This is a genomic window from Olleya sp. UBA1516 (genome assembly GCF_002323495.1).
Lineage (GTDB): Bacteria > Bacteroidota > Bacteroidia > Flavobacteriales > Flavobacteriaceae > Olleya.
Window position 1 is genome coordinate 1 of record NZ_DCQO01000001.1, and the last position, 57,671, is coordinate 57,671.

The following is a 57,671-nucleotide window of genomic DNA, read 5'->3' on the forward strand; positions in this document are numbered from 1 at the left end:
CAAAGTAAATAGGCGAAAGGGAAAGGGTATAAGCAAAAAGATGTAGAGGAAAATTAAATTTAAGAATATCGCTTAAGTTACTTTTGTAAATTATATAAGCAAAAATAAATATATGATATTGGTGGATAGTATTAAATAAATCGAAAAATACTATCCGCTTTATAGTTTAGCAATTGATTATTATAAGTAAATTTTTTATTAAGTATTTTAGTAATTGTTGAATATGTTCTAAGTTTAATAATTATATATAATACTTTCGTTTTAGTTTGTATTTATATATCTTGATACATTATGATTAAATAAGAGAATGAGCGAGAATAAAGAATTAGATTTAGCTAATAATTTCGTAAATAATACGAATAGAAATATTTTCCTAACAGGTAAAGCTGGTACAGGTAAAACGACGTTTCTTCATAAATTAAAATTTAATTCTTTAAAAAGAATAGTTATAGTGGCTCCAACTGGAGTTGCTGCTATTAATGCAAAAGGTGTTACAATTCATTCATTTTTTCAACTTCCTTTTGGACCGATTTTACCAAATGACGATTTAAACTCCAGTGGTGGATTTAATAGGAAGTTTGGTAAAACTAAAATCAATATTATTAAGTCATTAGACTTATTAATTATTGATGAAATAAGTATGGTTAGAGCGGACGTACTTGATGGTATTGATAAAACGTTACGTCGGTATAGAAATAGAAATTTAGTTTTTGGAGGTGTTCAAGTGTTGATGATTGGTGATTTACAACAACTATCTCCCGTTGTAAAAGATAATGAGTGGCACTTACTTAAACCATTTTATAATAACGCCTTCTTTTTTAGTAGTCATGCTTACCAACAATGTAATCCTATTTCAGTTGAATTAAAGCATATTTATAGACAAGACAACCCTTTATTCATTAATATATTAAACGAAATTAGAACAAACACATTGTCTATTGAGTCAGCAAATGAATTAAATAAAAGATATCAGCCGGATTTTGAACCTAACGAAGATGATGGGTATATTTCATTAACCACACATAATAACAAGGCAGAATACACTAATAAAGCTAAACTTGAGAAGCTAAAAGGTAGGTCTCAGACATATAAAGCAAAAGTAGAAGGTAAGTTTCCTGAGTTTTCATATCCTAATAAGGAATCGCTTGTACTTAAAGTCGGATCTCAAGTCATGTTTGTTAAAAATGATAGTTCTACGGACAAACGATATTTTAATGGAAAGATAGGTAAGGTTATATTACTAGATAAAGATGAAGTTGTTGTTAAGTGTCCAGATGATGATTTCAATATAATTACGAAACCAGAGGTTTGGGAAAATATTAATTACTCGGTTGATAAGGATACTAAGGCCATTTCTGAAAATAAAATTGGATCCTTTACTCAAATCCCCTTACGTTTGGCTTGGTCAATAACCATTCATAAAAGCCAGGGTCTTACTTTTGAAAAGGCAATTATAGATTCTGAAGATGCATTTGCACATGGACAGACTTATGTCGCTTTAAGTAGATGTAAATCTTTAGAAGGGTTAGTGTTGAAAAGTAAGATTAATTCTAGTCAAATTATAAGTGACACTAATGTTATCAATTTTAATCTTGAAGCAGAGAAAAATCAACCAGACGAGAGCATTCTGCAACAATCTAAAACGCATTTTCAGTTAAGTTTAATCTCTGAGATTTTCGATTTTTATCAATTTTTATATCCGACTAATAGACTTTTAGATATCTATTATAAAAATAGAGGCAGTTTTAAGGGTAATATAGAAGATCCATTAACTAGTATAAAAGATTGCGTCGCTGCTTTATTAAAAGTTGCGAATGGATTTAAAGCGCAGTTATTAGAAATTTCAAAAGAGTCTACTACTCCGGAGACTAGTGATGAAATTCAGTCTAGATTTAAAAAAGCACTAGCGTATTATAAACAGCAATTGGATGTTAACATAATTCAAATTTATAAAACCTTTAATTTTACTACAGATAATAAAACACTAGACACGGATTTTAATAAACAATTAGATACTTTAGAAGAGTTAATAGGTGTTAAACAGTTATATTTTTCTAATTTGAATTCTGGATTTTCAATTAAACTATTTTTAGAATTAAGAGCTAAAGCTGTATTTCTGACAAAGGAAAAACCTAAAACTCCAAGAAAGACTGTTATAGATGGTACCACTAATGTAGAATTGTTCGAACTTTTAAGAGAGTTAAGAAATACTATTGCCGAAAGAGAAGATTTGGTTCATTTTCAAATATTCACACAAAAGTCATTATATGAAATGTGCGAAACTTTGCCAACTAGTCAAACTGAATTATTAAATGTCAATGGATTTGGTAAAACACGTGTTGCCAAATATGGTAACGAAATTATAAAAATAATAAGAGAGTATTGCGAGGAGAATGACATTGAGGTTTCCAATAGTAAAGAGATTTTTGATAAAGCTAAACCAAAACGGAAAAAGAGAGATACAAAAGAAACGTCTTTACAGATTTTTAAAGCAGGGAAATCAATAGATCAAATAGCTTTTGAGCGTGATTTAAATGTGAATACTATCTTTGGGCACCTTGCAAGTTTTATACCTTCAGGTGAAGTTAAAATTACAGATTTGATCTCTGAAAAGCATTATAAAGAATTGAAAGCATTAATCCCTAAACATACTTTTGAAAATCTTTCAGATTTAAAATCTCAAATAGCTGACAAGTATAGTTATGGAGAGATTAGATTAGTTTTAGATGATATATCTTAGTAATAAAAAAGGCTTTAAAATTAATTTTAAAGCCTTTTTTTATATTTATGTATTAATGATTATCCTTTGATAACACCTCTTGAAATTACTATTTTCTGAATTTCTGAAGTTCCTTCATATATCTGTGTGATTTTAGCATCACGCATCATACGTTCTACATGGTATTCTTTTACAAAACCATTACCACCATGTATTTGCACAGCTTCAACAGTTTGTTCCATTGCTACTTTACTAGCATATAATTTAGCCATTGCGCTTGACATATCGTAATTATTACCTTGGTCTTTATCCCAAGCAGCTTTCATTACTAACATACGTGCAGCTTCAATTTCTGTGTACATATCAGCTAGTTTAAACGCGATGGCTTGGTGATTACAGATTTCTGTACCAAATGCCTTACGTTCTTTACTATATTTTAAGGCTAACTCATAAGCACCTGCAGCAATACCTAAAGCTTGTGCAGCAATACCAATACGTCCACCAGATAAAGTTTTCATTGCGAATTTAAAACCAAATCCATCTTCACCAATTCTATTTTCTTTTGGTACTTTTACGTCATTAAATTGTAGTGTGTGTGTATCACTACCTCTAATTCCTAATTTATCTTCTTTAGGACCAATATCAAATCCAGGTGTTCCTTTTTCTACTATAAAAGCATTAATACCTTTATGTGCTTTATCTCTGTCAGTTTGCGCTATAACTAAATATACATCACTACGACCACCATTGGTAATCCAGTTTTTTGTACCATTAATAACATAATGGTCACCTTTATCTATAGCTGTTGTTTTTTGTGATGTTGCGTCACTACCAGCTTCAGGCTCACTTAAACAAAAAGCACCAATAGATTCTCCAGTTGCTAGTTTAGTTAAGTACTTTTGTTTTTGCTCTTCGGTACCATAAGTTTCAAGTCCGTAACAAACTAAAGAGTTGTTTACAGAAACCATAACAGAAGCTGAAGCATCAATTTTAGATAATTCTTCCATAATTAATACGTAAGAAATAGCATCCATACCACTTCCTCCATATTTTGGGTCTACCATAATACCCATAAAACCAAGTGCTCCCATTTTTCTAACTAATTCATCAGGAAACGTTTGTGCATTATCACGTTCGATAACACCAGGTAATAATTCTGTTTGTGCAAAATCGCGAGCTGCATCGCGAATCATTATATGCTCTTCAGTAAGGCTAAAATCCATAATTTATGTAAGATTGTTGATTTAATAAAATTTGGATACAAAGATAAGTTTTTATTAGCATATTTTCAATCGTTATAGTTATTTTTACATTATATGATAAAAGACAATTATACAGTGATTGGCGTGATGTCAGGGACATCTTTGGATGGTATTGATCTTGCTTTAATTTCATTTAAAAAAGCTACAAATTGGAGTTTTAAAATTGAAATTGCTCAGACTTTAGTTTATCCTAAAACTTGGCTAAATAGGCTTAAAAATTTAATAAATTTAGCTACTTCTGATCTAAGCGAGTTAGATGAAGAGTATACTACTTTTTTGGCTTCTGTTATCAACAATTTTATAAAAACTAATAACATTAGTAATATTGATGCAGTTTGCTCTCATGGTCATACAGCACTACACAGACCAGAATTAGGCTATACTTTACAGATAGGTAACTTACCTCAATTATCAAATTTAATTCAACAGACTGTAGTTTGTGATTTTAGAATTCAAGATGTTGAATTAGGTGGTCAAGGTGCACCATTAGTTCCAATTGGTGATCAATTTTTGTTTCCGCAATATCATTGGTGTTTAAATTTAGGAGGTTTTGCTAATATCTCTTCACAAGAAAATACAAATAGAGTTGCTTTTGATATTTGTCCTGTAAATATTGTCCTAAATAAATATGTAGGCGTATTAGGTTTTGATTTTGATGATAAAGGTAAACTTGCTAGACAAGGTAAATTTCATCACAAATTATTTAAGCAGCTAAATCAATTAGCTTTTTATCATGAAAAAGCTCCTAAATCATTAGGGTTGGAGTGGGTAAAGACTAATATTTTCTCACTTGTTGATAGTTTTAATTTACCAATCAATGATGTTTTACATACGTATGTTAAACATATAGCATTTCAGATAGCTAAAGTTATAAATCAAAAACAAAACACGTTGGTTTTAGTAACAGGAGGAGGCGTGTTTAACGATTTTTTACTTGAAGAAATAACTAAATTAACATCAAATCAAATAATAATACCTTCAAAAAACATTATAGAATTTAAAGAAGCCTTAATTTTTGGCTTCTTAGGTATATTAAAATTACGAGGAGAAAACAACTGTCTAAAATCAGTGACAGGAGCTTTAAAAGATCATTCGTCTGGGAAAATATTCAATATAAAAAAATAAATAATAGTGATAAATTATTGCAAGAAGCCAAGTCAATAATTATTAACAATAATTTATTATAATAAAAATGACCAGACTATTAAAAGCCATTTTTTGTTTTTTTATATTTGTTAAATTAATTAATCTAACACTTCGTAAGATGAATCAACTTTAGCTACTTTAAATGTTAATCCAGAGAGAAAAATATTAAAGTTGAAACCAAAAATTAAACATGAAAGACTTATTAAAAATTTACGAAAATAAAGAACCAGAAATAGTATTTAATTGGAAAGATTCTGAAACAGAAGCAGAAGGCTGGACAGTTATAAATTCTTTAAGAGGTGGTGCTGCAGGTGGTGGTACCAGAATGAGAAAAGGATTGGATATGAATGAAGTTTTATCCCTTGCCAAAACTATGGAGGTAAAGTTTACTGTATCTGGACCAGCTATTGGTGGTGCAAAATCAGGAATTAATTTTGATCCAAAAGACCCAAGAAAACGTGGTGTTTTAGAGCGTTGGTACAAAGCAGTGTCTCCATTGTTAAAAAGTTATTACGGTACAGGAGGAGATTTAAATGTAGATGAAATCCATGAAGTAATTCCAATAACGGAAGATTCTGGAGTATGGCATCCTCAAGAAGGTGTTTTTAATGGACACTTTAAGCCAACTGAAGCAGATAAAATTAACCGTATTGGACAGTTACGTCAAGGTGTAATTAAAGTTTTAGAAAACACAAACTATTCTCCAGACGTAGCAAAAAAGTATACTGTAGCAGACATGATTACAGGATATGGTGTAGCAGAAGCTGTTAGACATTATTATGATGTTTATGGTGGAAGCGTAAAAGGTAAGCGCGCAGTAGTTCAAGGTTTTGGAAATGTAGGATCAGCAGCAGCTTTTTATTTAGCACAAATGGGAGCTAAAATTGTTGGAATTATTGATATTTCTGGTGGAGTTATAAATGAAGAAGGTTTTTCTTTTGAAGAAATTAAAGACTTTTTCTTAACTAAAAACGGAAATACATTAGCAACGGACAACATGATACCTTTTGCTGAAATGAATGAGCGCATTTGGTCTTTAGAAACTGAGATTTTTGCACCTTGTGCTGCATCAAGGTTAATTACTCAAGATCAAATTGATCAAATGATTAATACAGGTTTAGAGGTTGTATCTTGTGGTGCAAATGTACCTTTTGCAGATAAAGAAATTTTCTTTGGATCTATCATGGAACAAACAGATGAGCGTGTAAGCTTAATACCAGATTTTATTTCAAACTGTGGTATGGCACGTGTATTTGCTTACTTTATGGAGCGTAAAGTGCAAATGACTGATGAAGCTATTTTTAATGATACATCTGATATTATTAAAAAAGCAATCCAGAACGTACATGCAAAAAACGCTTCTAAAAAAGAAATTAGTAAAACTGCTTTTGAAATAGCATTAAAACAATTAGTATAATATGGAATCAGTAATAATTTTAGTATTTGTTATAGGCTATTTAGCGATAACATTAGAGCATAATATAAAGATTGATAAGTTAATTCCTGCTTTAGTCATGATGGCTATAAGTTGGGCGTTAATTTCATTAGGATTAGACTCTTTTACAGAGTGGTTTGATTCTGCTAATCATGGTCTGGTAGAAGGGTATGCTTCATTAGGACATGAAACCAAGATGCACTTAATGGAAGAAACATTGCTTCACCATTTAGGTAAAACAGCAGAGATTTTAGTATTCCTTTTAGGAGCTATGACAATCGTAGAGATTATTGATTATTTTGATGGATTTTCTACTATTAAAAGCTTTATCAAAACAAAGAAGAAAACCAAAATATTATGGATTTTTGCCTTCTTAGCATTTATACTTTCTGCTATAATAGATAACTTAACTGCAACCATTGTATTGATTTCTATCTTACAAAAAATTGTTAATGACAGAAATGTACGTATTTGGTTTGCAGGTTTAATTATTATTGCTGCTAATGCAGGTGGTGCATGGTCACCAATTGGAGATGTTACAACAACTATGTTATGGATTGGTAAAAAAGTTACCACAGGACATTTAGTTGGGTACTTACTATTACCATCTTTAATATGTATGTTAGTACCTACTTTTATAGCTTCTTTTTTACCAGCTTTTAAAGGTGATTTAGCGGTTGAGGAAGCAGTAGAAGAAAAACCAAAAAGCAGATTTAGTGGTACAATGTTATACCTTGGTTTAGGTGCAATTGTATTTGTTCCAATATTTAAAACAGTAACACATTTACCTCCTTATGTTGGTATGATGTTAGCGTTAGGTGTGGTAGCAATTTTTGCAGAAATTTATAGTTCTGCTAAATTTAGTTTATCTAACCATGATTCAGAAGAAAGTGATGCACACGCACACCATAGTCCTGTACACCATTCATTATCAAAAATTGAGTTACCAAGTATCTTATTTTTCTTAGGTATTTTAATGGCTGTGGCAGCTTTAGAATCTTTAGGTATTTTATTTGGATTTGCATCTACTTTACAAGATAGTATGCCAATGATGGGAACAGAGTTACATCATGAAGGTGTTTCGGATTTAGTAATTATTTTATTAGGTATTGGATCTGCAGTTATTGATAATGTACCATTAGTAGCAGCTAGTTTAGGTATGTTTTCTCAACCTATTGATAACGAGCTTTGGCACTTTATTGCTTATTCAGCAGGTACAGGAGGAAGCATGTTAATCATTGGATCTGCAGCAGGAGTTGTTGCAATGGGAATGGAGAAAATTGACTTTTTCTGGTATTTCAAAAAAATCTCTTGGTTGGCTTTAGCTGGATTTTTAGCAGGAACAATCGTGTTTTTCTGGACCAGAACTTTATTTTAATATATACTCAAAACAAAAATCTAACGTTATACACGTATCTAATTTTATAATATGCTAAGCAAATTAATTCAAGACACTGCTCAAGCGGTAGATCCATTAGTAGAAGGAGAACCAGTTGAGAAAACTTTATCAATAATAGAACTGATTACAACAGGAGGTACTGCTGGTATAATTATCATTGCATTACTATTTGTATTATTGATTATGGCTGTATATATTTATTTTGAACGCTTGTTTGCGATTAAAGATGCTTCCAAAATAGATTCAAATTTTATGAATCAAATTAAAGACTATGTTAGTAATGGTAAAATAGAATCTGCTCAAAACTTATGTAGTACTGTAGACTCTCCAGTGTCTAGATTAATTAGTAAAGGGATTTCTAGAATAGGAAAACCTTTAGAGGATATTAATACAGCAATAGAAAACGCAGGACGTTTAGAGATTTATAGTTTAGAAAAAAACGTTAGTGTGTTAGCTACCATATCTGGAGCAGCACCAATGATTGGGTTTCTTGGAACAGTAATTGGAATGATTTTATCAATCTTTGAAATTGCAAATTCAGGAGGATCAATAGATATTAAAACGTTAGCAGACGGACTGTATACAGCAATGACCACCACTGTTGGTGGTCTAATTGTTGGTATTGTAGCTTACGTTGCATATAACCACTTAGTTGTAAAAACAGATAAAGTGGTGTATCAAATGGAAGCTAACTCGCTTGAATTTTTAGATTTATTAAACGAACCTAGCTAATATGCGATTAAGAGGAAGAAATAAAGTTACACCAGAATTTAATATGTCGTCTATGACAGACATAGTTTTTCTGCTGCTTATCTTTTTTATGATTGCATCAACGTTAGTATCTGCAGAAGCTATAGACTTGTTATTACCAAAATCTACTAGCAAGACTACACAAACTAAAAATGTATCTGTAAGTGTTGACAAAAACGTCAATTATTATGTAGACATGAAACAGGTTTCTAAAGACCAATTAGAGGCAGAAGTATTAGCCAAAGTTGGTAACGTAGAGTCTCCGACAATTACAATTAGATCTGATGAAAGTGTAGAGATGCAACACGTTGTTTATATTATGGATATAGCAAACCGAAACAAGATTAAATCCACATTGGCAGTTAAAGCACAATAATAATGAAGTACCTTGAAACCAAACACGAACGCAATTCGGCAAAAATCACAGCATTAATTACGCTGATATTGGTATTGCTGCTTTTTGTGGTTGGTCAAAATTATATGGATCCACCAGAAGAGTTTGGAGTAGCTATTAATTTTGGAGGATCGTCAGGTGGTGGTGGAGGTGCACCTGCCCAAGCTGCAGCTCCAACCGAAACTAAACCAGAAGAAACAAAGCCTGAGGTAGAACAAAAACAAGAGGCTGCAGCAGCAACTTCAAAAGAAAACGTTTTAACCCAAGACGATGAAGAAGCGGTTTTAATTAAAAAACAGCAAGAACAGGCTAAAAAAGAAAATGATGCTATAGCAAAAGCTAAAGCAGATAAGTTGGCTCAAGAAAAAGCTGCTAAGGCAGCTAAAGCAGCAGCAGATGCAGCTGAAAAAAAGAGACAAGATGATATTAAAAAAGCAAATGATGCTTTAATTAATGGAATAAGTAATTCTGAAAACCCTTCAGATTCCAATAATGATGGTCCAGGTAATGGTCCTGGAAATGGACCAGGTACAGGTAACGCTTATGGACCTAGTAATTTTGGTGGTTCTGGTCAAGGAAACGGAAATGGAGATGGTGTTGGTTATGGTCTGAATGGAAGAGGTCGTCCTACCAATCAAATTTTTAGACAAGATTGTAACGAGGCTGGATTAGTGGTTGTTAGGATTGAAGTGGATCGTTCTGGTAAAGTTGTAAGTGCAGTGCCAGGAGTAAAAGGAACAAAAAATACTGCAGACTGTTTAATGATTCCTGCTAAAAAAATTGCAGAATCCCACAAATGGAAAGCAGATCCTAAAGCTCCAGAGCGTCAAATTGGTTATGTTAGTATCAATTTTAAATTAGGTCAATAATAATCATGACTTATTTAGAGACCGTAAATTGGATGTTCTCTCAACTTCCAATGTATCAAAAACAAGGTCAGACTGCTTTTAAAAAAGACTTAACTAATACCATAAATTTAGCTAAGCATCTTAAAAATCCACAGCATAAATTTAAATCTATACATGTTGCAGGAACCAATGGTAAAGGCTCTAGTAGTCATATGTTGGCGTCTATTTTACAAGAAGCAGGATATAAAGTAGGTTTATATACCTCTCCGCATTTAAAAGATTTTAGAGAGCGTATTAAAATTAATGGTAAAGTGGTTAGTAAACCCTTTGTAATTGGTTTTATAAAACGAAACAAAACGTTTTTAGATGCTAATAAATTGTCTTTTTTTGAAATGACAGTTGGTATGGCATTTGACTATTTTGCTAAACAAAAAGTAGATATAGCTGTTATAGAGGTTGGATTAGGTGGTCGTTTAGACTCTACAAATATTATTACACCAGAAGTGTCTTTAATTACTAATATTGGTTTAGACCATGTTCAGTTTTTGGGTAACACCTTAAGTTTAATAGCTTCAGAAAAAGCGGGAATAATTAAACCTAATATTCCTGTTGTTATTAGTGAAACGCAACCTGAGACGCAGTCTGTTTTTACCGCTTTCGCTGAAAAGAATAATAGCCCAATACATTTTGCAGATCAAGTAGCAAGTGAAGATTTTACAACTGACCTTAAAGGAAGTTACCAATCAAAAAATATTAAAGGCGTTATACAATCCATTAAGCAATTACAACAAAAAGGATTTGTAATTTCTAATCAAAACATTAAAACAGGGCTACTCAATACTGTTAAAAATACAGATTTAAAAGGTCGTTGGCAGACGTTAGGAACTAATCCTAAAGTAATCTGTGATACTGCACATAATAAAGAAGGCTTGACGTTAGCCATACAGCAATTATTAAAAGAAACACATCAACATTTACATATTGTATTTGGTGTTGTTAATGATAAAGATGTTATGTCTATATTGCCTTTATTACCTAAAAAGGCAACGTACTACTTTTGTAAACCAGATGTGCCAAGAGGTTTGGATCAAAATATTTTGTCCACACTTTTTCTGGACAATGGTTTTAGTGGTAACTCCTATGCTTCGGTTAGTAAGGCTTATAATTTTGCACTCAAAGCAGCTTCGGTTGATGATGTTATCTACATTGGAGGAAGTACTTTTGTGGTTGCCGAAGTGGTTTAATTTCATATAAATTGTATCTTACACTTTCATCTAATTCCTCTTTAAATGTTAGAAATTATCAATCAAGTATTTTCTATTCAACTTAAAAGCAATAAAGAAAATTTATCGTTGTTTAATAGAAATGTTGACAGAATTAATCATGAGTTTGAAAACTTAGGTTACAATATTATAAATCCTATTGGTCAAACCTATCGTAACGAAATGACTGATGTCGAAGCCAATATTACTGGTGAAATTAATACACAAATGAAGATTGTTAAAGTACTTAAACCTATAGTCTATAAAAAGACAAATGACCAAAATACTTTAGTACAAAAAGGAATTGTAATTGTAGAATAAGCACCAATGAAAACTATTAATTTTGCTATAGATTTAGGGACCACAAACAGTTTAATTGCTAACTATAATAATGGTGCAGTAAAGATATATAATAACCCTTTAGGTTTAAAACAGACGTTACCTTCTTGTGTTGCTTTTAGAGGAAACCGTACCATTATTGGTGATAAAGCTTTGGATTATTTAGAAAAGGATGCCGAAAACGTGTGTATGCTTTTTAAGCGTAAAATGGGAACTAAGGAAACTTACTTTATACCTTCCATTAATAAAGAAGTTAGTCCAATCGAGTTGTCTTCGTTATTATTAAAAGAACTTAGAAACTTTGTTTTGGATGATATACAACTGCAATCTGCGGTAATCACAATTCCTGCTTCTTTTGATACAATACAATCTAACGCAACCAAAAAAGCTGGATATTTGGCTGGATTTAAAGAAGTTGTTTTACTACAAGAACCTATTGCTGCGTGCTTAGCGTTTGCAAATCAATCCAATTTAGACATTCAAACGTCTAAAAATTGGATAGTTTATGATTTTGGAGGAGGTACGTTTGATGTGGCTTTAGTTGAAGTCAATGACAGAGAATTAAAGGTGATTGATAATGAAGGTGATAATTTTTTAGGTGGAGCAGATTTTGATAATCTTATTGTCGAAAAAATTATTATTCCTAAAATAGAAGCTAAAACAAATATTACAAATCTGTTTAAAGCAATTAAATCCAAATCAAGTCAATACAAAGGGCTATATTTTGAACTACTTAAAAAAGCAGAAGAAGCTAAAAAAGAACTATCGGTTTATCCTGAAACAGAAATCGAATTAGATATAGATATAAATAATGATAATTTATTTGAACAAATAATTATTACAAGAGCAGAATTTGAAGCTGTTATCTTGCCGAAAGTTGAGCAAACCATAGCGTTTATTAAAAAAGTGATTTCTCAAAATCAACTTTTAAATTCTCAAATAGATCGCCTAATTTTAATTGGTGGTAGTACTTATGTGCCATTAATAAAACAGCGTATAAAAGAAGAAACAGGGATACTTGTAGACTCAAGTATTGACCCAACATCCGCAGTGGTTGATGGTGCAGCTTATTTTGCTGGATCAAAACCAATGACTATAAAAGAGGAAGACGCAGTTGTACAAGAAGTTGAAGTTGATACAGTGGAGACTCAACTTTTTTATGAGCAAAATACTAGAGATTTAGAAGAGTTAATTACTTGTAAAGTGGCTAGTGATAATTTTAATTATAGAATTACAAGGGTTGATGGTGGTTATGATTCTGGAATCAAGACTATTGTAAATAATGGGTTTTCTGAGTTTGTCCCATTACTAAAAGGACAATTAAACCGGTTTAAAATCCAAGTGTTAGATCAGGATTTAAATGTTGCAAAAACTATTAGTACTGTGGCTATTAATCAAGGTAGTTACAATGTTTTAGGTCAACCATTACCTATTGATATTTGTATGGAAATAGACGATATTGATGCGTCAACTACACGTTTGGAACAAATATTTAGAAAAGGAAGCATTTTACCTTTAAAGAAAAAAATATATAAAACAGCCTCTAAAACCATACTTAAAAATACTGATGCTAATTTAATAATCAATATTGTCGAAGGTCAATCCAATGGATTACCTAGTTCTGGATTAAGCATTGGTTATATTGAGTTTTCGGGTAAAGATTTGGAAGATGATTTAATTAAAGGTACAGATATAGAGATTGAATTAGAAGTAACCGAGTCCAGAGACTTAAAAATAAATGTTTATTTACAAGCTTGCGATCAAGAATTTAAAAATGTATTTAGCCAGTCAGAACGTGCGATAAGTATTAGTAAGATTAACATGGAAATAAACGCAGTATTGTCTGAGGTAGAACATTTGATAAGAGAGCAAGTCGAAGATGAAAATTTTGAATATTCTAATACTTTAGAACAAATACGAGTTGGTTTAATTGAAATACAGATTGAAACCACGTTGCTTGATGATAATGATGTGTCTGATCAAAAATATCAATTGGATGATAAAAAGCGAAAGTTAATTCAAGCGTTTGATACTTTAACAAGAAACAAAGTTATAGCTTTAGAAATAGAAGAGTATAAGTTGTCTAAAGAAGGTGTAGAGTGGGAAATTAATAAAGACGAAAACGAGAAATACAGACCTAAATATCTTAAAGTTATAGCTAATGAAAAGGAGGTTGTTAACTCTGGAGACAAATATTTGCTTAGAGCCAAAATTAAAGAACTTGATGTTTTATATAATTCTATAATTCAGTCTAGCGATGAAAACTTTATTGGTTATTATTTAGGATTAAAGTATAGCTCAGAATTTGAAAACAAGAAAAAAGCAGAGCAGTTAATAAAGGAAGGTGATCAAGTACTAGAGCGTAAGGATTATACTTCATTAAAACACATAGTTTATGCACTGTATGCTTTACTTCCAGATAGAGAAAAGGATAAACAAAAACTATTTAAAGACGATAGCAAAACAGGGTTGCGTTAGTTGTGTTTTTTCTTGTACCAATTAGTGTAAATTTTATCAATATTAATACCATTTAAATTAATATTCTTGCTGTCTATGACATCTAATTTACTGGTGTCTTTTATTTTAATATCAGAATTAATTACACTTTTTTCGTAAATACTTAACTTATAAGGAAGTACGTTAATTTCATGATTTAATTTTGGTCCAATAGTTTTGACGACATAAAGTTTAGATAATTCAGCATCATTTTTAAAATGAGAAAAGTTATCGACTACAAATCCATTTCCAGTATAAAATAGTAATGAATCTTCAGGTTTTAAATTGATGTAAATTTTTTCGTCTTTTGGTATGTAAATCGATTGATCAATCCCTTTTTGAAGTTTAAATACTATTAAATCTTTACTACTGCTGTTTTTAACCAAACTGTATTCAGTATTATTTGCCACACCATAAGCATAAGCTTCAATCTTATTAAAGGTTTTAGGATATGGATTCGTAAATTCATTTAGTTTAGTAGATGTGCTATTGTCTATTTCTGCTTCTTTTCTATTAGTTTTTAATTTCAAAGAATAAATAAATCTAGTATGATCTTTTGCTTTATGCTTACTATTATCATCCGGTAATGTTATCTTCTCATTACTAATTATAGGTTCATTGTTTATTGTTGTTTCAACTACATCCTCAGTTGCTAAGGTTTCTTTTAGTGGTAAGTCTATCTTATTTTGATAGTCTTGACGCTGTTTAATCTTTCTAACAGCTTCAAATAATTCTTGATTATCAATATTAATGCGCGAATCATTTCGATTAGAGCTATTAATTCCTAATGAGGCAAGTCTAATAATAATTAGTATAAAGACTACAATGCTCCAAATTCCGACTGTTGTTCCAGATTTGGATTTACCAGTAGTCTTATAAGCATATGGTTTTGCAATTTCTGCATTAGAAGTTAATATATCCTTTAGCATATAACTTGATACCTCCAATACTCCAAAAGCAACCATCGTTTTAGCAGCAAAATTAAAGTCAGAATCATTTACATTTTTTCGTTTAGAATTGTACGTGTCTATGATCACTGAATTTAAGTCATTAACCTCCTCTGTAAACGAATTTGGATATTGACTCAAGCAATTTATAAAGTTTCTATTTGTAATATAACCTACAGGTGCATGAGATAGTTCTAATCGGTTATTTTGAATATAAACTGTAGCAAAATTTAGTTTAGCACTAAAAAAGTTGATAATAATTTGTTCAATCTCTTCAGTAAATAATTTATAGCTTTTTATAACATTAAATAGTAATATGTATTTGCCTTTATTTAGTGTTTCGGTTAAAAACGGTTTAAGATGCGCTCTAAAATATGGTGCTAAAAAATGTTTTAATTCATAAAGATCTTCTATGTTATCTTCATAAAGGTTAATCGAGCTTTGTGGAATGTTACTATAGTTTCCGCTAATTATTTGTTTTAACCAATCATGTTGTTCAATAAAAACATGATGTTTTCTTATCGTTTCATCTTTAAGCTGATCAATTAATAGGGCTAATTCTCCAAGGTTACTTGTATTATTTAGTACAGCATTAGCTTTTAATTGCTTTTGTAGTCTAATTATTTTAGCGTCATCTAAGGTAATAATAGCGTTAATATCTATACCTAATTGATCAATTATAGAGATGTATTTCAAATTTGGAGTGTATTTGTTCCCAAAAATATTAAAATTTTTATAAAAAGTTATTTTGTTAGGGACTATATATTAATGAGTTAATTTTTAAATTAAAAAAATGTTGTTTTTTTTTGAATAAAAGGTTTTGAGATGTCAAAAACTAATGTATATTTGCACACCTAATAAATAGGGCGACTAGCTCAGTTGGTTCAGAGCACTTGGTTTACACCCAAGGGGTCAGGGGTTCGAATCCCTTGTCGCCCACAAAAAATCCAGAACTTAGTTTTGGATTTTTTTATGTTATTATTTGATATGGAATTTTGTTTTTAATCAAAATCTAACATATATTTGCAAATCTATTATTAGGGCGACTAGCTCAGTTGGTTCAGAGCACTTGGTTTACACCCAAGGGGTCAGGGGTTCGAATCCCTTGTCGCCCACAAAAAAATCCGAAACATTAGTTTCGGATTTTTTTATTTATAATAATTCTAATACTCGTTCCAAAGCCATTCCTCTAGAGCCTTTTATTAATAACGCACTGTCTTTAATTGTTTTGTAATTGTTTTTAAAATCTTCAAAGGATTTATAGTGTTCTACATTGGTTTGATTTGATTTAGTTTTGTAAAAATTTTCACCAATTAAAATTACTTTATTAATATCTAAATCAGCTAATAGGTTTACTATATTTTGATGTTCTGCAGCAGCAGAAATCCCTAATTCAAACATGTCTCCTAATATTGCTATTTTGTTTTTAGCCTTATGTATGCTAAAGTTATTTAATGCCACGTCCATACTAGATGGATTAGCATTATAGGCATCTAGAATAATGGTGTTACTATCTTTGTCAATTATTTGAGACCTATTATTTGTTGGCACATAGTTTTTAATTGCATTTTGTATTTGATGAAATGTCAACTTAAAATGTCTACCAATTGTACAAGCAGCACATAAATTAGTGTAATTGTATGTGCCTATTAAATTAGAGTTGATAACCTTGTCTTCTGTTTTAAACGAAACAAATGGATTGGTGTCTAATAAGTTGTAATTGTAATTGTTTGTTGTATTATCGTTGAAACCTATCTTATTATTATAAGTACTCAGTTTATCTTTTTGAATAGGATCCTCAGCATTAAAAAATACTTGTTTGTTATTGCTTATCAAATACTCATACATTTCACTTTTACCTTCAATAACGCCTTCAATTCCTCCAAAGCCCTCTAAGTGTGCTTTACCAAAGTTGGTAATGTATCCATAATCAGGTTTAGCTATGTTACATAAAAAAGCAATTTCTTTTTTATGATTTGCTCCCATTTCAACAATACCAATTTCAGTATTTTTATCCATTGATAGTAATGTTAAAGGTACACCAATGTGATTATTTAGGTTACCTATGGTTGCTGTAGTATTATATTTTTGAGATATTACTGCATTAATAAGCTCTTTGGTTGTTGTTTTTCCGTTACTTCCAGTTAAGGCAATTATTTTTAAATCCAAGTAATCTCTATGGTATGTGGCTAACTCTTGTAGTGTTTTAAGACTGTTTTTTACTAAAATAGTATTGCCTGTAGTCTTATACTTAGGGTCGTCTATAATAGCATATTTGGCGCCTTTATTTAAAGCTTCGGTTGCAAAGGTATTGCCATTAAAAGTTTCTCCGCTTAAAGCGAAAAACATACAATTATCTTTTACTTTTCTAGTGTCTGTACTTATGGATGTACAGGATAAAAAAAGTTGGTGTAATGTGTCTATTTTCATGAAATAAAAGTATAAAAAAAGTCCTAACAAATGTTAGGACTTTTTAATATATTAAAAATAATATTTTTAGTTTTTAGACTTACGTGTTCCTTTAGATTTAGAACCAACTCTAGACATTGCACATCTAAACCCAATATAGTCTGTTGCCATATTTTGTGGGTAATAACGTCTTTGTGCAGGATCTAACCAGTACTCTCTATCTTTCCAAGATCCTCCTTTGTAAACTCTTACCTCATCGTTTATTAAAGAGGTACGTTTGTTAGATTTGTCATACTCTCTGATCATATTTCCTGAAGAATCCATTTCTATGTTATGCTTAGGTGCATTGTACATTTTACGTGTAGAAGCATCTTCGTTAGCTTCTCCTTCATCATCTCCAAATCTATCAGCGTAGTATCTTGAAGATTGTGAGTCACCATCTCTAAAGTTACGGTTGTCACTTCTATCAAAGTTTGTTCTTAAGTAAGTTTCTTCTTCGTCTATTGGTTGTGTAGCAATTTCTCCTGGTAAATCTCTAGGTACTACTTTTCCGTTTGGAAGTGTATCAAAAACAATTTCGTCTGTAGTTACAATTTTAACTGTACCATCATCGTTGATTGCATTTTTAGTATAAACGTTTCCTCTATAGTAGTTAAAGTCGTTAAACTCATCATCTACTATTGGTCTGTAAACATCGGCAACCCATTCTGCAACGTTTCCTGCCATATCATATAAACCGTAATCATTAGGAGCGTAAGATTTAACTTGAGCAGTAATATCTGCACCATCGTCAGACCATCCTGCAATTCCACCATAATCACCTTTACCTTGTTTAAAGTTAGCTAATTGGTCTCCTTTTATTTTACGACTTCCAGAACGCGTGTATTGTCCATCCCATGGATATTTTTTACGACCTCTGTAGACGTTGTAGCTTCTTATTTCTGATAATCCTAAAGCAGCATATTCCCATTCAGTTTCAGTAGGTAGTCTGTATTTAGGAGATATAATACCTGTTTCTCTTGATGCAAAAACATTAATTTCGTCACCTGCAGCATTAGTTTGAGGTCTAAGTTTTCCTCCTTTTATAATGTCCTCATTACCACCAAACGTTTGTGTTGGAGCATTGATGTAAGTATCTGTACTAAAATTAGCATCTGCAGTAGCTTCTAATTGGCTTCCTTGCTTTAAGTAACCATCTTGTTGTAAATAAAGCTCATTTACACGATCAGTTCTCCAGTTAGCAAACTCAACAGCTTGAATCCAACTTACTCCAACTACAGGATATTCTCCGTAACCTGGATGACGTAAGTAGTTTTCTGTCATAACTTCATTGTAACCTAAACGGTTTCTCCAAACTAACGTGTCAGGTAAAACACCATTGTAGATAGCTCTGAAATTTTCTTCTTCAGGTGGATATGTTCTTTTAATCCAATCTAAATATTCTAAATACATTTTATTAGTTACTTCAGTTTCGTCCATATAAAAAGACTGAACGTGTTGTTGATTAGGAGTATTATTCCAATCATGCATAACGTCGTCTTGGACTCTACCCATTGTAAAAGTTCCACCTTCTACAAAAACTAATCCTGGAGCAGTCTCTTGTTCTTTAAATTTGGTATTATATTGAAAACCACCATCTTTAGAGTTAATCTGCCATCCAGTAGCTCTTGAGGTATTACTACCGCTACCAGATCTTTTACAACCAACCAAGGTCAAAGAAATCGCTAAAACGAATAACAACCTTGATACAATTACTTTTTTCATATTCATGCGTTTATGTAAGCTAATAATGTTTTTTTGGAGTCGCAATATAATAATTAAACCCAACAAAACAACATAAAATGTTATTTTTGAGTAAAATTTAAATGCATTTCATCCTATTTTTTTACGTTACATCGATATTAAATTTGCTTTTAATCGATGTTTTGGAACTGTATAACGCAGGTTATTAAAAATTATTATCGTAATTTTGACTTGTTTTTATGAAATTATTAAGATTTAAGTAATATCATTTAAAATAAGACGTTATTAATGCAATGAAAAAGATTTTATTAGTACTACTAGTACTCTACCTAACGCCAATATTTTCACAAGAAAAAAAGTTTAACTTAGCATGGGATAATACCCAAACTTATGCTACAGATAGTTATTCTTTAAATATACCTACGTTTTCACCTTCTAAAAACTTCTCTTTTGATTTGTCAGAAGGTTTGCAGTTTGTTGAGCAATGGATTGTAAATGGTTTTGTTGCCGAAAACTCTATTGAAGTAAGCAACGTTAATTATCTTCCTATTGCGAGAGAAGATTTAAAGGATGTTAACCTGTCCAAAATACCAACAACATTACAATTTTCTTTAAAAAATGGTGCTGCTAGAACCACTAATTATGCTGTTTTTACTTTAAGTCCTATTATAAAAGAAGGTAATAATTATAAGAAAGTAACTAGCTTTACTATTAAGTATAATAACGCAGCAACTAGTAATAGTAGCAGACTAAACAATTCTCAAGTTATTACAAATTCTGTTTTGAATAGTGGTGAATGGTATAAGTTTGAAATACCTAAAACTGGAGTTTTTAAGCTTTCAAAGTCGTTTTTAAATCAAATGGGAATTAACGTTTCTAGTTTTGATCCAAGAAATTTAAAAATTTATGGTAATGGAGGTATGATGATGCCTTTTGCAAATAGTGCTAATTTTCCTTTTGATCCCACTGAAAATGCTATTAAAGTAGTAGGTGAGGAAGATGGTGTTTTTAATGATAACGATTATGTGTTGTTTTATGCTGTCGGACCTTCTGCAAATGTGTCGGATAGTAATATTAACACCAATATTAATCCGTATACCAATAAAGCGGTTTACTATCTTAATATTAGTTCTGGACAAGGTAAAAGGATCCAAAATTTTAGTCAGGCAACAGGTACTCCGGATTTGGTGGTTAATACCTTTCAAGATTATAAGTTTCATGAAGTAGATGAAACGAATATAATTTTTGTTGGAAGACGTTGGTTTGGCGAGCGTTTTGGAGTAGAAAACTCACAATCTTTTAATTTTGATTTTCCTAATTTAGTAACCTCTGTTCCTGTAAGTTTAAAAGTGGTTACAGTATCTACTTCGTCTAGTGCTAGTGGTTTTGCTTTGAGTGTAAATAGTAATGCTGTTGGTAATATATCCATGAATGCGACTAGTCCAATAGATGGTGTTTATGTAACAGGAGGTTCTTATCAAGGGACAACATCTGTGGCTAGCAATAGTGTAAACGTTACTTTGGATTTTAATAATCAAGGAAACCCTAGTGCTACCTCTTATTTAGATTATGTTGCGGTAGAAGCCACAAGAGCTTTAACTTTTAGCGGAAAACAATTTATATTTAAAAATAATCAAACAGCGTCAACTGCAGGTGTAGCTAATTATGTGGTTTCTAACGCAGCTCAGGTACAAGAGGTTTGGGATGTAACTAATTTATATGATGTTTCTTCAATAAGTAATTCTGCAGCAGCAGGTACAATTAGTTTTAACGCACCAATGGGTAGTTTAAAAAAGTTTGTGACTGTTAGTTCTCAGGATTATTTTGAACCAAATTTGGCAAGTAATAGTAGAGTAAATAATCAAAATTTAAAAGGAACCATATTTTTAAATAATCAAGGTAGCTTTCAGGATGTTGACTATTTAATGCTGACCACTAGTTCTCATTTGTCTCAAGCACAACGATTGGCGCAAATTAACAGAGATAAAAATAATCTTAATGTAAAGGTTGTAACATTAGATCAAATTTATAAAGAGTTTTCTAATGGTAATCCAGATATAGCAGGTATCAGGAATTTTGTAAAATATGTTTATGATAATGCTAGTACACCAAATAATCGCGTAAAGTATTTATGCATTTTTGGAGATTCTTCATTTGACTATAAGGGTAGAATATCTGATAATACATATAATTTTCCAACTTGGAATGCTTACAGTAGTTTTAACTTGTCAAATTCATTTATATCGGATGACTTTTATGCTTATTTAGATGCAAATGAAGGTAATATTGATGCCTACAATAATTCGCATAAATTAGATGTAGCAGTTGGTAGAATAGTAGCAGATACACCGCAACGCGCTAAAGAAATGGTAGATAAAATTGAAGTCTATTATTCAAAAGGAGCCTTAGGTAGTTGGCGTAATAATTTTGTAGTAATATCTGATGATGTCGATGAGGCTTGGGAAGCAACATTACAAGAAACAACAGACGAGATTGCAGATGAAGTTGCACAGTTCAAACCTTTTATAAATGTAACTAAAATACACACGGACTCCTACCAACAAGAAGCATCTGCTGGAGGAGATAGATATCCAGAAGTAACAGAAGCTATTACTAATGCTATCGAAAAAGGAGCCATTATGGTTAATTATTTTGGGCATGGAGGAGAAGACGGTTTGGCTTTTGAACGTATTTTTCAAAAAGACGATGCTGAAGCTTTAAATAACGATTGTAAGCTAAATCTATTTGTAACAGTAACTTGTGAGTTTACAAGGTTTGATAACCCTTTAAGGGTAACTGCAGGAGAGTTAATTTATTGGAATAAATCCGCTGGAGCAATAGCGTTAGTAACCACTACAAGACAGATTTTTGTAACGGTAGGAAAAGACTTTAATAAGATTTTAAAAGAGTATTTATTCTCATACAGTACATTAGATACATATAGTGATTACGAATATCCATCTGTTGCAGAAGCACTAAGATTAGCTAAAAATGATCCCAATTTTTCTAACTCTCAAAAAAACTTAGCATTTTGTATTGGTGATCCAGCGCTAAAATTAGCATTTCCAGATCCAAACATTAGACTTACTAAAATTAACGATGTGCCAATTACTCAGGATACAGATGTATTACAAGCATTAAGTTATGCTAAATTAGCAGGAGAAGTAACAGATGTAAATGGTAATGTGTTAACTAATTATAATGGTATCTTAACAACGACCATTTTTGATAAAGAAATTGAAAGAGAAACGTTAGCGAATGATAATACTTACAATAGTACATCGCTAATTAAGCTAAATTATAAAACATTGGGATCTATTGTTTTTAGAGGTCAAGCCACTATTACTAATGGACAATTTGAATTTGATTTTATAGTTCCTAAAGATATTGGTATTCCTGTCGGAACCGGTAAAGTTAGTTTTTATGCAACCCAAGATAATACATTAAACGATAAGTCAGGTGCTAGTATTGAAACCGTTAAAATCGGTGGTATTAATCCTGATGCAGCAGAGGATAATATTGGACCAGTTATTACGTTGTTTATGAATGATGAGGCTTTTGTTTCTGGAGGAATTACCAACGAGTCGCCAACACTTATAGCTAAATTTCAGGATGAAAACGGAATAAATACCGCAAGTGGAATTGGTCACGATATTGTAGCTTTATTGGATGGTGACGAGGTTAATCCATACGTTTTAAATGACTATTACTTAACAGATGTTGACGATTATACAAGAGGGTCTTTAGGGTTTCCTTTCAGGAATTTAGAGCCAGGTTTACATACATTGTCGCTTAAAGCTTGGGACGTGTATAATAATTCAGCTACAGCTGAAATCCAATTTGTAGTGTACAATGAAAACGAAAGTTTAGTTATTAATAACGTATTAAATTATCCAAATCCATTTGTTAATTACACCGAGTTTTGGTTTAGTCATAACAGCTCAGAGGTTTTAGATATCTCTGTGCAAATATTTACTATCTCTGGTAAATTAGTAAAAACGCTAAATGGTCAAACATCATTAGTAGGTGGTAAAACAGTAAAATCTACTTCTAGAGACATTATTTGGGATGGTCGTGACGATTTTGGAGACAAAATAGGTAAAGGAACCTATGTTTATAAACTAAAAGTCCATTCTAAAAGCACCAATAAATCAGTAGAAAAAATAGAGAAACTTGTAATCCTCTAATAAAAAATTATATTTGTTAACTAAAATTGATTCATGAAAAATAAAATTTTAATAGCGATAGCTTTCTTTTTATCTCTTAAGGGTATTTCGCAAACGACTATTACTAACCCAAACGATACTAGAGTAATTACTACAGGAGTACCGTTTTTATTAATAGCTCCAGATGCTAGAGCAGCAGCAATGGGTGATATGGGTGTTGCAACCTCTCCAGACGCATTCTCTCAGCAATGGAATTCTGCAAAATATGTGTTTTCAGAAACAAAATCTGGTGTTGCTATAAGTTATACACCGTATTTAAGTAAGTTAGTAAACGATATCTTTTTAGGTAACGTAACTTATTTTAATAGACTAAATGATAATAGTGCTTTTGCAGCTAGTTTTAAATATTTCTCTTTAGGTGATATCGAGTTTGTTCAAGACGAGTTTTCTGAAGCGTTGGTACAAAGACCAAACGAGTTTACAGTAGATGTATCTTATGCCTTACGATTAAGTGATCAATTCGGGATGTCTGTAGCTATGCGTTACTTGCAATCTGATCTAAAACTTAATATTGGAGATAATGATACTAAAGCAGCAAGTACTTTTGGTGTGGATATTTCAGGATATTATCAAAGTGAAGAGCAAGCCTATAACGATTTTAATGGTCGTTGGAGAGGTGGATTTGCTATCCAGAATTTAGGTCCAAAATTTAAGTATGATGAAGCTGGTCAAGATAATTTCCAACCAACTAATTTAAGATTAGGAGCAGGTTTTGATTTTATATTAGATCAATACAATACTGTTGGTGTAACTGCAGAGTTTTCTAAGTTATTAGTGCCAACACCTCCTCTTTTAGGTTTTGATGATACTAATGAAGATGGTGTTCAGAATGCGGATGAGCCTACTTATATAGTATCTGGTGAAGATCCAGACGTACCATTTTTATCTGGTGTATTTCAATCATTTGGGGATGCTCCAGGAGGTTTTAAAGAAGAATTACAAGAATTTACCTATGCCTTAGGTGCAGAGTATACTTATCAAGATTCATTTGCATTTAGAGCAGGATATTTTAATGAGCACGAAACAAAAGGTGCACGTAAGTTTTTTGCATTAGGAGCAGGATTTAAATATAATGTTATAAATGTAGATTTATCATATTTATTCTCAGCCTCTCAAGTACAAAGCCCACTGGAAAGTACACTACGTTTTTCTTTAACCTTTAATTTAGGTGCAGGAACGTATGATGAGTATTAATTAGTAATAAATAAAACAACTTAAAAACTATTGTGAAAACAATAGTTTTTTTGTCTAAAATAGTTGCGTATATTTAAATTATGAAGGAAGTAAAAATTGAAACAACATTACAGGTATTTGATAATATTAGTGACGTCGCAGAAGATGTACAGTCATTAATGAGTAAAGCTTCAGAAGCTAGAAACAATGCCTATGCACCTTACTCAAAGTTTAGTGTAGGAGCAGCCTTATTACTAGATAACGGAGAAATTGTTACCGGAAGTAATCAAGAAAACGCCTCTTATCCATCAGGATTATGTGCAGAGCGTACAGCTATTTATTATGCTGGTGCAAAATACCCAAAAGCAAAATTTGTAAAAATGGCTATAATAGCTGGATCTCAAGTGCATCCAACGCTAACACCAATTCCACCATGTGGAGCTTGTAGACAGGCAATTGCAGAATACGAGGTAAAACAAGATATTCCAATCGAGCTGTTTTTTATGGGAGAAACAGGTAAAGTAGTACGCTCAAATTCATTAGCAAACCTACTTCCGCTTATTTTTGATAAATCAGCACTGTAACTATATCGTTTTCGTAACAAAAATAACTATTTTCAGTTTTTTCATTAATAACTAAAGTGTTACTTTTGTTATTCGTTAAAAAAATACAAACGTCACCAATGCAAAAAGTAACAAAAGAAACGTATATAAAATGGTATGAAGACATGCTGTTTTGGAGAAAGTTTGAAGACAAGCTTGCAGCAGTCTACATTCAACAAAAAGTTAGAGGTTTTCTACACTTGTATAATGGGCAAGAAGCTGTGTTAGCAGGAGCTTTACATGCAATGGATTTAACCAAAGATAAAATGATAACTGCTTACCGTAACCACGTACAGCCAATTGGTATGGGTGTGGACCCTAAGCGTGTTATGGCAGAATTATTTGGTAAAGCAACTGGAACCTCTCAAGGTTTAGGTGGTTCTATGCATATATTTTCTAAAGAACACCGTTTTTATGGAGGTCATGGTATTGTTGGAGGACAAATTCCTTTAGGAGCAGGTATTGCTTTTGGAGACAAATATCATGGTGTTGATGGTGTAACCATATGTTGTTTTGGTGATGGTGCAGCTAGACAAGGGTCTTTGCATGAGTCTTTTAACTTAGCAATGTTATGGAAGTTGCCAGTAGTTTTTGTTTGTGAAAACAACGGTTACGCAATGGGTACATCTGTAGAGCGTACAGCTAACCATACAGATATCTGGAAATTAGGTTTAGGTTATGAAATGCCTTGTGGACCTGTTGACGGAATGAATCCAATCAAAGTAGCAGAAGCATTTGACGAAGCTATACAACGTGCACGTCGTGGTGATGGACCAACATTTTTAGAGGTTAAAACGTATCGTTATAGAGGTCACTCTATGTCTGATGCACAACACTACAGAACAAAAGACGAAGTAGAAGAATACAAAAAATTAGATCCTATAACTCAGGTTAAACAAATCATACTTGATAATGATTATGCTACAGAAGCAGATATCAAAGTAATTGATAAGCGTGTTAAACAACAGGTTGCTGAGTGTGAGAAATTTGCAGAAGAGTCTCCATATCCAGAAAAAAATGTGATGTACGACGCTGTTTATGATCAAGAAGATTATCCATTTATAGACCATAAAATAAAATAAGCTATGGCAGAAATTATAAACATGCCACGTTTAAGTGACACCATGGAAGAAGGGACTGTCGCTGCTTGGTTAAAAAAGGTAGGAGATAAAATAGAAGAAGGAGATATTTTAGCAGAAATCGAAACCGATAAGGCAACGATGGAGTTTGAGTCTTTTCATGAAGGTGTTTTATTACACATTGGTGTACAGGAAGGCGAAACAACTAAAGTTGATCAACTTTTAGCTATTATTGGTGAAGAAGGTGAAGATATCTCTGAGTTGCTAAACGGTAGTAAAGAAGCGTCTTCTTCAGAAACGACTGACGACAAATCTGAAGAGAGTACAGAAGATAGTGTAACTGATGAAGATCAATCTAGCTCAGGTACACAAGACATTCCAGAAGGTGTAACAGTAGTTACAATGCCAAGGTTAAGTGATACCATGGAAGAAGGTACTGTAGCAACATGGTTAAAAAAAGTAGGTGATGTAGTAGAAGAAGGAGATATCCTTGCAGAAATTGAAACCGATAAAGCTACTATGGAGTTTGAATCGTTCCAGTCTGGTACATTATTATATATCGGATTAGAAGAAGGTGACTCTGCTAAAGTAGATGCATTATTAGCAATTATTGGACCTGAAGGGACTGATGTTTCTGGTATAGCTAAAAACTTTAAAGTTTCAGGTAGTGATACTAAAACAGACGATAAGCCAAAAGAAGCACCTAAAAAGGATGCGCCTAAGCAAGAGACTAAACAAGAGACTAAACCAGCAGCAACTGCTCAAGCAGAAATATCTAACACGTCTACAGGTCGTATATTTGTATCGCCTTTAGCTAAAAAAATGGCTGAAGAAAAAGGGATTACTTTATCTCTTGTAAAAGGATCTGGAGAAAATGGACGTATTGTTAAACGCGATATCGAAAACTTTACACCAGCTGCAGCAGCACAATCATCTGCACCAGTTGCTAAATTTGTTGCTTCAGGTCAAGAAGATTTTGATGAGAAACCAAACTCTCAAATGCGTAAAGCAATTGCTAAAAACTTAGCTAAATCTAAGTTTTCTGCACCACATTACTATTTAAATGTAGAGTTTGATATGGATAATGCTATGGCGTTTAGAGCTCAGTATAATTCAATTCCAGATGTTAAAATCTCTTTTAATGATATGATTGTTAAAGCATGTGCTTTAGCATTACGTCAACATCCACAAGTCAACTCACAATGGTTTGACGATAAAATGAGATTAAATAATCACGTTCATATCGGAGTAGCAGTAGCTGTTGAAGATGGATTGTTAGTACCAGTTGTTAAGTTCGCAAATGAGCAATCTTTACCACAAATTGGAGCAGCAGTTAAAGATTTTGCAGGACGTGCTAGAAATAAAAAACTATCATTAGACGAGATGGAAGGTAGTACTTTTACTATTTCTAATTTAGGGATGTTTGGTATAGAGAGTTTTACGTCTATCATCAATCAACCTAACTCTGCAATACTTTCAGTAGGAGCAATAGTTCAAAAACCAGTAGTAAAAAATGGTCAAGTGGTACCAGGAAATACTATGAAGTTAACGTTGGCTTGTGATCACAGAACTGTAGATGGAGCAACAGGAGCACAATTCTTACAAACATTAAAAGGGTATATTGAAAATCCAGTAACGATGTTAGTATAAGGTTTTGCAATAGCAAAAATTTAAATTATATAAAATCCCATTTCAATATATTTGATTTGGGATTTTTTTATCTTTAAACTCAAATCAAACTAAATATGAAAAAAATATTATTAGTATGCGCATTGGCTGTAATGGTTAATGCTTGTAAAACAAAAGTTGATACGACCACTTTAGATCCAAAAGATTATACCGTTACGACCCAAGAAATTGAAGATATTGTAACTTTTTTGGCATCTGACGATCTAAAAGGAAGAAATACAGGAACAGAAGGTATTGGTGAAGCAGCAAACTATGTTGAGTTTAAGTTTAATGCTTATGGTATTAAGCCATTTTTTGATACCTATCGTGACAATTTTAAAGTAGATGATTTGGACGCTTACAATGTGGTTGGCTATTTAGAAGGTAATGATACTACATTAAAAAATGAATTTATTGTAATTGGTGCACATTATGACCATATAGGTCAAAGTAAAACGGTTGCAAATGACAGTATAGCTAATGGAGCTAATGATAATGCAGCTGGAACTAGTGGTGTTTTAGCCTTAGCAAAATATTTTGGTGCTAAAAAGACTAATAAAAGAAGTTTGCTTTTTGTAACTTTTTCTGCGGAAGAAAAAGGGTTGTTAGGTTCTGCGCATTTAGCAAAACGATTAAAACAAGATAATTTTAATATGTACACAATGATTAATCTTGAAATGATTGGTGTGCCTTTTAAAGACAGAGATTACATCGCATTTGTTACAGGTTTTGATAAGTCTAATATAGCACATAAAATTAATGAATATTCTGGTGCTAAAGTAGTGGGTTATTCAGAGGTTGCTGCCAAATATAATCTATTTAGACAGTCAGATAATTATGCTTTTTACAAAGAGTTCAACTTACCATGCCATACGATCTCTTCATGTGATTTATCTAATTACGACTATTATCACCACGTAGATGATGAAGCAGATAAGTTAGATTACAACCATATGGTACAATTAATTAATAGTATTATTCCAGGTATTGAAAAAATGAGTAATACACCAACAAAAGAAATTACATTAAATGAAAATTAAAAATATAATTATAACAGGAACAAGTCGTGGTATTGGGTTTGAATTAGTGCACATTTTTGCTAATCAAGGTCATAACGTTTTAGCGTTGTCTAGAAATGCACAACCTGTAAATAACCTTCATTTTGATAATATAACTTCCTTTTCGTTTGATTTAGGTAATACTGAAGATTATAAAAAAGTGAATGCTTTTATCAATGATAATTGGAAACAAGTAGATATTTTAATCAATAATGCAGGAGCTGTTTTAAATAAACCTTTTGCAGAAACAAGCATGCACGAATTTGAAAACATCTATAAAACAAACGTGTTTGGTGTTGCCGAAATGACAAGGACTGTTTTACCTTATATGAATAAAGATAGTCATGTTGTTACAGTTAGCTCAATGGGAGGCGTACAGGGTAGCATGAAGTTTGCAGGACTGTCTGCTTATAGCTCAAGTAAAGGTGCTGTTATTACGCTTACTGAGCTGTTAGCTGAGGAGTATAAAGAAACTGGACCTTCATTTAACGTGTTGGCGTTAGGCTCTGTGCAGACTGAAATGTTAGAAGAAGCATTTCCAGGTTATCAAGCACCAACTACAGCAAAGCAAATGGCAGATTATATGGCTAATTTTGCATTGACTGGACATAAATTATACAACGGTAAACTATTACAGGTTTCCAACTCCACACCATAAAAAAACTACACCATATAAAAATGGCTGACTTAATTAAAAGTCAGCCATTTTTTTTAAATATAATACTTGTATTACACACGTTCTAATGCAGCATAGGCTTCAGCACTTGAAAACTTATCTTCAGAAAAGACATTGTATTCTAAAACCTTAATGACTTGCATTAATTGATTAAAATCTTTCTTTTTATAGACGTCTTTTAAGCTGTCATGAACTTTAAAAAACATCTCTGATTTTTGGTTCTCAGCATTGGTTCCGTAAAAAAATAAGATTTCGTTTTTTTTGGGTTTAAAAAAATTATAATCATCCACAATGCTAGCGGTTTCATTATAATATATTTTTATATAGACTTTTTCATTGTCAATAATATGGTCTAGATTTAAATCTTTTGGTTGTAATCTATATCTAGTGACTTGCAGATAGTCGGTAGAATTTGCTGTTTCAACGTTGTTTTGCTGAGCTTGTAATGTACTTAGGGAAAGCACAAACAAGAGAATAAGGGAAAATCTCATAGTTGCTATTAATCAGTTAGGTGTAAAGGGAATGCTATTAATATACTACTAAGAAAAGATATTTTTAATTATAAAACAAATTTTTCTATTGTTTAATCGTATATTTTTAACATTTAATCTAAATTATTAATAGTCTTTGGTTGGTTTATGTTGGATATCGATGTTTTTATCCTTTTATTAAATCCTTATTATCAGGGATTAATTATTAAACGTATCGCTATAAAAACTAATTATTAAGTGATTATAATTTTAATGTAGTTTCAATATTGGTCTTATATGTTTTAGTATAACGTTCTCCAAATGTATCAATTACAATAGCAGCAGCTAGATGGATCATTAAAGCTGTAAATATGCCAAAATAGATGGGTTTAAGGTTAATCTTAGATAACACAATAGCTAAGGTTATAAATGTTATGGCATAAATTAATTTAAGGATAAAAAAGGCTTTCAGGTTTTTATCCACAACTATTTTGTCAGTCTTTAAATAGTTGTCTTTATTACTTTCAAATTGTTCTATTTTTTTATTTACGTTATTTTGATTGTTTACTAAAAAGTAGCCAGTTATAAATAATCCAGCTTCTATTAATCCAATGATTAACATGGTAATCGCAAAGACTTTAAATTGTGGTTTGTTAACGTAAAAAATTATACCAGTAGTAATAGATAATAAGCCTATAATTCCTGCGCTTAAGCCAAGTAAACGCTCACTTTGTAAATATTGTTGTACAAATTCCATAAGGTGATTTTTAAGATTTCAATTTACTTATTTTTTAAATGCTTTTCTTTTTAAATTAATTTACTTTTGTGAAAAATTTTAATATGCATCAAACAACAAATACAATATTAATGATTCGTCCTGTAAATTTTAGGATGAATGAGCAAACAGCAGTAAATAACTATTTTCAAGAGGATTTAGATCTTAAAAATGTCGAAATAAATAAAAAAGCTCAAGACGAGTTTGATGCTTATGTAGACAAACTTAGAGCTGTAGGAGTAAATGTAATTGTGATAGATGATAAGGCATCTTTGGATACTCCAGATTCTATTTTTCCAAACAATTGGGTGAGTTTTCATGAAAATGGTGACATCGCTATGTATCCTATGTTTGCTGAAAATAGAAGAAGAGAAAGACGCGAAGATGTGTTTTTAAGATTAGAACAAGAAGGTTTTAAAATTAATAATATTATAGATTACACATCTGCAGAGGACGAAGGGCTATTTTTAGAAGGTACCGGAAGTTTATTGTTAGATCGTGTAAACGAGATTGCTTATTGTGCATTATCACCAAGAGCTGATGAGGATTTATTTATCGAGTTTTGCGAAGATTTTGAATACACACCAGTCGTTTTTACTGCAAATCAAACGGTTGATGGTAAGCGCTTACCAATTTATCATACTAACGTGATGATGTGTTTAGCAGAGACTTTTGCTGTCATATGTTTAGACACTATTGATGATAAAAAAGAACGCAAAAATGTGGTGAGTAACTTAGAGAAAAACAACAAAAAAGTTATTAAAATTACTGAAGCACAAATGCACCAATTTGCTGGTAACATGTTGCAAGTTAAAGGTAAGGATGATAAACTTTATTTAGTGATGAGCCAAGCTGCTCATGACAGTTTAACGCCAACTCAAATACAATTAATTGAAGCACATTGTCCAATATTATCAAGTAGTTTAGAAACTATTGAGACTTGTGGAGGTGGTAGCGCTCGCTGTATGATGGCTGAGGTGTTTCTACCAAAGGTGTAGTTTCAGTATCACTTAAATTATCAATTCTACTTTTAGGGAGTTCTATATAAAAAGTGCTCCCTATATTTAGTTCGCTTTCTACCCAAATTTTACCATTGTTTAAGTCTACTAACTCTCGGCATATAGTTAGTCCCAATCCAGTACCTTTTTCTTTGTTGGTACCTCTAGTGGTAAATGTATTGTTGCCAAAAAGTTTGCTTTGGTTTTCTTTAGTAATACCAACACCTGTATCTTCAATGCTAATAATAGACTTACCATTACTAATTTGATTGGTAATTGTAATAAGGTCGCCTCTGTTGCAAAACTTAACAGCATTAGCTAATAGGTTTTGTATTACAATTTCTATCATGCTTCGATCTGCATAAACAAAATCGCGTAACGTTTTATCAATTAGTTTGACACCTTTAGCATCAAATTTTTGGTCCATAAGTTTTACCTTCTCTGCAAATACTTCTTGAATATCAAATAAGGTTGGTTTTGGCTCTAAAGACTGCATTTGAGACTTAGACCAATTTAATAGATTAAATAGTAGTAGTGATGCGTTATTAGCGTTTTCGCTTAGTTCTGGTAATAAACTATGAAATTCGTCTTGCGTAAGCTGTCCTTCTTTTAATAAATCAATAAACCCTTTAGTAGAGGTTAACGAGTCTTTTAAATCATGAGAGACTATGGAAAACAATTTGTCTTTAACCTTATTAATGTTTTCTAGATGCTTACTTTGCTCTAAAATAGCTTCGTTTTGCAACTCTATTTTTTTATTCTTAGCCTCTAGCTCTCTGGTATATTTTAATCTATTATTTCGTTTTAAATAAAACAGGACAAAAAAGGTTAAGACCACAGCAAAAGCAGCTAGTAGTGCGTAAAAGATTAATTTAAATTTGTCATATTTTTTCTTGCTAACAACCGTATCATTAGTGGTAACAGGTAAAATAATATTATCCACTTCAGCAGTAGTACCATCTAAGGTTTCTATTTTTATAATTGCCGATTTTTTATTGTTTTCAGCATCTATTTTTTCCTTTAAACTATAATATTGGCTTTGCCACACATAAGCATTATCAAAGTCACCTTTAATACTGTCTAATGTGTTCATTAATCTATAATTTTTAAGTAATTGCTCATCATTGTTTAATAAGCGACTTAAATTGGAAGCCTCCAATAATTGTTCCTGTGCAGTACTTAAACGGTTTTGTTTTAGGTATAATTCGCCTAAACTATTTAAAGCAATCAACACACCTTCTTGGTTTTCAAAACGTCTGTTTAGGTTAATGGATTCTAATAAATATCTTGCAGACGTTTTATAATCCTTATCCATTAAATATGCATTACCTAAATAAGGTAAAATGTTTGCTCTAGTGGTTTCGTCATTATTGCCAGCATAACCCAAAGCGCTTTCGTAATAACTAATGGCTTGGTTGTAATTTTTATTAGAAGTATAAATATCTCCTAGTTTTTTATTGGTAGCAATAAGTCCTTTAATATTATTAATTTTATTATCGACCTCAATCTTTTTTATGTTGTAGGTAATTGCTTTGTCTAAAACATTGGCATTTTGGTAGGCATTAGCAAGACTTTCATAATTGGTAGATAAATCATTAAAAAGCGATCGTTTTTCTAACTCTTGTATCGCAGACAACGCATAGTTTAAACCAACTTTGTAATTACCATTTTCAATTTCTATAAAGCCAAGATCACTATTTATTTTAGCAACAGTAATGGTGTCTTTAATAGTGGTAAATAACGTTTTAGCGTTTTTAAATTCGCCAACAGCCATTTGGTATTGTCCTTCTTGATGGTGGATTTTAGCTTTGTAGTATGTAATTTCAGCCAATCCTTTTTTGTAGTCTAAGTCTTTAGCTAGTTTTTCACTTTGCTTAATAAACTTTAATGCTTTGCTGTAATCTTCGGTTTTAAAAAGTAATTTAATAATGCTAACCGACGTATCAACTTTAGAGATATCAGGATCCTGATAAGCTAATTGAATAGTCAAGCTTTCCAGCTCTTCTTCTTGCGAAAAGCCAAAAGCTAAATTTAGTAGGCATAAAAGGACAATCAGTCGCTTCATTTAAATATACAGCATTACAACAAATGTAAGATAAATTGCACATAAAAGCAATCTAACAGCAATTAGGGTAATGACTTAATAGTTAGTTTGATTACAGAAGAAACTGGAGGGATTTTTCTTCGAGGGTTAAAAATGATTATTAAAATGCTGATATCATAATTTTTAAGTGGTAATGCCAAAAAATTAGACTAACGGTATTTTTATTATTTTTAGACTTACTTAGCATATATAATAACAATTATGTTAAAGTTGTATTTTACTTTTTTTAATCCAATACTCCAGGCTAATAAGGATAACAAAAAGCCTTAGTTTATGCTCAATAAATGCTATATTTGCCCTTTCAAAAAATATAATCAATGAGCCTTCAAAACATCTTAGAGCAACACGTTAAACAAGCCTTTAAATCCGTTTATAGCGCAGATTTAGAAACTGTAGAATTCCAAGCAACACGTAAAGAATTTGCTGGAGATATCACAGTAGTTGTGTTTCCAATGTTGAGGGTTGTAAAAGGTAATCCTGTGCAAATAGGAGAAGCTATTGGTAACTATTTGGTGGATAATGTCGCAGAAGTAGAAGGGTTTAACGTTGTTAAAGGCTTTTTAAATCTAGAGATTCAGGCATCGTATTTTGTAAATTATTTTAATACTATTAAGGATCAAGACACGTTTGGTTTTGTTAACGCTTCCGCGGAAAATAAAGCCGTAATGGTTGAGTATTCTTCGCCAAATACAAACAAACCATTACACCTTGGTCACATCCGAAACAACTTATTAGGATACAGTGTTGCCGAAATTTTAAAGGCGTCTGGTAAAAAAGTATACAAAACACAAATTATAAACGACAGAGGAATACATATTTGTAAAAGTATGTTAGCTTGGCAGCGTTTTGGTCATGGTGAAACACCAGAATCTACTGGTTTAAAAGGCGATAAATTAGTAGGTAACTACTACGTTAAGTTTGACCAAGAATACAAAAAAGAAATTGCAGCGTTAATAGCTGAAGGTAAAACCGAAGATGACGCCAAAAAAGAAGCACCAATTTTAGTAGCAGCACAACAAATGCTACAACAATGGGAAGCAGGAGATAAGGATGTTGTTGCTTTATGGCAAACCATGAATGGTTGGGTCTATAAAGGTTTTGAGCAGACGTATACTAACTTAGGTGTAGATTTTGATAACTTATATTATGAAAGTCAAACCTACCTTTTAGGTAAAGAGTTTGTTGCCGAAGGTTTAAAATCTGGCGTGTTCTTTAAAAAAGAAGATGGATCTGTTTGGTGTGATTTAACAGCAGATGGATTAGACGAAAAAATTGTATTACGTTCTGACGGAACAGCAGTTTACATGACCCAAGATATTGGGACAGCTATCCAACGTGTTAAGGATTATCCAGATGTTGGTGGTATGGTTTATACTGTTGGTAATGAGCAAGAATATCACTTTCAAGTTCTGTTTTTAATTATTAAAAAACTAGGCTTTGATTGGGCTAAAAATCTGTTTCATTTAAGTTACGGAATGGTAGATTTACCTTCTGGAAAAATGAAAAGTAGAGAAGGTACAGTTGTAGATGCTGACGATTTAATTGTCGAAATGGCTGACACAGCACAAACCATCTCTGAAGATTTAGGTAAGCTAGACGGTTATACAGATCAAGAAAAAGCAGACCTTTATAAAACGATTGGTTTAGGTGCTTTAAAATATTACATTTTAAAAGTAGATCCTAAAAAACGTATTTTATTTGATCCAAAAGAGTCTATCGATTTTCAGGGTAATACAGGACCTTTTATACAATATACGTATGCTAGAATCCAATCTATACTGCGTAAGGCTAATATCACAGAGACTATCACGCTAAGTCCAGACCAAGTGACTTTGGACGACAAGGAGCGTGAGTTAATCAAGCAATTACAATTGTTTCCAGAGGTGATACAGCAAGCAGCAACAAACCATAGTCCTGCGTTAATAGCTAATTATACTTACGACTTGGTAAAAGCCTTTAATAGTTTTTATCAAAATGTATCAATACTTGGTGCAGACACACAAAACGAAATTATATTTAGAGTACAGTTATCTAAAACAGTAGCTAATACTATAAAAAATGCATTTAGCTTATTAGGTGTTGCAGTGCCAGAACGCATGTAAGCTTAATACTTTACTATATAAAAAAAACGCTTTCAATTATTTGAAAGCGTTTTTTTGGTTTAATGAGGTTTGGTTATTGTTATTTGCGTTGAAAGATTTATGTATAATGAGAGTTTCGTTCCTGATTTTTTTTTATTCAATTTCATATATTGTTCTTAATAAATCTTTATTACAATCGATAAAATCTTCTGGGTTTGAAATGTTTTCAATATATGAAGTGAATAATTCTGAAGATAAAGCTTCACTCGTTTTTGAAAGTAAATCTTTGTCTATTGTGGAGAAATGATTTTTAAAGCTTTTGTAGAAGTCAGATATTAAGGCTTTATTAAATAAATAATGATTTTTCCCTATTTCCAAAGCGTTTCCTAAAAAGTCATTAAAATTAACTGTGTTAAGTTCTGGTCTTGATTCGTTTTTCTGACTTTTAAATTTTATTTCGAAATCTTTATAGTATTTTGATGTATGAGTACCGAAGTCTAAAATAATATTAGAAAAGAATTCTTCAATAAAAAAATGTACCCTTAGCTTAGAGACACCATTCAAATTAGATAGAAAGATACAGAGTTTTTCTAAATCTGAAAAAATTGTAGATTCAATACAATATCCATTATGTGTATAAACATTTGAATTATTTCCTAATTTTCTTGAAATTTCAGCATTAAAATCAGTACAGGAATCTTCTGTAGAGAAATCTTTGTCATAAATCACAGCATAACTCTTGTCTTTAAAAAGTTGGCTCAAGAGTCTCTTATTATGATCTATTTTTTTAAACAAAAAATCTTTACCTCTAAGATGATAGAACACGACTTCTTTTTTTGGAAGATTTTCAGGTTCTATTTTAAGATGTTTTTTTAATAGACGATTGATGTATTCTATATCGTCATCTCCTTCTACAAAACAAACTTTATGAGTGTAATTAAGTTTGTCTAGAGCTACAATTATACCTCCTAATTCTTTTTTTATTTTGTCAAAGTTTTTTAGGTCTAATTTTTTTATAGAACCTTCATTTTTACTTTCGTTGTTCAGGTAAAATAATTCATCAGGATTTAGTTCGCTAACAAAAGTATCATTGTGAGATATTACAAATGTTTGGGTGTTATTAATTAGTCTTAATTCTTGAAGAAGTTTTCTTTGTAATTTGGCATGAATATGTGAGTCTGGTTCATCAATGAGTAATATATTCATGGCATTTTCAAGATAATCTATAGTTGAGAAGATTTCTGCTACTTGTAGAAAGCCACTTCCTTGTAAATGGATATCCAAACTTTTAGTACCATTGGATACTTTTAAATCAATATACTCATCTTTATGTGACCTTTTTTCATTATTGCATTGAAAATTAATTGTTTGATTTAAAACTTTTGATATTTGATTTTCTAAGTTTGTGCGATTTATAGATTTTTTTTTGATTATTTTATTTCGTAAAACTTCACCAGATTTGCCTACTGAAATCTTCTTTAGAACTTGACCAGAGTTCATAAAAGGTTCTTTATTTAATATATTTGAAACAGGTTTAGTTTGATAAATAAAAATAGCTTCGTCAAGTTTAATTTGTTGCTGTTTCAAAAACAGCGCAAATTTTTCAAATTCTCTATGATTTACTGTTTTAAATCTCAAATAAGAATTACTAATTGATTTAGGTTTACTTAACTCGAAAGTTAACGCGAATACATTTTCCTTATCCTTTATATTAACAGTTATTCTTGCTTGATTGGGTGCCTCAAAAAACAAATCGGTATCGTTAATTAATCTAATAAATGTTAAATCCCCAAATGGGATATAAGTATTTCCACCATCGGCTTTGTAAAAGTTTGTCTTTTTGGAATTTATTATTCGATTAAAGCAACTTTCCCAAATTAAGAGTGCTTCAAATATTGTACTTTTACCTATATTATTTTCACCTATTACAACATTAAAATTTTGGTTACATTCAAAAGAAAGATTTTTGAATCCTTTAAAGTTTTTAATTTGAATTGATTTTAAATGCATTTGTATCTTTATGAGATTTCTATTAATGGTTCTTTATAAAAAATCCTTTAAGAATTTTCATAAATCGGCAAACGAAGTTAGCTGAAAAATACAAGAAAATCTATACGTACAACTACGTAAATTTAGTCGTTTAAAATCCATGTTACCAAATCCTCCACATCAATGATAGACCAACTATGTGGATGTCTGTCTCCATTGGAGCGGTAACCTTTATTTTGGGTTGGTATGTATTGCACGTTTTTAAACTGTTGTGCTTGTAGTTGTTCGGCTAATTTTTTAATGTAATACGCATTCATTTGATCATAATCTGCCTTTCGGTTGGTTTTCCACCATAGTGTGTCAGGCTCTGTGTATAATCGTATTTTTGTATTCTTTAAATGTTGTACATTTTTTGTGTAGTTACTACTGTAGGTGTACACGCTATTGTTTTGGTAGTGATCCAGATTTTTTTCTGGTGGTCCAAAAGCTTCAGTTAATGTGTTTTGTATCCATGTGCTTTCTTCTACAGATACCTCAGAAAATTGACGCTCTAGATTTTTTTGAGACGCTTTGTATAAGGCTTCTAGGTCAATAGGTGAGTCCACAATAAAGACACCTTTTGGATTAATGTTATACTGTTTTGAGGCTGTTATAAAATTGCTTAGCAGCAGACTTACAACGCCTCCACTGGAAAAACCACCAATATAAATAGCATCTGTTGGTAATTGGTTATCAGTAATAGCGTTTTGTAATAAGGTAGCTAATTGTTGTTTATCTTGTGTGTCTAACCATAGTTTTTGATTGTAGTTAGATAGCAGGACAGCAATGTTGTTTTTTTTAGCGAGTTCCAGAATTTTAAATTCTTTCTTAATGTCCTCTGCTTGTTCCGGAAAACCACCAAAAAGGATGAGTACTGCTTTTGATTTTTTGGTAGGTTTATATAATTGGTAATGGGTTGTTATAATGTCTTGGTAGTCTTTAGGCGTTTCGGTTGGTGACTGTGGTTGGTTGGTGTTGTTCTTGCAAGCGGTTATTGCTAAAAATAGAAAAAGTATTAGGATAGTTTGTTTCATCTTAAAATGGCGTTGCTTATCAATTGTGCATTTAAAAGGGGCTTTTAAAAAGCTTTAATGTTAAGAAAGATAAGCTATTAAAAGCTGTAACGCAAACTAGCGTTTGGTGTTAATCCTAGTGATTTATTATCGATTTGGATGGTTTTATTGTTGTCTTCTGGATCGACTTCAAAATAACGATTAATGGTATTATAGTGGTTGGTTACATTTTTTACACCTGCTCTAAAACTAAGTTTTGAGTCCTTTGTAAAATTAAAGTCATAATTAATAGACGCATCCAATCTAAAAAATGGATCCACATTTTGACTGTTTGGTTGGTCGTAATTAACGTAATAATTATTATTGATTTGGACGGTTGGGTTACTGGCAAGTGGATTGGTATATGGCTGACCAGAATGCCAAACACTACCTACTGAGAGTTGTAAATTTTGTAAAACGGTATAATTAAACCCTAATGACACCGAGTGTCTTATATCCACATTATTTGGAAATACAGATGGTGTAAAACTGTCAAATTGATAGTCGTTAATACTGTACGTGTAACTTAGCCATGTGCTAAAACGGTCTGCTGTTTTGTTAGCTAAAAACTCGACACCTTTAGACGTGTAATCTCCAATTGCGTTTAAATATTGAAAATTATTGTAAAATCCTTGATTTCTGGCAGTAATACCATGCACAACTTTGTAAAAACTAGTCACATCTAAATTAAAATTATGTTGTTTAAAGTCTATACCAAAAGAGGCTTGTTTGCTTTTTGAAATTGGTATGCTTTGGTTGTCTGCAAGTATCCAACGTCTGTTTTCTACACCTAAAAAATCATCCTGAAAATCTACAATTTGCGTGGCAGTTTGATTTTTAAATTCGCCTTCCAATTTTATAGCAAATTGGTTAGATAATTTTTGACGCACATTTAATCTAGGTTCTATTAGTAATTGGTTAAACTTTTGGAAGTAATTGGCACGTGCACCTAGTCTTACGTACGTGTTGTTTTTATGATATTGTACCTCTGTAAAAAAAGCATGGTTTAGCAAGACGTCTTTTTTAGTTTTGGAGTAGGATGGAACAGTGACTGTAGTTTGGTTTAAAATACCAATTTCGTTAAACTGATAGCCATTAATAAAAGATAGATTAGGATTGATTTGGTATTGCGTTTTTAGTTGTAAGTTGGTTTCTGAGACCTCATTAGCTTGTGTTAAACGCTGATTGGTTTGCACACGCAAATCCGAAGCGTCTACGTTGTATTGCGAGTAGCTACCTGACACGTTAGTGCTAAAAGCATGGTTCCATTGTGCATTCCAGTTTGCGCCATAACCTAAATTATCTTGCCTTAAATTACTGCTTTTTGTAGAGGTCGTAGTGTTGCTATCTGTAGTGCTTTCGGTATAATCTAAATTATTATTTATACCAATAATATTGGCTCTAAATTGGTGTTTGTCGTTTAAATCAAAAAGGATTTTTGCAGTATAATCATAAAACACAAAATCGGATTGTGTTGTGCTATTGTCTACATTTGGATTGATGTTAATGTCGCTATCCTGAAAACTTCTTTCAAAATAATTATCATATGTTGGCGTGCTAAATGCATCTGTAATGGAGCGTCGTCCTGAGATATGTAGTGCTAATTTTTTGGATATCGGAATTTCTAAAAAAGCATCTGCACTAATTAAATTAACACCAGCTCCTCCAGAGAAAGTGTTTGTAATTTTATCCTTAGTAAACATATTAATGGTACTAGATACACCATCACTATATTGGCTACTTGTTCCGTTTTTGGTAACCATAACTTTGTTGGTTAAATAAGGATTATAGGCAGATATTAATCCAAAAAAATGTCCAGAATGGTACATTTTAATGCCATCCCAAAGTATTAAGTTTTGGTCATTGGTTCCGCCTCTAACATTTATATTAGCAACACTCTCGTTAACGCTTTCTACGCCAGGAAGTACTTGAATCGATTGTAAAACATCAGGTGCTATCAAGCCTGGTAAAATTCCAAACTGTTCTGTATTTAACAAGATGTTTCCGTCTATTAATTTTTGTAATCCTGTGGTTAAATATTTGGTAATTAAAACCTCGCTTAACATTTGGTTGTCAACTAATAGCGTAATAGGTTTGCAGCTTTGTTTGCTATCAAAAAAGGATGTAGCAGTAACAATGTAATCTTTAAATCCTAGATATGAAATGGTTATTGTCGCTTGAAGCGGAATGTCTTTTAAACTAAATTGACCATTATAATCACTAGTCGTGCCTAAGTAAGTGTTGTTTACAGCAATTGAAGCACCTAAAAGACCTTGGTTTGTTTCTGCAGAAAGCACAGTACCGCAAATAGAAATAGTTTTTTCTAACACTGAAACGGTAATGTAACGGTTGTCTATTGTTTTAAAATTTAAAAGCGTATTAGCATTTAGATAGTCTAATGTACTGTTTAGGTCTAAAGTATTACTAGGTCGTGTAATATTAATGTTAGCCACGTCCTTTACAGCATAACTAAACTTGACATTAAAAGTGGTTTCGATTGTTGTTAAATAGTCAGCCAATGGGATCTGTTGGTTTTGACCAAAACCACTAGAAACTATTAATAGATAAAAACCAACAAGCCAATGTCTAACCTCCATAATTATAAAATGTAACGGTTTGTCCTTCAATTTTAAAACTAATTTTTAAAGGTATGGTTATGGATTGTAAAGCAGTGTTTAAATTATTGTGTGTAAAAGTACCAGAAAACAGTTGGGTTGTGTCTACAGCTGTTGCTTTTATGGTGACGTTATATTGACGTTCTAGCTCTGCAATTACCTCTTGTAATGCTATGTTTGTAAAGCTGCTTTCTGCTTGCATCCAATCGGGTTTTGTGGTCGTGTGGTTTGTTGTAAGTTCAATGCTTCCGTTAGTAACCTTAAAGCCATTGCCTTTAGGTAGTTTTACGGTTTTGTTATTATGTGTAACACTTACTAAGCCTTCGTAGCAAAGCACTTCAAAATAATTGTCACGTTCTTTAACGTTAAATTGTGTACCTAAAACTTGCACTAGTCCAGCAGTAGTGTTAACTGTAAATTTTTGACCTTTTTCTACTTTAAAAAAGGCTTCACCATCTAATTTTAAGTTACGTTGCTTGTCCCAAGTTTTTTTGTTGTAGGACAGTTTAGATTTTGCATTTAGAATCACTTCAGAGTTGTCAGGTAATGTAACCGTTTTGTTTTGCGCTATTTGTGTGCTAAACGATTCTGTATTATTAAAAAACACAAAATAAGAACCTCCAAGCATAACAATTAATAGTGCTGCTATCTTTAAAAATGATTTAAAGTTTAAAGTAATAACCTTAGGTTTTGTTTTTGTTAATTGTCTTTGTTTAAATTGTTGCAACGCTTGTTGGGCATCAACTTTAGGTGCTTCAAGTTGTGAGCTGTAATGCTTTATTTTTTCTAAAGTTTTAAAGTCTTCAGATTTTTTTAAATCATCTAATTCTTCATTAGATAACTCGTTATTAAACCATTGTAATATGTTTTTTTCTTTTTTCATTGTAAACGTCCTTCAATATTAAGACAACTAATGTCTTGTTTACCCTACTTGATTAAATATTCTGTATATGTTGCTTCAAAGTTTTTAAAGCAATTGACATGCGTTTTTCGACTGCTTTTTGTGAAATGTCTAATAAAGTAGCAATCTCGCGATACTTTTTGCCTTCAATTCTATTTAATAAAAAAACTTCACGCTGTCCATCTGTTAATAATGCAATTGCATTTTGCAGTTTTGTTTTAAATTCTTCTTCTTCTAATAAATATTCTGGACTTTGATTGTCTGTATCTAAATAAGGTGCAGCTTTAGCATAATCCATAACCACTTTATTATGTTTTATGGTGTTTAAAAACATATTGTTAATGGATGTAAATAAATACGTCTTAGCCTTGTCAAAATTTATTTTAGCACAATTTTCCCAAATTTTTGAAAATGCATCTTGTACCAAATCTAGGCTTTTTGCAGAATCACCACATTTATAAAATGCAAAATTACTTGCAGATTGTAAGTGCTTGACATAAAAATCACTAAAGTTTTTTTCCTCACAAAGGTTGTTTGTATTCTCAATCATAAACCAATTTTAGCTTTTAAATAGGTTAGGCTAAATATAATGTTTGCGTAAAAGTAGGGTAAAAATATTTTGTGTTGTCTTATTGGCAGAACAATCTAAAATAGTAAACATGGACACCGAAAAACTAATAACCATCATTGAAACAATTTTAATAATCATCTTGTTAACAAGCTTTACCGCTTTAATTTATATAATTAATCACTTATTTGAAATTTTAAAGTAGGGTAAAATAAAATCCAGTTGTCTTACCCATAGAATGGCGAAAAAATAGCTTTCAAAAAGAAAATAATTTCATTAACAAAAGAAAAATTAACTTTACAAACATTTAAAATTATGAAAAACTTAAAATTTATTACAGCCTTATTTTTAACTTCATTAATGACACTAACATCTTGTCAAGATGAAATTGATGATGAAAGTGGGAACAATCCAAACACTAATACTTCAAATTCTCAAACCGCTAGTAATTTAGAGCGTACCTCAATGTACGATGGATCTTTTGATGATTTTTTAGATGGGACGTCGTGTTCATCAATACTTTTGCCAGTAACTGCAACCGTAAACGGAACGCAGGTTACTATTATTAGTCAAGCTGATTATCAACAAGTGATTGATATTTTAGCGCAATTTAATACAGATGAAGATACTGTGGAGCTTCAGTTTCCAATAACAATTACCCTAAGTAATTATACCCAAGTTGTTGTTGAAAATCAATCAACATATGATGGTTTTATTGATGCATGTCAAACAGTAACAGCAGCAGGAGATGACGCAATTACTTGTTTAGATATTGATTTTCCAATAACCTTATTAACGTATAGTTTAAGTTTAGAACAAACTGGGAGCGTTGTATTAGAAACCGAACAGCAGTTATATGCGTATATAAGTGACTTTAGTGATGATCAATTATTTGCTATAAATTATCCAATTACAGCTACTGTCGATGCTAGTGGTAATCAGGCAATAATATTCAATAGCGACGCAGAATTACAAGCAGCAATTTCTGATTGTTTAAATGAGCAAGGCGTTGAGGAGCAAGCAGCTGAAGATGCTGATGCTTTAGAGACTATTTTGGTGGATGGATTGTTTCAGATAGAGTCGGTTATTAACGCAGGTGTTGATACTGCGTCAGATTATGCTGAGTTTACTATAGATTTTGCAAACGACTTATCTGTAGTAGCAGTCAATACGGTTAATGTAACTGTACAAGATGTACAAGGGACTTATCAGGTAGCTTCTCAAACAGAAGTGTTTTTAGATTTAACCTTTACAGGGAATGTTACATTTAATGTATTAAATCAAAATTGGGCTGTGACAAGCTTTAATAACACGACCATATCATTACAAAGTACGACCAATGCAGCATTAACATTAGTATTAACACAAATATAAGTTAGTACAGCGCAGTTTTGTATGCCTTTTGCAAAACAGCTATTTTAATACGATAGCTGTTTTGTTTAATTATTAAAAAGATTAAAAAGATGAAGTATTTAAGCGTAATAATATTGTTGGTATTAATGTCATGTAGTAGCGACGATTCGCAAAATGATGCATTAAACAATACACAAGCAAATAAGTTAAATGTTGGTGCATCTGCTAATGATTTATTATCTGATACTACGTTTTCTAGTCTTGTTGTTGAGGTAGTGTATGTCGAAGGATTTGAGCCTTCTCAAACAGCAATATCTAATTTTGTTTCTTTTTTGGAAAACAGAACCTATAAGCCTAATGGAATTACGGTACAAAAACGAGCAATCTCGCCTCCTGGTTTAACGCCATATACAAATCAAGAGATAATAGCTATAGAAGATGCTAATAGATTATTGTTTAATAATAGTAATCAAATAGCAGTTTGGGCTTTTTTTGCGGATGGTGCTTCTGCTAACAATACAGATTCAGGAGTTGTTTTGGGTACTGCTTATAGAAATACATCGTTTGTAATTTATCAAGAGACAATTCAACAATTAACTTCTGGCACAATAACAAATACAACACCTATATTAGAATCTACGGTCATTACGCATGAGTTTGGACACATTTTAGGATTAACCAACTTAGGTACGCCTTTGCAAACTAATCATGAAGATTTAGAGCATCCAAAGCATTGTAATATTGAGTCTTGCTTAATGTATTGGAAAGCAGAAAATGGTAATGGAGCAATGTCTATGATTTCCGGAGGATCCATACCACAATTGGATGCGCAATGTATTGCTGACCTTCAGGCTAATGGAGGAAAATAATTTTTAAACAACTTAACACTTACTTAAATTATTAATTATGAAAAAACTATGTTTAACACTAGCACTAAGTTTTGGAGCTTTATTTTTAGTAAATGCACAAGACGATATAAAGTCTAAGTCTAATGGAGGAATTAAAGGTGGTTATAATCTAGCATCAGTACAATACGATGGTAATGAAGAAACTGGTCAAAGAAGCGGTTTTCATGTAGGATTATATGGCGAATCTTATTTAAGCAATTTTGCAGCTATTCAAATTGAAGTGATGTACTCGCAGCAAGGTTATGAACTAGAAACTAATGGTGGGACGTTTACACAAAAACTGAATTATATTAATGTGCCATTATCTTTAAAACTATATCCTGTAAGTACCTTTTACTTAGAGGCTGGACCACAAATAGGTTATGCTATCTCACATAAAGAAACGTATGATGCTAACTTTGATTTATTTGATACATCACAAGAGTTTGAGCCTAATAGCTTTGATTATGGTGTAAATTTTGGATTAGGATTTAAATCGGATGCTAATGTTAGCTTAGGTGTGCGCTACCATTTAGGTCTTGGAGATATTTACGATGATGGATCACCAAAAAACAGAGTATGGCAGTTTTCGTTAGGCTTTGGTTTTTAGCGATTTAGCATTGTGTTATTTAACCGAAATTGGAATATTCAGTTTCGGTTTTTTTTAGACCGAATTTATTTTGTTTAACAAATTTAACTAAACTTTAAACAAAAATAATAGTTTTATTTATTGTCTGGTTTTATCTTTGGGTAAACAAAAAAAAACAAAACTATGAAAACTAAAAATGTATTAATGGCTTTTACAGTAGTAGGGCTAATTGGTTTAAATTCTTGTAAAGAAGCACCAAAGAATGTAGAAAATCAGTCAAAAGAAATGGCGCTTAACACAACAGACAGTTCGCCAATAGCAGTGCAAACACAAGATAATGATAATATTGTTGGAGTAGCTGTTGGAAATGAAAACTTTACAACCCTTGTTGCAGCAGTAAAAGCAGCAGATTTAGTAGAAACCTTAAGTGGTAAAGGTCCATTTACAGTATTTGCACCTACAAATGATGCTTTTAATAAATTGCCAGAAGGCACAGTAGAAATATTATTGAAGCCTGAGAATAAAAAAATGTTAACAGCAGTTTTAACGTATCATGTTGTAGCAGGAAAATTTAATGCATCAGCAGTAGTTGAGGCTATAAAAGCAAACAACGGAAAATTTACTGTTGCTACAGTACAAGGAGGATCATTAACAGCGTCTTTAGAAGATGGAGATGTTGTATTAATGGATGAAAAAGGAAACACATCTAAAGTTATTATGGCAGATGTTGCAGCTTCAAATGGAGTAATTCACGCAATAGATGCAGTAGTGATGCCTAAGTAATTTTTTTTAGGTTGTTTAATGATGGGAAATCGCTTTCAAGAAATTGGAAGCGGTTTCTTTTTGTATCATAATTAAAAACTTAATGGTCTATAGGTAAAAGGCTATTGTGTTATTCAAACTTGATATAATCTATTTCAATATTAAAATTACCAGCTTTTTTGTCGCTAATAATTAATGCAATATTATAGACATCATCCAAAGCTTTTATTGGCATTGTATTTCCTATAACTTCACTTATTCTGTAATGTTTAAAATCTGATAGATTTACAGAAATGGTATCCCAATCTGTAGTTTTAGGTGTAAAGGTGTATTTATAATAAGGTATGAAGTATTGTTGACTATTTTTAAGAGATAATCCAAAAGTACGATCTGTACTATTACTTTTAAATCGCATAGTCATTGTTTTACAGTCACTTAATGCACCTGCAGTAATTAACGTGCGGATACTTGCAAATCCACCATTGTTTTCTAGACTAACTTCGCCATTAAATACAATGCTGTTTTCTAATATAGTTGTTTTGGATGTGGATAATCCACCCATGACACCATCGTTAACTATACGCCAATCATCACCTGCTTTTTCTGTTCCAAAATCTATTGTTAATCCTAGGTTTGTACTCATAAATAAGGTTACTATAAAAATTAATTGTTTCATATTTAAAGATACAAAAACAAAGTAGTGTTAACTTTTTATACACTGTTAATTTGTGATATTTAATACAACTTAAATTTATTTTATCAATTCAGTTAATAATATTAATTAACTATTATTTTTGTAGTCATGCAAAACACTATTTCTCATTACATTCCAGAAGCTTCAGTCTCTAGAGTTTTACAGCTTTTAGAGCACGATCATTTGGTTGTAATGGTAAAAAAAGAAAGAAAAACAAGGCATGGTGATTACCGTAGATTACCAAATGGAAAACATCAAATTACGGTAAATGGAAGTTTAAATAAATATCGATTTTTGATAACGTTAATACATGAGATAGCCCATTTAGAAGCGTTTTCTAAATTTGGCAGACATATAAAACCACATGGAGCAGAGTGGAAGCGTACCTTCCAACATTTAATGCTGCCTTTTATTAATCCTCAGGTGTTTCCGGAGTCCATTTTGCCTGTAGTTGCAAAACATTTTATAAATCCAAAAGCGTCTAGCGACACAGATGTGCAACTCGCCTTAGCTTTAAAGCTATTGGACGCTCCAAATAATAAAAGCTTTATATTTGAAGTACCTTTACATCAGACTTTTAAAATACACAATGGACGTGTGTTTAAAAAAGGAGCAAAAAGACGCACTAGACATGAGTGTGTCGAGGTAAAAACAGGTAAAACCTATTTGTTTAATGCCAATGCTGAGGTAGAAATTTTAAATAATTAAGTTAAGCTTAATACAATAACAAGGACATGCAGAATAAAAATTATTACGCAATATTAATGGCAGGTGGAGTTGGTTCACGTTTTTGGCCAGTAAGTACAGAGGAGTTTCCTAAGCAGTTTCATGACATGTTAGGGACAGGAGATACGCTGATCCAAAAAACATTTAGCCGACTAAGTAAACTAATACCTAAAGAAAATATTTTCATTTTAACTAACGAAAAATATAACGACTTAGTCTTAGAGCAACTTCCGGAAGTAACCCTACGTCAAGTTGTGTTGGAGCCAGCTATGCGTAATACAGCACCTTGTATTTTGTATGCAAGTTTAAAAATACAAAAGGAAAATCCTGACGCAATAATGATTGTAGCACCAAGTGATCATTGGATTGAAGACGAAGTTGCTTTTACTACAAATGTCAAGCAAGCATTTACCTATTGTCAGGATAACGATGCCTTAATGACATTAGGTGTTACGCCTACATTTCCAAATACAGGATATGGTTATATTGAAACAGGAACTGCATCTGAGGATAATATAAGTCCTGTAGTGCAGTTTAGAGAAAAACCTAATTATGAAACTGCAAAACAATTTTTGTCAAAAGGTAACTTTCTATGGAATGCAGGTATATTTATGTGGTCTGCAACAAGTGTAATAAAAGCTTTTGAGAGTAGTCAGCCAGAATTATTTGACTTGTTTAAAACAGGTATGGTTACTTATAATACGGAATTTGAAGATGATTTTATAAGAGATAATTATCCTAAAGCAGAAAATATTTCTGTGGATTATGCCATCATGGAATCCTCTACTAATGTATACGTAATTCCAGCAACTTTTGATTGGAATGATTTAGGAACTTGGGGAAGTTTATACGATAAATTAGATAAAGACCAGAACAATAACGCTGTAGTCAATGCAAAAACCTTAACGGAAGATGCTTCAGGAAATATGATACGAACTAAAGCGGATAAAGTTGTTGTTGTCGATGGATTGAATGATTATATTATTGTAGATAAGGACGAAGTTTTACTTATCTTTCCGAAGTCAAAAGAACAAGATATTAAAAAAGTACTTCAAAAAGTAAAAGACAATTTTGGAGAGCATTACGGATAGGTTTTAACTATGGAACAAAACAACGAGCCTAAAGAGAATAAGTTTAATTTCTCTAATGAAGAGAAACAAAACGAAGCGGTTAATCAAAAAAAGGAAGCAGTAAAAAAAGATGCTGAAGGCCTATTTAAAAGTATAAAAACCTTTCTTCAAGAATTACTTGATTTTAGAGACGATACTGACAGAGATGCCACTATCGAAGCTATTAAAGCAGACATCCCTTTTAAAGGTGCTACTGCATGGATTTTAATTTGCTCAATATTTGTAGCCTCTATTGGTTTAAATGCTAATAGTACTGCTGTGGTAATTGGAGCTATGTTAATTTCGCCATTAATGGGACCAATTTTAGGTGTAGGTCTATCTATTGCAATTAATGATATTGATACGCTTAAGCGATCGCTAATAAATTTAGCGATTATGATCGTATTAAGTTTGTTAACAGCCTTTTTGTTTTTTAGATTTTTTCCATTAAGTGAAGATACTTCAGAGTTACTAGGTCGTGTACAACCAGATATACGTGATGTTTTAATAGCCTTTTTTGGAGGTTTAGCTTTAATTATTGCACGTACTAAACGTGGGACTATTGCTTCTGTAATTTTTGGAGTAGCTATCGCAACTGCTTTAATGCCACCTTTATGTACAGCAGGTTATGGATTAGCCAAAGGTAATTGGACTTACTTTGGTCAAGCTATGTATTTGTTTACCATTAATACAATATTTATTGCTTTAGCAACATTTTTAGTACTTAAAATTTTACGTTTTCCAATGCTTAAATATGCTAATTCTGCTAAGCGTAAACGTACTGCAAGAATTGCCTCTTTAGTAGCTATTATTGTAATGATTCCTGCTATGTTCACGTTTTTAAGTGTGTTAAGAGAAAGTCAATTTAAAGTAGATGCTAAAGACTTTATTACCAATGAGCTTAAGTCCTTACCTAACGCAAGTTATATCCAAAAATATGCGACGCCTAATTACACGCCAAATGGTGACTCTAACATTGAGTTAACAACATTTGGAACAGATGTAATTTCAGATGACATGAAGCATTTTTTAGAAAATAGATTACAAGAGTATACGTACTTAAAAAATTCTAAATTATTAATTAATCAAACTAAAAACAGAGAGATTAATAATCTAGAATATATGGAAGAGTTACGCACAAGAGACTCTTTAGACTTAATGACTCAGCAACAAAAAATTACATTTTTAGAAGAAAAAGTAAAAGAGTTATCTAAGCTAGAGCGTGGTTATATTCCTTTTGAAGAATTATCTAAAGAGGTGAATATTAATTATGAAAATATTGAATCCTTATCTTATGCTAGTGTTGTAAACTCTAATTTTAAAAGCATTGACACGTTAGCTGTTTTTACTGTTAAATGGAATGACACTATAGTAGACGCTAATCAATTGTCTAAAGAGAAAGATAAGTTATATCGTTGGTTAAAGCTAAAGCTGAAACTAGACACCTTGGTTGTTAAGCAAACTAATAACTAAAATCACATATAGCAATAAGTTTAGCTATTAATTTAGTTGAAAATATATTTTTCGGAGAAGTTAGTTTGACTTTAAATAATAGAGTGTTTAACTACGTTCCTCTAGGTACATTTGACGTACTTTTTTAAACAATTCTGAAGAGTATACAAAGTCTGTAACCGCTTCATTATCTGTTTTAAAAATGTCGTATCGAGACCCTTCCCATTCTTTTAAACCATTTTTAAGAAAAATAATTTTTTCTCCAATTTGCATAACTGAGTTCATGTCATGCGAGTTAATTACAGTTGTAATCTGATATTCTTCAGTGATTTCTTTAATTAAGTCGTCAATAACAATCGATGTTTTTGGATCTAACCCAGAATTAGGTTCGTCACAAAATAAATATTTTGGCTTATTTACAATCGCACGTGCAATTGCAACACGTTTTTGCATACCTCCAGAGGCTTCACTTGGTTTTTTATTATGTGCATCTCCAAGATTAACTCTTTTTAAAACAAAGTTTACACGATCTTCCATTTCGCTTTTACTTTGTTTGGTAAACATTTTTAGAGGAAACATAACGTTTTCGGCAATAGTCATAGAGTCAAACAACGCGCTTCCTTGAAACACCATACCAATATCAGCTCTAATATCACGTTTTTCGTCTTCGCTTAATTTAGCAAAGATTTTACCATCGTATGCAATACTACCTTCTTCGTAATCAAAAAGACCTAAAAGGCATTTTAAAAATACGGTTTTACCAGAACCACTTTGCCCAATAATAAGGTTAGTTTTTCCTTTTTCAAAAGTAGTAGTAACGCCTTTTAAAATATGCGCATCTCCAAACGATTTGTGTAGATTTTTTACTTCTATCATTGACTTAGCAGGAGTTGAGTTAATATATAGTTTAAAAGGATAATCATGACACTAGTCCAAACAAAAGAGGTTGTACTAGCTTTACCAACTTCCAATGCGCCACCTTTCATGTAATATCCATGGTATGATGGTACTGTGGCTAATATAAAGGCAAATAGTAATGTTTTAATAAAGGCATAAGCCATATGAAAAGGCTTAAAATCAAGTTGTATTCCTTCAATATAATCTGGCATTGTAGCGTAACCACCATAAACACAAGCAGCTAATCCACCCATGATGCCTAAAAACATGGATATTGAAATTACAAAAGGATACAGTGTTAATGCTATAAATTTAGGAAACACTAAATAGTTTAAACTGTTTATTCCCATAACTTCTAAAGCATCAATTTGCTCTGTCACACGCATTGTACCAATGCTAGAAGTAATAAAAGAGCCTACTTTACCAGCCATAATTATGGACATAAAAGTTGGTGCAAACTCTAAAATAATAGATTGTCTAGTTGCAAATCCAACTAAGTTTTTTGGGATTAATGGGTTGTCAATATTTAAAGCAGTTTGTATGGTAACAACACCACCAACAAAAAATGATATAAAGGCAACGATACCTAAAGATCCGATAATTAAATCGTCTATATCTTTAAGTATTAATTTTTTCATTACAGACCACTTTGTGGGCTTTCGAAACATTTCGACAACCATTAAAAAGTAGGTTCCAATATAGTGTAGGTAATTCATTAGTTATTTGTTACTGCTAAAATATAAAATTATAGCAGGTATTTAATGTTAATTTCAAATTAGATGTTTTAAAAGCTGTATTTTTGGGATTCAAAATTAAATTTGTCACAATGAGAGCTATTCTATCGTTATTTATTATTTGTTTTCTTCTTAGTTGCCAGTCACAAAAAAGCACTATAACATCAAACAGTACTAAGTTAAATTCGCAACCAAAGTTAGTGGTTGGAATTGTAGTAGACCAGATGAGATACGATTATTTAACTAGATTTTATAATAAGTATGGAGATGGTGGATTTAAACGATTAATAAACGACGGTTTTAATTGTAAAAATAATCACTTTAATTACGTACCAACTTATACTGGACCAGGACATGCTTCAATATTTACAGGTACTACGCCAAAAACTCACGGTATTATTTCTAATAATTGGTATGACAAAGTATCTGATAGTTATGTTTACTGTGCAGGTGATACTTTGGTACAGCCTGTAGGGACTTTAAATAATGCAGGTCAAATGTCTCCACATAGACTTAAAACCACAACTTTTGCGGACGAAAACAGATTATTTACGCAAATGAAAGGTAAAACTATTGGGATTTCGGTAAAGGATAGAGGTGCCATCTTGCCAGCAGGACATACAGCAAATGCTGCTTATTGGTTTCATGGTGCAGATGAAGGTCGTTTTATAACTAGTACTTTTTATTTAAATACGTTACCTAGTTGGGTACAAGATTTTAATAATACAGCTGCTGCTGAAAGTTATTTAAAGGAGTGGAATACATTATATGACATAAATACGTATACTGAAAGTGGAAGCGATTTAAATGCTTTTGAAGGCGGTTTTAAAGGAAAAGACACAGCAACGTTTCCTTATGATTTAAAGGCTTTAAGTAAAGAGAATAGAGGTTATGACATTATTAAAGCAACACCTTACGGAAACAGTATTGTAGCAGATTTTGCAATTGCAGCTATTGATGGTGAACAGTTAGGTAAAGATAATATTACAGATGTGCTAACCGTTAGTTTTTCTAGTACAGATTACGTAGGACATAATTTTGGTGTTAATAGTAAAGAAGTAGAAGATACTTACATTAGGTTAGATAAAGATATACAGCGCATCTTAGAAGCATTAGATGCAAAAGTTGGAGAGGGTAATTACACCTTGTTTTTATCGTCAGATCATGGAGCTGTTGAGGTACCTGCTTATCTAGAGTCAGTAAAAATTCCTTCAGGATATTTTGATACAGATGCGTTTAAAACTAACTTAAATGAAACTACCATTTTAAATTATAAAGTGGAAAATTTAATTAAAAACATAAGTAATAACCAAATATTTTTGGATAGAGCATTGATTAAAAGCTATGGTTTAAATTTAGCTAGTGTGCAACAAGAAATTGTAAATACAATAATAGACTATCCTCATATTTCAAAAGCTTATACAGCAACTAGTATGACTACTACCGAGTTTTCTGGAGGTGTTGAAAGCTTGTTGCAAAATGGATTTAATCAAAAACGTTCTGGAGATGTCTTATTTGTTCTAGATCCAGCAGTAATAAGTTATAGTAAAACGGGATCTACACATGGATCTGCTTTAAACTATGATACGCATATTCCATTACTGTTTTTTGGAAAAGGAATAAAAACAGGAAGCACAATGCAACATACTAATATTCCTGACATAGCACCAACAATGTCTGCGTTGTTAGGGATTAGCTTTCCAAATGGAGCTACAGGGAAACCGCTTGAGTTTGTTTTAGCAAATTAATTAAACTTAGCTTTTAAAGCACGTTCGGTTTTTAACCACATAAATAGAATGGCACTAAAAATTAGTATTAAACTAATACTAATACGTGCCATTTTACTAAACTGTATGACTAAACCAATACAGCTAAATGTCATAATTAAACAGCCAGCTATAATTAATTGTACAGAGGAGTACTTTTGTGCAAAATCCCAACTATTTTGATTTTTCATGGATAAATCTGTGCGATAACCATAATACCAATTAATTTTTTTAGGAGGATAAATAAGTGTAATCACACTGGCAATAATAAAAACTATTCCAGATATAAAACTAGGTAGTAATATGCTCTCAAAGGAAGAAGGCATATCTATTTTATTTTCGGTATAAAAAGTAATTGTTGACTAACTCTATATAGGTTTCTTTAGCTTCGTCAGTAGTAATATCTTTAATTTGAAAAAGAGCATTTGTTTTAAAAGCGTTAATTATAGGCTTTTTGCTACTAGGTCTTTCGTAGTTGTTAGTAGCTTTTTTGTAATAAGCGTACAATCGAAGCAAGAAATCTGCAGGGAAAGGTTCTGTATGTGCGTTAATGCGGTCCACAGCATCTTCAAAAGTTTTATTTAATTCCTCTGTAGTCATACTATTAAATTTCGGCAATAATACTTTCGCCTCCTTTTACTTTTTGGTTTAAGGCAACCTTAATGTTAGTGTTCAAAGGTAAAAATAAATCTACTCTCGAACCAAATTTAATAAACCCAGAGTCTTCTCCTTGGTTAGCAGCGTCTCCTTCTTTAGCATAATTTACAATTCGCTTAGCTAATGCTCCAGCAATTTGTCTATATAAAACTTTACCGTATAATGGGTTATCTACCACTACTGTTGTACGTTCGTTTTCTGTGCTAGCTTTTGGATGCCAAGCTACAAGGTATTTTCCTGGATGATACTTGCTATAAGCTACTTGTCCACCAATAGGGTAGCGTGTAACATGCACGTTAATTGGAGACATAAATACACTTACTTGTAAGCGTTTTTCTTTAAAATATTCAGGTTCAAAGACTTCTTCAATAACAACTACTTTTCCATCAACAGGAGAAACGACTGTGTTGTCATTTAATACGGTTAATCTTTTTGGGTTTCTAAAAAACTGTAGAATAAGAAATAGAAAAACAAAAAGCGTGAAAAATAGTAAATATTGTAACCATTGTAATGCTACAAATTTATCAACAACAACCGCTAAAATTGCCACTAATAGAAAAGTGATTGCAATTATTTTAAAGCCTTCTTTATGAAACATATTTTAAAATTCTTAGAAATAAATAAATAAAAGGAGCTGCAAAAATCATACTGTCAAAACGGTCCATTAAACCTCCATGTCCTGGCATGATTACACCACTGTCCTTTACGTTTGCTTGGCGTTTAAATTTGGATTCTATTAAGTCTCCAAGTGTGCCAAATACACTAATTATAATGCTTAAAATTAACCAATTAGTAAAGGTCAAAGTTTCTGTAAATATATGAATAAAATAGCTGGCAATTGAAGCGAAAAATAGTCCGCCTAAAAAGCCTTCAACCGTTTTTTTAGGTGATATACTTGGAAACAGTTTTTGTTTTCCAAAGTTTTTACCAACCAAATAAGCAAAGGTATCGTTAATCCAAACCAATATAAAGGATCCTAAAATGTACTCTGGTGTAAACGATCCTTTGTGGTTAGCTATTAATACTAAAAACACAAAACCACTAGTTAAATAAAAGGTGGTAATTATAAAACGTTTTGAGCTAAATAGCGGAATTTTCTTTTCGGAAAATAAATCCTTTATTAAAATTAATTGCACAAAAATGGTAAGTACTTGTAATATTTGCGTGGCTTCATCTAGTCCTTTGTTAGAGTTCATTACAAATTGCCAATAGCCAAATACAAAATATAGAATTGTAAATATTATATAAGGTGCGACGCTTTTAAGCTGTATAAGTTTACAAAACTCTATTAAACAAATTAGCCCAAACACAAAAAACAACACGATAAATGCGTGCTGGTTTAATAATGATGCAACAAGTAAACTTACGTATAAGAATCCTGATAGCGCTCTTGTAAGGGTTTCGTTCATAAAACTAAAGGTCTTCTAAAAGCAGCAAATATAAGTTTTTTGTACTGCTTCCGTAAGATAAAAAGTCTTTTTCCTCTTGTAGCTTAAAATGTTTAATAGTTGTGATGTTAGTGGGTATTTTTACACTATTCTTATGCTTTATTTCTCTTAATCCTTCGCCTATGTTTGATATTATTTGGCTTGTAGTTGCAAATACTATAACGTTATTAGGGAATTCGTTAAGTTTTTTTTCAGCTAGCTGGTTAGAGCTAACCAATAAAGAGCCATCATTAGCTATTAGGTTTTCACAAGTGGTTATAAAATAAGTGCATTCTGATAGTTTGTCACTGATTTTAAGTTGAGAAGATTTAAATTTATCTTTCAAGTTATTGTCATAAAAATAAGCAGAATGATCTTCCCAGTTATTTTCTAGTATTATATTGTTTAAGTTGTCGTAAACTTCGTCTAAAGAGTCACAATACAGGAATTTACCACCATTTTCTTTAAAGTTTATAGTAAAACTTTCGTCAATAGGTAACTCTTCTTTAGGCATATATTTGCCTCTGTCGTCGGACTTTAGATCCTCCTTTTCTACTTGAGATTTAGAACTAAATAATTTTCTAAAAAGGCTCATTTACACTTTGCTATAATCAGAATTACGTTAATGGGAATATCAAATATAAAAAATCTTAGACTATCAAACGAGATAATCTAAGATTTTTAATACTTATTTGTGTTTTATATACTATTCCTCTTCGTTGTTGGTTGTTGCTTCTTCAATAACAAGTTTAGTTTCATGGTTATCAAATGGGCGTTTACCAAGGATTTCTTCAAGGTCATCTTTAAAAATAACTTCTCTTTCAATTAGTCTTTCTGCTAATTTTTTAAGAACATCTTTTTTAGATTCTAATAGTGTTAAAGCTCTTTGGAATTCAGTTTCAACGATATTTTTAATTTCGTTATCTATTAACTCTGCAGTCTTTTCACTATATGGTTTAACAAAGCCATTTTCTCCTGCTGGATCATAAAATGTAATGTTACCAACCTTTTCATTTAATCCATATATCATAACCATAGCTTTAGCTTTTTTGGTTACGTTTTCTAGGTCACTTAAAGCTCCAGTAGAAATTTGATCAAAGATTATTTTCTCGGCAGCACGTCCACCCATTGTAACACAAATCTCGTCTAAAAACTTGCTTGTTCTGGTAATGTAAGCTTCTTGAGGAAGGTACCATGCAGCTCCTAAACTACGACCTCTAGGTACAATAGTTACTTTTACTAATGGATCTGCGTGTTCTAAAAACCAACTTACTGTTGCGTGTCCAGCTTCGTGATAAGCAATGGTCTTTTTCTCTTCTACAGAGAATAAATTGCTTCGTTTTTCTAAACCTCCTACAATACGATCAACTGCGTCTAAAAAGTCTTGTTTTTCAA

Annotated in this window: 48 protein-coding genes and 2 tRNA genes (1 of these 50 running past the window's edge); 29 read left to right on the forward strand and 21 right to left on the reverse strand. The window is 31.8% G+C overall.

The genetic code is table 11. The features are described from left to right. The first annotated feature begins 307 nt into the window (after window positions 1–307). Window positions 308–2,740 (forward strand): helix-turn-helix domain-containing protein, encoded by a 2,433-nt coding sequence (locus tag B2989_RS00005; protein ID WP_292942266.1) that lies wholly within the window; start codon window positions 308–310, stop codon window positions 2,738–2,740. Between the two features lie 59 nt (window positions 2,741–2,799). Here the strand turns inward: B2989_RS00005 and B2989_RS00010 are convergent, their stop codons facing one another. After that, window positions 2,800–3,942, reverse strand: a complete 1,143-nt coding sequence (locus B2989_RS00010) for an acyl-CoA dehydrogenase (RefSeq protein WP_145001075.1) — start codon at window positions 3,940–3,942, stop codon at window positions 2,800–2,802. Between the two features lie 93 nt (window positions 3,943–4,035). Here B2989_RS00010 and B2989_RS00015 point away from each other — a divergent pair, with 93 nt between their 5' ends. The 9 genes from B2989_RS00015 to B2989_RS00055 all read left to right on the forward strand — a co-directional run bounded on the left by B2989_RS00015 (window position 4,036) and on the right by B2989_RS00055 (window position 14,032). Beyond that, window positions 4,036–5,106: an anhydro-N-acetylmuramic acid kinase gene (locus tag B2989_RS00015; RefSeq protein WP_292942277.1), complete on the forward strand. Its 1,071-nt coding sequence runs from the start codon at window positions 4,036–4,038 to the stop codon at window positions 5,104–5,106. Window positions 5,107–5,317: 211 nt separating this feature from the next. Next, the gene (locus tag B2989_RS00020; RefSeq protein ID WP_292942280.1) at window positions 5,318–6,544 is read left to right on the forward strand and encodes a Glu/Leu/Phe/Val dehydrogenase dimerization domain-containing protein; all 1,227 of its coding nucleotides are present in this window, start codon (window positions 5,318–5,320) and stop codon (window positions 6,542–6,544) included. A gap of 1 nt (window position 6,545) precedes the next feature. Next, the gene (nhaD, locus tag B2989_RS00025; protein WP_292942283.1) at window positions 6,546–7,940 is read left to right on the forward strand and encodes a sodium:proton antiporter NhaD; all 1,395 of its coding nucleotides are present in this window, start codon (window positions 6,546–6,548) and stop codon (window positions 7,938–7,940) included. 51 nt (window positions 7,941–7,991) lie between these two features. Further along, complete coding sequence (locus B2989_RS00030) at window positions 7,992–8,693, forward strand: MotA/TolQ/ExbB proton channel family protein (RefSeq protein ID WP_292942287.1); 702 nt, start codon at window positions 7,992–7,994, stop codon at window positions 8,691–8,693. Window position 8,694: 1 nt separating this feature from the next. Then, window positions 8,695–9,087, forward strand: a complete 393-nt coding sequence (locus B2989_RS00035; RefSeq protein ID WP_028283795.1) for an ExbD/TolR family protein — start codon at window positions 8,695–8,697, stop codon at window positions 9,085–9,087. Window positions 9,088–9,089: 2 nt separating this feature from the next. Continuing rightward, window positions 9,090–9,974, forward strand: coding sequence for an energy transducer TonB (locus B2989_RS00040; protein WP_292942294.1), 885 nt, complete (start codon window positions 9,090–9,092; stop codon window positions 9,972–9,974). Between the two features lie 5 nt (window positions 9,975–9,979). Continuing rightward, window positions 9,980–11,197, forward strand: a complete 1,218-nt coding sequence (locus B2989_RS00045; protein ID WP_292942297.1) for a bifunctional folylpolyglutamate synthase/dihydrofolate synthase — start codon at window positions 9,980–9,982, stop codon at window positions 11,195–11,197. Window positions 11,198–11,242: 45 nt separating this feature from the next. After that, window positions 11,243–11,536 (forward strand): hypothetical protein, encoded by a 294-nt coding sequence (locus B2989_RS00050; protein ID WP_292942300.1) that lies wholly within the window; start codon window positions 11,243–11,245, stop codon window positions 11,534–11,536. A gap of 6 nt (window positions 11,537–11,542) precedes the next feature. Continuing rightward, window positions 11,543–14,032 (forward strand): Hsp70 family protein, encoded by a 2,490-nt coding sequence (locus tag B2989_RS00055; protein WP_292942303.1) that lies wholly within the window; start codon window positions 11,543–11,545, stop codon window positions 14,030–14,032. Here the strand turns inward: B2989_RS00055 and B2989_RS00060 are convergent. Further along, window positions 14,029–15,693 (reverse strand): hypothetical protein, encoded by a 1,665-nt coding sequence (locus B2989_RS00060; RefSeq protein WP_292942306.1) that lies wholly within the window; start codon window positions 15,691–15,693, stop codon window positions 14,029–14,031. The genes B2989_RS00055 and B2989_RS00060 overlap by 4 nt on opposite strands. Before the next feature lie 168 nt (window positions 15,694–15,861). Here B2989_RS00060 and B2989_RS00065 point away from each other — a divergent pair. Both B2989_RS00065 and B2989_RS00070 read left to right on the forward strand, forming a co-directional pair. After that, window positions 15,862–15,936 (forward strand) — tRNA-Val (locus B2989_RS00065). 101 nt (window positions 15,937–16,037) lie between these two features. After that, a tRNA-Val gene (locus B2989_RS00070) sits at window positions 16,038–16,112 on the forward strand. 37 nt (window positions 16,113–16,149) lie between these two features. On the opposite strand, the gene B2989_RS00075 is transcribed toward B2989_RS00070, so the two are convergent. After that, window positions 16,150–17,427, reverse strand: coding sequence for a UDP-N-acetylmuramoyl-tripeptide--D-alanyl-D-alanine ligase (locus tag B2989_RS00075; RefSeq protein WP_292942309.1), 1,278 nt, complete (start codon window positions 17,425–17,427; stop codon window positions 16,150–16,152). A gap of 66 nt (window positions 17,428–17,493) precedes the next feature. Beyond that, complete coding sequence (gene gldJ, locus B2989_RS00080) at window positions 17,494–19,176, reverse strand: gliding motility lipoprotein GldJ (RefSeq protein ID WP_186439169.1); 1,683 nt, start codon at window positions 19,174–19,176, stop codon at window positions 17,494–17,496. A 266-nt stretch (window positions 19,177–19,442) separates the two neighbouring features. Here gldJ and porU point away from each other — a divergent pair, with 266 nt between their 5' ends. From porU to B2989_RS00115, 7 genes are all read left to right on the forward strand, one after another. Next, window positions 19,443–23,336: a type IX secretion system sortase PorU gene (porU, locus tag B2989_RS00085; protein ID WP_292942317.1), complete on the forward strand. Its 3,894-nt coding sequence runs from the start codon at window positions 19,443–19,445 to the stop codon at window positions 23,334–23,336. Window positions 23,337–23,369: 33 nt separating this feature from the next. Further along, window positions 23,370–24,569 (forward strand): type IX secretion system outer membrane channel protein PorV, encoded by a 1,200-nt coding sequence (porV, locus tag B2989_RS00090; RefSeq protein WP_292942320.1) that lies wholly within the window; start codon window positions 23,370–23,372, stop codon window positions 24,567–24,569. 80 nt (window positions 24,570–24,649) lie between these two features. Next, complete coding sequence (cdd, locus tag B2989_RS00095) at window positions 24,650–25,132, forward strand: cytidine deaminase (protein WP_145001047.1); 483 nt, start codon at window positions 24,650–24,652, stop codon at window positions 25,130–25,132. A 98-nt stretch (window positions 25,133–25,230) separates the two neighbouring features. Beyond that, window positions 25,231–26,232 carry a pyruvate dehydrogenase (acetyl-transferring) E1 component subunit alpha gene (gene pdhA, locus B2989_RS00100; RefSeq protein ID WP_292942325.1) on the forward strand — a complete coding sequence of 334 codons (1,002 nt, stop codon included), beginning with the start codon at window positions 25,231–25,233 and terminating at the stop codon, window positions 26,230–26,232. Window positions 26,233–26,235: 3 nt separating this feature from the next. Further along, on the forward strand, window positions 26,236–27,879 hold the full coding sequence (locus tag B2989_RS00105) for a pyruvate dehydrogenase complex dihydrolipoamide acetyltransferase (protein WP_292942328.1): 1,644 nt from the start codon (window positions 26,236–26,238) through the stop codon (window positions 27,877–27,879). A gap of 95 nt (window positions 27,880–27,974) precedes the next feature. After that, window positions 27,975–28,937: a M28 family peptidase gene (locus tag B2989_RS00110; protein ID WP_292942331.1), complete on the forward strand. Its 963-nt coding sequence runs from the start codon at window positions 27,975–27,977 to the stop codon at window positions 28,935–28,937. After that, window positions 28,927–29,613 carry an SDR family NAD(P)-dependent oxidoreductase gene (locus B2989_RS00115; protein WP_292942334.1) on the forward strand — a complete coding sequence of 229 codons (687 nt, stop codon included), beginning with the start codon at window positions 28,927–28,929 and terminating at the stop codon, window positions 29,611–29,613. The genes B2989_RS00110 and B2989_RS00115 overlap by 11 nt, the downstream gene beginning before the upstream one ends. Before the next feature lie 71 nt (window positions 29,614–29,684). On the opposite strand, the gene B2989_RS00120 is transcribed toward B2989_RS00115, so the two are convergent. Both B2989_RS00120 and B2989_RS00125 read right to left on the reverse strand, forming a co-directional pair. After that, a complete protein-coding gene (locus B2989_RS00120; RefSeq protein ID WP_292942337.1) occupies window positions 29,685–30,122 on the reverse strand; it encodes a hypothetical protein in 438 nt (145 codons plus the stop codon). A 241-nt stretch (window positions 30,123–30,363) separates the two neighbouring features. Then, window positions 30,364–30,858 (reverse strand): hypothetical protein, encoded by a 495-nt coding sequence (locus tag B2989_RS00125; RefSeq protein ID WP_292942340.1) that lies wholly within the window; start codon window positions 30,856–30,858, stop codon window positions 30,364–30,366. Between the two features lie 83 nt (window positions 30,859–30,941). On the opposite strand from B2989_RS00125, the gene ctlX reads away from it, so the two are divergent. Continuing rightward, window positions 30,942–31,874 (forward strand): citrulline utilization hydrolase CtlX, encoded by a 933-nt coding sequence (gene ctlX / locus B2989_RS00130; RefSeq protein WP_292942343.1) that lies wholly within the window; start codon window positions 30,942–30,944, stop codon window positions 31,872–31,874. Here ctlX and B2989_RS00135 read toward each other — a convergent pair. Beyond that, on the reverse strand, window positions 31,807–33,939 hold the full coding sequence (locus tag B2989_RS00135; RefSeq protein ID WP_292942346.1) for a tetratricopeptide repeat-containing sensor histidine kinase: 2,133 nt from the start codon (window positions 33,937–33,939) through the stop codon (window positions 31,807–31,809). The two genes, ctlX and B2989_RS00135, sit on opposite strands and share 68 nt — an antisense overlap. Window positions 33,940–34,295: 356 nt before the next feature. Here B2989_RS00135 and argS point away from each other — a divergent pair, with 356 nt between their 5' ends. Continuing rightward, window positions 34,296–36,080: an arginine--tRNA ligase gene (gene argS / locus B2989_RS00140; RefSeq protein WP_292942349.1), complete on the forward strand. Its 1,785-nt coding sequence runs from the start codon at window positions 34,296–34,298 to the stop codon at window positions 36,078–36,080. A gap of 132 nt (window positions 36,081–36,212) precedes the next feature. Here argS and B2989_RS00145 read toward each other — a convergent pair whose 3' ends face one another. The 5 genes from B2989_RS00145 to B2989_RS00165 form a co-directional block, all read right to left on the reverse strand. Beyond that, on the reverse strand, window positions 36,213–38,069 hold the full coding sequence (locus B2989_RS00145) for an ATP-dependent nuclease (protein WP_292942352.1): 1,857 nt from the start codon (window positions 38,067–38,069) through the stop codon (window positions 36,213–36,215). Between the two features lie 122 nt (window positions 38,070–38,191). After that, entirely contained in the window at window positions 38,192–39,121 is a 930-nt protein-coding gene (locus tag B2989_RS00150) for a hypothetical protein (RefSeq protein WP_292942355.1), read from the reverse strand. Window positions 39,122–39,198: 77 nt separating this feature from the next. Continuing rightward, window positions 39,199–41,766 (reverse strand): TonB-dependent receptor plug domain-containing protein, encoded by a 2,568-nt coding sequence (locus B2989_RS00155; RefSeq protein WP_348661717.1) that lies wholly within the window; start codon window positions 41,764–41,766, stop codon window positions 39,199–39,201. Continuing rightward, window positions 41,726–42,637: a FecR family protein gene (locus B2989_RS00160; RefSeq protein WP_292942358.1), complete on the reverse strand. Its 912-nt coding sequence runs from the start codon at window positions 42,635–42,637 to the stop codon at window positions 41,726–41,728. The genes B2989_RS00155 and B2989_RS00160 overlap by 41 nt, the downstream gene beginning before the upstream one ends. Window positions 42,638–42,689: 52 nt before the next feature. Next, complete coding sequence (locus B2989_RS00165) at window positions 42,690–43,205, reverse strand: RNA polymerase sigma factor (RefSeq protein WP_028283817.1); 516 nt, start codon at window positions 43,203–43,205, stop codon at window positions 42,690–42,692. Between the two features lie 333 nt (window positions 43,206–43,538). Here B2989_RS00165 and B2989_RS00170 point away from each other — a divergent pair, with 333 nt between their 5' ends. The 4 genes from B2989_RS00170 to B2989_RS00185 all read left to right on the forward strand — a co-directional run bounded on the left by B2989_RS00170 (window position 43,539) and on the right by B2989_RS00185 (window position 46,835). Next, the gene (locus B2989_RS00170) at window positions 43,539–44,597 is read left to right on the forward strand and encodes a hypothetical protein (RefSeq protein WP_292942361.1); all 1,059 of its coding nucleotides are present in this window, start codon (window positions 43,539–43,541) and stop codon (window positions 44,595–44,597) included. 89 nt (window positions 44,598–44,686) lie between these two features. Further along, window positions 44,687–45,445, forward strand: coding sequence for a membrane metalloprotease (locus tag B2989_RS00175; RefSeq protein ID WP_292942364.1), 759 nt, complete (start codon window positions 44,687–44,689; stop codon window positions 45,443–45,445). Between the two features lie 37 nt (window positions 45,446–45,482). Continuing rightward, window positions 45,483–46,073, forward strand: a complete 591-nt coding sequence (locus tag B2989_RS00180; RefSeq protein ID WP_292942367.1) for a porin family protein — start codon at window positions 45,483–45,485, stop codon at window positions 46,071–46,073. A gap of 264 nt (window positions 46,074–46,337) precedes the next feature. Then, on the forward strand, window positions 46,338–46,835 hold the full coding sequence (locus B2989_RS00185; protein WP_414692203.1) for a fasciclin domain-containing protein: 498 nt from the start codon (window positions 46,338–46,340) through the stop codon (window positions 46,833–46,835). A 109-nt stretch (window positions 46,836–46,944) separates the two neighbouring features. On the opposite strand, the gene B2989_RS00190 is transcribed toward B2989_RS00185, so the two are convergent. Further along, window positions 46,945–47,490, reverse strand: a complete 546-nt coding sequence (locus B2989_RS00190; RefSeq protein ID WP_292942373.1) for a CIA30 family protein — start codon at window positions 47,488–47,490, stop codon at window positions 46,945–46,947. Between the two features lie 126 nt (window positions 47,491–47,616). Here B2989_RS00190 and B2989_RS00195 point away from each other — a divergent pair, with 126 nt between their 5' ends. The 3 genes from B2989_RS00195 to B2989_RS00205 are packed head-to-tail and all read left to right on the forward strand — an operon-like array spanning window position 47,617 to window position 50,816. Then, window positions 47,617–48,216 (forward strand): SprT-like domain-containing protein, encoded by a 600-nt coding sequence (locus B2989_RS00195; RefSeq protein WP_145001004.1) that lies wholly within the window; start codon window positions 47,617–47,619, stop codon window positions 48,214–48,216. 26 nt (window positions 48,217–48,242) lie between these two features. Continuing rightward, entirely contained in the window at window positions 48,243–49,325 is a 1,083-nt protein-coding gene (locus tag B2989_RS00200; protein ID WP_292942378.1) for a mannose-1-phosphate guanylyltransferase, read from the forward strand. Window positions 49,326–49,334: 9 nt separating this feature from the next. Then, the gene (locus tag B2989_RS00205; protein WP_145001000.1) at window positions 49,335–50,816 is read left to right on the forward strand and encodes a DUF389 domain-containing protein; all 1,482 of its coding nucleotides are present in this window, start codon (window positions 49,335–49,337) and stop codon (window positions 50,814–50,816) included. Window positions 50,817–50,903: 87 nt separating this feature from the next. Here B2989_RS00205 and B2989_RS00210 read toward each other — a convergent pair whose 3' ends face one another. Beyond that, the gene (locus B2989_RS00210) at window positions 50,904–51,671 is read right to left on the reverse strand and encodes an ABC transporter ATP-binding protein (RefSeq protein ID WP_292942382.1); all 768 of its coding nucleotides are present in this window, start codon (window positions 51,669–51,671) and stop codon (window positions 50,904–50,906) included. After that, on the reverse strand, window positions 51,668–52,408 hold the full coding sequence (locus tag B2989_RS00215; protein ID WP_028283826.1) for an MlaE family ABC transporter permease: 741 nt from the start codon (window positions 52,406–52,408) through the stop codon (window positions 51,668–51,670). The genes B2989_RS00210 and B2989_RS00215 overlap by 4 nt, the downstream gene beginning before the upstream one ends. A gap of 110 nt (window positions 52,409–52,518) precedes the next feature. Between B2989_RS00215 and pafA the strand changes: the two genes are divergently transcribed. Beyond that, window positions 52,519–54,174 carry an alkaline phosphatase PafA gene (gene pafA, locus B2989_RS00220; RefSeq protein WP_292942386.1) on the forward strand — a complete coding sequence of 552 codons (1,656 nt, stop codon included), beginning with the start codon at window positions 52,519–52,521 and terminating at the stop codon, window positions 54,172–54,174. On the opposite strand, the gene B2989_RS00225 is transcribed toward pafA, so the two are convergent. The 6 genes from B2989_RS00225 to ftsH form a co-directional block, all read right to left on the reverse strand. Beyond that, on the reverse strand, window positions 54,171–54,518 hold the full coding sequence (locus B2989_RS00225) for an SdpI family protein (RefSeq protein WP_292942389.1): 348 nt from the start codon (window positions 54,516–54,518) through the stop codon (window positions 54,171–54,173). The genes pafA and B2989_RS00225 overlap by 4 nt on opposite strands. Window positions 54,519–54,525: 7 nt before the next feature. Next, window positions 54,526–54,792, reverse strand: a complete 267-nt coding sequence (locus tag B2989_RS00230) for an acyl-CoA-binding protein (protein ID WP_145000992.1) — start codon at window positions 54,790–54,792, stop codon at window positions 54,526–54,528. Window positions 54,793–54,796: 4 nt separating this feature from the next. Continuing rightward, window positions 54,797–55,447, reverse strand: a complete 651-nt coding sequence (locus B2989_RS00235) for a phosphatidylserine decarboxylase family protein (RefSeq protein ID WP_292942392.1) — start codon at window positions 55,445–55,447, stop codon at window positions 54,797–54,799. Next, window positions 55,437–56,258, reverse strand: coding sequence for a phosphatidate cytidylyltransferase (locus B2989_RS00240; protein WP_145000989.1), 822 nt, complete (start codon window positions 56,256–56,258; stop codon window positions 55,437–55,439). Before B2989_RS00240 ends, B2989_RS00235 begins: the two co-directional genes overlap by 11 nt. Before the next feature lie 4 nt (window positions 56,259–56,262). After that, complete coding sequence (locus B2989_RS00245) at window positions 56,263–56,871, reverse strand: LUD domain-containing protein (protein WP_145000988.1); 609 nt, start codon at window positions 56,869–56,871, stop codon at window positions 56,263–56,265. Window positions 56,872–56,982: 111 nt separating this feature from the next. After that, window positions 56,983–57,671, reverse strand: partial view of an ATP-dependent zinc metalloprotease FtsH gene (gene ftsH, locus B2989_RS00250; RefSeq protein WP_292942398.1) — the end only. The gene runs 1,276 nt beyond the window's last position; the window shows 689 of its 1,965 coding nt (coding positions 1,277–1,965); its start codon lies off the right edge, out of view — the gene reads right to left on this strand; its stop codon occupies window positions 56,983–56,985.

Coding starts and splice junctions, on each gene's coding strand:
- B2989_RS00245 (WP_145000988.1), bottom strand. CDS start 56,871: ATGAGCCTTTTTAGAAAATTATTTAGTTCTAAATCTCAAGTAGAAAAG.
- B2989_RS00105 (WP_292942328.1), top strand. CDS start 26,236: ATGGCAGAAATTATAAACATGCCACGTTTAAGTGACACCATGGAAGAA.
- B2989_RS00165 (WP_028283817.1), bottom strand. CDS start 43,205: ATGATTGAGAATACAAACAACCTTTGTGAGGAAAAAAACTTTAGTGAT.
- B2989_RS00240 (WP_145000989.1), bottom strand. CDS start 56,258: ATGAACGAAACCCTTACAAGAGCGCTATCAGGATTCTTATACGTAAGT.
- B2989_RS00040 (WP_292942294.1), top strand. CDS start 9,090: ATGAAGTACCTTGAAACCAAACACGAACGCAATTCGGCAAAAATCACA.
- cdd (WP_145001047.1), top strand. CDS start 24,650: ATGAAGGAAGTAAAAATTGAAACAACATTACAGGTATTTGATAATATT.
- B2989_RS00180 (WP_292942367.1), top strand. CDS start 45,483: ATGAAAAAACTATGTTTAACACTAGCACTAAGTTTTGGAGCTTTATTT.
- porV (WP_292942320.1), top strand. CDS start 23,370: ATGAAAAATAAAATTTTAATAGCGATAGCTTTCTTTTTATCTCTTAAG.
- B2989_RS00185 (WP_414692203.1), top strand. CDS start 46,338: ATGGCGCTTAACACAACAGACAGTTCGCCAATAGCAGTGCAAACACAA.
- B2989_RS00170 (WP_292942361.1), top strand. CDS start 43,539: ATGAAAAACTTAAAATTTATTACAGCCTTATTTTTAACTTCATTAATG.
- B2989_RS00010 (WP_145001075.1), bottom strand. CDS start 3,942: ATGGATTTTAGCCTTACTGAAGAGCATATAATGATTCGCGATGCAGCT.
- pafA (WP_292942386.1), top strand. CDS start 52,519: ATGAGAGCTATTCTATCGTTATTTATTATTTGTTTTCTTCTTAGTTGC.
- B2989_RS00135 (WP_292942346.1), bottom strand. CDS start 33,939: ATGAAGCGACTGATTGTCCTTTTATGCCTACTAAATTTAGCTTTTGGC.
- B2989_RS00205 (WP_145001000.1), top strand. CDS start 49,335: ATGGAACAAAACAACGAGCCTAAAGAGAATAAGTTTAATTTCTCTAAT.
- pdhA (WP_292942325.1), top strand. CDS start 25,231: ATGCAAAAAGTAACAAAAGAAACGTATATAAAATGGTATGAAGACATG.
- B2989_RS00120 (WP_292942337.1), bottom strand. CDS start 30,122: ATGAGATTTTCCCTTATTCTCTTGTTTGTGCTTTCCCTAAGTACATTA.
- B2989_RS00175 (WP_292942364.1), top strand. CDS start 44,687: ATGAAGTATTTAAGCGTAATAATATTGTTGGTATTAATGTCATGTAGT.
- argS (WP_292942349.1), top strand. CDS start 34,296: ATGAGCCTTCAAAACATCTTAGAGCAACACGTTAAACAAGCCTTTAAA.
- porU (WP_292942317.1), top strand. CDS start 19,443: ATGAAAAAGATTTTATTAGTACTACTAGTACTCTACCTAACGCCAATA.
- B2989_RS00045 (WP_292942297.1), top strand. CDS start 9,980: ATGACTTATTTAGAGACCGTAAATTGGATGTTCTCTCAACTTCCAATG.
- B2989_RS00150 (WP_292942355.1), bottom strand. CDS start 39,121: ATGAAACAAACTATCCTAATACTTTTTCTATTTTTAGCAATAACCGCT.
- B2989_RS00055 (WP_292942303.1), top strand. CDS start 11,543: ATGAAAACTATTAATTTTGCTATAGATTTAGGGACCACAAACAGTTTA.
- B2989_RS00015 (WP_292942277.1), top strand. CDS start 4,036: ATGATAAAAGACAATTATACAGTGATTGGCGTGATGTCAGGGACATCT.
- B2989_RS00195 (WP_145001004.1), top strand. CDS start 47,617: ATGCAAAACACTATTTCTCATTACATTCCAGAAGCTTCAGTCTCTAGA.
- B2989_RS00190 (WP_292942373.1), bottom strand. CDS start 47,490: ATGAAACAATTAATTTTTATAGTAACCTTATTTATGAGTACAAACCTA.
- B2989_RS00160 (WP_292942358.1), bottom strand. CDS start 42,637: ATGAAAAAAGAAAAAAACATATTACAATGGTTTAATAACGAGTTATCT.
- B2989_RS00115 (WP_292942334.1), top strand. CDS start 28,927: ATGAAAATTAAAAATATAATTATAACAGGAACAAGTCGTGGTATTGGG.
- B2989_RS00145 (WP_292942352.1), bottom strand. CDS start 38,069: ATGCATTTAAAATCAATTCAAATTAAAAACTTTAAAGGATTCAAAAAT.
- B2989_RS00200 (WP_292942378.1), top strand. CDS start 48,243: ATGCAGAATAAAAATTATTACGCAATATTAATGGCAGGTGGAGTTGGT.
- B2989_RS00005 (WP_292942266.1), top strand. CDS start 308: ATGAGCGAGAATAAAGAATTAGATTTAGCTAATAATTTCGTAAATAAT.
- B2989_RS00075 (WP_292942309.1), bottom strand. CDS start 17,427: ATGAAAATAGACACATTACACCAACTTTTTTTATCCTGTACATCCATA.
- B2989_RS00050 (WP_292942300.1), top strand. CDS start 11,243: ATGTTAGAAATTATCAATCAAGTATTTTCTATTCAACTTAAAAGCAAT.
- B2989_RS00225 (WP_292942389.1), bottom strand. CDS start 54,518: ATGCCTTCTTCCTTTGAGAGCATATTACTACCTAGTTTTATATCTGGA.
- B2989_RS00035 (WP_028283795.1), top strand. CDS start 8,695: ATGCGATTAAGAGGAAGAAATAAAGTTACACCAGAATTTAATATGTCG.
- B2989_RS00110 (WP_292942331.1), top strand. CDS start 27,975: ATGAAAAAAATATTATTAGTATGCGCATTGGCTGTAATGGTTAATGCT.
- B2989_RS00020 (WP_292942280.1), top strand. CDS start 5,318: ATGAAAGACTTATTAAAAATTTACGAAAATAAAGAACCAGAAATAGTA.
- B2989_RS00030 (WP_292942287.1), top strand. CDS start 7,992: ATGCTAAGCAAATTAATTCAAGACACTGCTCAAGCGGTAGATCCATTA.
- B2989_RS00125 (WP_292942340.1), bottom strand. CDS start 30,858: ATGGAATTTGTACAACAATATTTACAAAGTGAGCGTTTACTTGGCTTA.
- B2989_RS00230 (WP_145000992.1), bottom strand. CDS start 54,792: ATGACTACAGAGGAATTAAATAAAACTTTTGAAGATGCTGTGGACCGC.
- B2989_RS00215 (WP_028283826.1), bottom strand. CDS start 52,408: ATGAATTACCTACACTATATTGGAACCTACTTTTTAATGGTTGTCGAA.
- B2989_RS00235 (WP_292942392.1), bottom strand. CDS start 55,447: ATGTTTCATAAAGAAGGCTTTAAAATAATTGCAATCACTTTTCTATTA.
- ctlX (WP_292942343.1), top strand. CDS start 30,942: ATGCATCAAACAACAAATACAATATTAATGATTCGTCCTGTAAATTTT.
- gldJ (WP_186439169.1), bottom strand. CDS start 19,176: ATGAATATGAAAAAAGTAATTGTATCAAGGTTGTTATTCGTTTTAGCG.
- B2989_RS00210 (WP_292942382.1), bottom strand. CDS start 51,671: ATGATAGAAGTAAAAAATCTACACAAATCGTTTGGAGATGCGCATATT.
- nhaD (WP_292942283.1), top strand. CDS start 6,546: ATGGAATCAGTAATAATTTTAGTATTTGTTATAGGCTATTTAGCGATA.